The sequence below is a fragment of the Pseudomonas sp. TNT2022 ID1044 genome, from assembly GCF_028656895.1.
In the GTDB taxonomy this organism is placed as follows: Bacteria; Pseudomonadota; Gammaproteobacteria; order Pseudomonadales; family Pseudomonadaceae; genus Aquipseudomonas; species Aquipseudomonas reinekei.
In genome coordinates this window covers 115,344-171,363 of sequence record NZ_JAMDHB010000022.1, presented here as the reverse complement: position 1 = coordinate 171,363, position 56,020 = coordinate 115,344, and the positions used below count along the sequence as shown (strand labels likewise).

General features: G+C 59.9%; 55 protein-coding genes, 4 tRNA genes and 1 pseudogene (2 of these 60 only partly in view). 52 read left to right on the top strand and 8 right to left on the bottom strand.

Annotated features, from left to right (window positions below; genetic code table 11):
• The 3 genes and pseudogenes from M5G20_RS23105 to M5G20_RS30365 form a co-directional block, all read left to right on the top strand.
• Positions 1 to 950 carry the 3' portion of an aminotransferase-like domain-containing protein gene (locus M5G20_RS23105; RefSeq protein WP_273921046.1) on the top strand. Its footprint begins 427 nt before the window's first position, so only the last 950 of its 1,377 coding nucleotides appear in the window; its start codon lies beyond the left edge, outside the window; it ends in the stop codon at positions 948 to 950.
• 108 nt (positions 951 to 1,058) lie between these two features.
• Positions 1,059 to 2,165 (top strand): annotated as a pseudogene (locus M5G20_RS30370) (HAMP domain-containing protein); the annotation flags it as partial.
• Positions 2,142 to 3,023 (top strand): methyl-accepting chemotaxis protein, encoded by an 882-nt coding sequence (locus tag M5G20_RS30365; protein ID WP_443218324.1) that lies wholly within the window; start codon positions 2,142 to 2,144, stop codon positions 3,021 to 3,023. The pseudogene M5G20_RS30370 and the gene M5G20_RS30365, both read left to right, overlap by 24 nt.
• A gap of 446 nt (positions 3,024 to 3,469) precedes the next feature.
• Here the strand turns inward: M5G20_RS30365 and M5G20_RS23095 are convergent, their stop codons facing one another.
• Positions 3,470 to 4,228: a hypothetical protein gene (locus tag M5G20_RS23095; RefSeq protein WP_273921043.1), complete on the bottom strand. Its 759-nt coding sequence runs from the start codon at positions 4,226 to 4,228 to the stop codon at positions 3,470 to 3,472.
• A 385-nt stretch (positions 4,229 to 4,613) separates the two neighbouring features.
• Here M5G20_RS23095 and M5G20_RS23090 point away from each other — a divergent pair.
• From M5G20_RS23090 to M5G20_RS23075, 4 genes are all read left to right on the top strand, one after another.
• Positions 4,614 to 4,689: transfer RNA gene (locus tag M5G20_RS23090), tRNA-Glu, on the top strand.
• A 2-nt stretch (positions 4,690 to 4,691) separates the two neighbouring features.
• Positions 4,692 to 4,767, top strand: a tRNA-Gly gene (locus tag M5G20_RS23085).
• Positions 4,768 to 4,871: 104 nt separating this feature from the next.
• Positions 4,872 to 4,947 (top strand) — tRNA-Glu (locus M5G20_RS23080).
• Positions 4,948 to 4,950: 3 nt separating this feature from the next.
• Positions 4,951 to 5,026 (top strand) — tRNA-Gly (locus tag M5G20_RS23075).
• A 117-nt stretch (positions 5,027 to 5,143) separates the two neighbouring features.
• On the opposite strand, the gene M5G20_RS23070 is transcribed toward M5G20_RS23075, so the two are convergent.
• Both M5G20_RS23070 and M5G20_RS23065 read right to left on the bottom strand, forming a co-directional pair.
• Positions 5,144 to 5,782 carry a LysE family translocator gene (locus M5G20_RS23070; RefSeq protein WP_273921042.1) on the bottom strand — a complete coding sequence of 213 codons (639 nt, stop codon included), beginning with the start codon at positions 5,780 to 5,782 and terminating at the stop codon, positions 5,144 to 5,146.
• Between the two features lie 102 nt (positions 5,783 to 5,884).
• A complete protein-coding gene (locus M5G20_RS23065) occupies positions 5,885 to 6,511 on the bottom strand; it encodes an alanyl-tRNA editing protein (protein ID WP_273921041.1) in 627 nt (208 codons plus the stop codon).
• Between the two features lie 91 nt (positions 6,512 to 6,602).
• On the opposite strand from M5G20_RS23065, the gene M5G20_RS23060 reads away from it, so the two are divergent.
• Complete coding sequence (locus M5G20_RS23060; protein ID WP_273921039.1) at positions 6,603 to 7,601, top strand: LysR family transcriptional regulator; 999 nt, start codon at positions 6,603 to 6,605, stop codon at positions 7,599 to 7,601.
• Positions 7,602 to 7,659: 58 nt separating this feature from the next.
• Here the strand turns inward: M5G20_RS23060 and M5G20_RS23055 are convergent, their stop codons facing one another.
• Both M5G20_RS23055 and M5G20_RS23050 read right to left on the bottom strand, forming a co-directional pair.
• Positions 7,660 to 8,067, bottom strand: a complete 408-nt coding sequence (locus M5G20_RS23055; protein WP_007972361.1) for a PA2817 family protein — start codon at positions 8,065 to 8,067, stop codon at positions 7,660 to 7,662.
• Between the two features lie 83 nt (positions 8,068 to 8,150).
• Positions 8,151 to 10,598 carry an acyl-CoA dehydrogenase gene (locus tag M5G20_RS23050; RefSeq protein WP_273921038.1) on the bottom strand — a complete coding sequence of 816 codons (2,448 nt, stop codon included), beginning with the start codon at positions 10,596 to 10,598 and terminating at the stop codon, positions 8,151 to 8,153.
• A gap of 248 nt (positions 10,599 to 10,846) precedes the next feature.
• On the opposite strand from M5G20_RS23050, the gene M5G20_RS23045 reads away from it, so the two are divergent.
• The 4 genes from M5G20_RS23045 to M5G20_RS23030 all read left to right on the top strand — a co-directional run bounded on the left by M5G20_RS23045 (position 10,847) and on the right by M5G20_RS23030 (position 14,014).
• A complete protein-coding gene (locus M5G20_RS23045; RefSeq protein ID WP_150732318.1) occupies positions 10,847 to 11,506 on the top strand; it encodes a transglutaminase-like domain-containing protein in 660 nt (219 codons plus the stop codon).
• 43 nt (positions 11,507 to 11,549) lie between these two features.
• A complete protein-coding gene (locus M5G20_RS23040; RefSeq protein ID WP_273921037.1) occupies positions 11,550 to 12,173 on the top strand; it encodes a glutathione S-transferase family protein in 624 nt (207 codons plus the stop codon).
• Positions 12,174 to 12,305: 132 nt separating this feature from the next.
• Positions 12,306 to 13,238, top strand: coding sequence for an ABC transporter ATP-binding protein (locus tag M5G20_RS23035; protein WP_273921036.1), 933 nt, complete (start codon positions 12,306 to 12,308; stop codon positions 13,236 to 13,238).
• A complete protein-coding gene (locus tag M5G20_RS23030) occupies positions 13,235 to 14,014 on the top strand; it encodes an ABC transporter permease (RefSeq protein WP_075947433.1) in 780 nt (259 codons plus the stop codon). The genes M5G20_RS23035 and M5G20_RS23030 overlap by 4 nt, the downstream gene beginning before the upstream one ends.
• A 943-nt stretch (positions 14,015 to 14,957) precedes the next feature.
• On the opposite strand, the gene M5G20_RS23025 is transcribed toward M5G20_RS23030, so the two are convergent.
• Positions 14,958 to 15,473 (bottom strand): DUF2062 domain-containing protein, encoded by a 516-nt coding sequence (locus M5G20_RS23025; protein WP_075947432.1) that lies wholly within the window; start codon positions 15,471 to 15,473, stop codon positions 14,958 to 14,960.
• Positions 15,474 to 15,609: 136 nt separating this feature from the next.
• Between M5G20_RS23025 and M5G20_RS23020 the strand changes: the two genes are divergently transcribed.
• The 12 genes from M5G20_RS23020 (at position 15,610) to M5G20_RS22965 (ending at position 27,135) form a co-directional block, all read left to right on the top strand.
• Positions 15,610 to 17,832, top strand: coding sequence for a DNA internalization-related competence protein ComEC/Rec2 (locus M5G20_RS23020; protein ID WP_273921033.1), 2,223 nt, complete (start codon positions 15,610 to 15,612; stop codon positions 17,830 to 17,832).
• Positions 17,833 to 17,942: 110 nt separating this feature from the next.
• Positions 17,943 to 18,578, top strand: a complete 636-nt coding sequence (locus M5G20_RS23015) for a MotA/TolQ/ExbB proton channel family protein (protein ID WP_273921031.1) — start codon at positions 17,943 to 17,945, stop codon at positions 18,576 to 18,578.
• Positions 18,575 to 19,003 (top strand): ExbD/TolR family protein, encoded by a 429-nt coding sequence (locus M5G20_RS23010; protein ID WP_150732322.1) that lies wholly within the window; start codon positions 18,575 to 18,577, stop codon positions 19,001 to 19,003. The genes M5G20_RS23015 and M5G20_RS23010 overlap by 4 nt, the downstream gene beginning before the upstream one ends.
• Positions 19,003 to 20,013, top strand: a complete 1,011-nt coding sequence (lpxK, locus tag M5G20_RS23005) for a tetraacyldisaccharide 4'-kinase (RefSeq protein ID WP_273921029.1) — start codon at positions 19,003 to 19,005, stop codon at positions 20,011 to 20,013. The genes M5G20_RS23010 and lpxK overlap by 1 nt, the downstream gene beginning before the upstream one ends.
• 25 nt (positions 20,014 to 20,038) lie before the next feature.
• Entirely contained in the window at positions 20,039 to 20,224 is a 186-nt protein-coding gene (locus M5G20_RS23000; RefSeq protein WP_007945752.1) for a Trm112 family protein, read from the top strand.
• Positions 20,221 to 20,985 (top strand): 3-deoxy-manno-octulosonate cytidylyltransferase, encoded by a 765-nt coding sequence (kdsB, locus tag M5G20_RS22995; protein ID WP_150732324.1) that lies wholly within the window; start codon positions 20,221 to 20,223, stop codon positions 20,983 to 20,985. Before M5G20_RS23000 ends, kdsB begins: the two co-directional genes overlap by 4 nt.
• The gene (locus tag M5G20_RS22990; RefSeq protein ID WP_273921026.1) at positions 20,985 to 21,449 is read left to right on the top strand and encodes a low molecular weight protein-tyrosine-phosphatase; all 465 of its coding nucleotides are present in this window, start codon (positions 20,985 to 20,987) and stop codon (positions 21,447 to 21,449) included. The genes kdsB and M5G20_RS22990 overlap by 1 nt, the downstream gene beginning before the upstream one ends.
• The gene (murB, locus tag M5G20_RS22985; RefSeq protein WP_273921025.1) at positions 21,446 to 22,465 is read left to right on the top strand and encodes a UDP-N-acetylmuramate dehydrogenase; all 1,020 of its coding nucleotides are present in this window, start codon (positions 21,446 to 21,448) and stop codon (positions 22,463 to 22,465) included. Before M5G20_RS22990 ends, murB begins: the two co-directional genes overlap by 4 nt.
• Before the next feature lie 314 nt (positions 22,466 to 22,779).
• Positions 22,780 to 23,250, top strand: a complete 471-nt coding sequence (locus M5G20_RS22980; RefSeq protein WP_075947424.1) for a (2Fe-2S)-binding protein — start codon at positions 22,780 to 22,782, stop codon at positions 23,248 to 23,250.
• Entirely contained in the window at positions 23,247 to 25,565 is a 2,319-nt protein-coding gene (locus tag M5G20_RS22975) for a xanthine dehydrogenase family protein molybdopterin-binding subunit (protein ID WP_273921024.1), read from the top strand. The genes M5G20_RS22980 and M5G20_RS22975 overlap by 4 nt, the downstream gene beginning before the upstream one ends.
• Entirely contained in the window at positions 25,565 to 26,548 is a 984-nt protein-coding gene (locus M5G20_RS22970) for an XdhC family protein (RefSeq protein ID WP_212625458.1), read from the top strand. Before M5G20_RS22975 ends, M5G20_RS22970 begins: the two co-directional genes overlap by 1 nt.
• Entirely contained in the window at positions 26,545 to 27,135 is a 591-nt protein-coding gene (locus M5G20_RS22965; RefSeq protein ID WP_273921023.1) for a nucleotidyltransferase family protein, read from the top strand. Before M5G20_RS22970 ends, M5G20_RS22965 begins: the two co-directional genes overlap by 4 nt.
• Positions 27,136 to 27,226: 91 nt before the next feature.
• Here the strand turns inward: M5G20_RS22965 and rne are convergent, their stop codons facing one another.
• Positions 27,227 to 30,433: a ribonuclease E gene (gene rne, locus M5G20_RS22960; RefSeq protein WP_273921022.1), complete on the bottom strand. Its 3,207-nt coding sequence runs from the start codon at positions 30,431 to 30,433 to the stop codon at positions 27,227 to 27,229.
• Positions 30,434 to 31,133: 700 nt separating this feature from the next.
• Between rne and rluC the strand changes: the two genes are divergently transcribed.
• From rluC to M5G20_RS22945, 3 genes are read left to right on the top strand one after another with little or no spacing between them, the layout of a single operon-like run.
• Positions 31,134 to 32,096: a 23S rRNA pseudouridine(955/2504/2580) synthase RluC gene (rluC, locus tag M5G20_RS22955; protein WP_273921021.1), complete on the top strand. Its 963-nt coding sequence runs from the start codon at positions 31,134 to 31,136 to the stop codon at positions 32,094 to 32,096.
• Complete coding sequence (locus tag M5G20_RS22950) at positions 32,083 to 32,745, top strand: HAD-IA family hydrolase (RefSeq protein WP_150732333.1); 663 nt, start codon at positions 32,083 to 32,085, stop codon at positions 32,743 to 32,745. Before rluC ends, M5G20_RS22950 begins: the two co-directional genes overlap by 14 nt.
• Positions 32,746 to 32,769: 24 nt before the next feature.
• Positions 32,770 to 33,759 (top strand): S49 family peptidase, encoded by a 990-nt coding sequence (locus tag M5G20_RS22945; protein WP_273921020.1) that lies wholly within the window; start codon positions 32,770 to 32,772, stop codon positions 33,757 to 33,759.
• Between the two features lie 146 nt (positions 33,760 to 33,905).
• Here the strand turns inward: M5G20_RS22945 and M5G20_RS22940 are convergent, their stop codons facing one another.
• Complete coding sequence (locus M5G20_RS22940; protein WP_273921019.1) at positions 33,906 to 34,484, bottom strand: Maf family protein; 579 nt, start codon at positions 34,482 to 34,484, stop codon at positions 33,906 to 33,908.
• A gap of 105 nt (positions 34,485 to 34,589) precedes the next feature.
• Here M5G20_RS22940 and M5G20_RS22935 point away from each other — a divergent pair, with 105 nt between their 5' ends.
• The 25 genes from M5G20_RS22935 to M5G20_RS22815 form a co-directional block, all read left to right on the top strand.
• Positions 34,590 to 35,117 carry a YceD family protein gene (locus tag M5G20_RS22935; protein ID WP_273921017.1) on the top strand — a complete coding sequence of 176 codons (528 nt, stop codon included), beginning with the start codon at positions 34,590 to 34,592 and terminating at the stop codon, positions 35,115 to 35,117.
• A gap of 13 nt (positions 35,118 to 35,130) precedes the next feature.
• Positions 35,131 to 35,313, top strand: a complete 183-nt coding sequence (gene rpmF, locus M5G20_RS22930; RefSeq protein WP_003179396.1) for a 50S ribosomal protein L32 — start codon at positions 35,131 to 35,133, stop codon at positions 35,311 to 35,313.
• A gap of 4 nt (positions 35,314 to 35,317) precedes the next feature.
• Positions 35,318 to 36,328, top strand: a complete 1,011-nt coding sequence (gene plsX, locus M5G20_RS22925; RefSeq protein WP_150732336.1) for a phosphate acyltransferase PlsX — start codon at positions 35,318 to 35,320, stop codon at positions 36,326 to 36,328.
• 127 nt (positions 36,329 to 36,455) lie between these two features.
• Complete coding sequence (gene fabD, locus M5G20_RS22920) at positions 36,456 to 37,394, top strand: ACP S-malonyltransferase (protein ID WP_273921016.1); 939 nt, start codon at positions 36,456 to 36,458, stop codon at positions 37,392 to 37,394.
• Between the two features lie 16 nt (positions 37,395 to 37,410).
• Entirely contained in the window at positions 37,411 to 38,154 is a 744-nt protein-coding gene (gene fabG, locus M5G20_RS22915) for a 3-oxoacyl-ACP reductase FabG (protein WP_007942004.1), read from the top strand.
• A 191-nt stretch (positions 38,155 to 38,345) separates the two neighbouring features.
• A complete protein-coding gene (acpP, locus tag M5G20_RS22910) occupies positions 38,346 to 38,582 on the top strand; it encodes an acyl carrier protein (protein ID WP_003175607.1) in 237 nt (78 codons plus the stop codon).
• A gap of 108 nt (positions 38,583 to 38,690) precedes the next feature.
• Positions 38,691 to 39,935 carry a beta-ketoacyl-ACP synthase II gene (gene fabF / locus M5G20_RS22905; protein WP_150732338.1) on the top strand — a complete coding sequence of 415 codons (1,245 nt, stop codon included), beginning with the start codon at positions 38,691 to 38,693 and terminating at the stop codon, positions 39,933 to 39,935.
• Positions 39,935 to 40,750 carry an aminodeoxychorismate lyase gene (gene pabC, locus M5G20_RS22900; RefSeq protein WP_273921015.1) on the top strand — a complete coding sequence of 272 codons (816 nt, stop codon included), beginning with the start codon at positions 39,935 to 39,937 and terminating at the stop codon, positions 40,748 to 40,750. The genes fabF and pabC overlap by 1 nt, the downstream gene beginning before the upstream one ends.
• Positions 40,751 to 40,753: 3 nt before the next feature.
• Positions 40,754 to 41,974 (top strand): endolytic transglycosylase MltG, encoded by a 1,221-nt coding sequence (gene mltG / locus M5G20_RS22895; protein ID WP_273921014.1) that lies wholly within the window; start codon positions 40,754 to 40,756, stop codon positions 41,972 to 41,974.
• Between the two features lie 19 nt (positions 41,975 to 41,993).
• Positions 41,994 to 42,626 carry a dTMP kinase gene (gene tmk, locus M5G20_RS22890; RefSeq protein ID WP_273921013.1) on the top strand — a complete coding sequence of 211 codons (633 nt, stop codon included), beginning with the start codon at positions 41,994 to 41,996 and terminating at the stop codon, positions 42,624 to 42,626.
• Positions 42,619 to 43,605, top strand: coding sequence for a DNA polymerase III subunit delta' (locus tag M5G20_RS22885; protein WP_273921012.1), 987 nt, complete (start codon positions 42,619 to 42,621; stop codon positions 43,603 to 43,605). The genes tmk and M5G20_RS22885 overlap by 8 nt, the downstream gene beginning before the upstream one ends.
• 42 nt (positions 43,606 to 43,647) lie before the next feature.
• Positions 43,648 to 44,004, top strand: a complete 357-nt coding sequence (locus tag M5G20_RS22880) for a PilZ domain-containing protein (RefSeq protein WP_075947406.1) — start codon at positions 43,648 to 43,650, stop codon at positions 44,002 to 44,004.
• A gap of 15 nt (positions 44,005 to 44,019) precedes the next feature.
• Positions 44,020 to 44,811, top strand: coding sequence for a TatD family hydrolase (locus M5G20_RS22875; protein WP_273921011.1), 792 nt, complete (start codon positions 44,020 to 44,022; stop codon positions 44,809 to 44,811).
• Between the two features lie 395 nt (positions 44,812 to 45,206).
• A complete protein-coding gene (locus M5G20_RS22870; RefSeq protein ID WP_034149949.1) occupies positions 45,207 to 45,845 on the top strand; it encodes a TetR/AcrR family transcriptional regulator in 639 nt (212 codons plus the stop codon).
• Positions 45,846 to 45,983: 138 nt separating this feature from the next.
• Positions 45,984 to 46,952 carry a GTP 3',8-cyclase MoaA gene (locus M5G20_RS22865; RefSeq protein ID WP_273921010.1) on the top strand — a complete coding sequence of 323 codons (969 nt, stop codon included), beginning with the start codon at positions 45,984 to 45,986 and terminating at the stop codon, positions 46,950 to 46,952.
• Between the two features lie 98 nt (positions 46,953 to 47,050).
• A complete protein-coding gene (locus M5G20_RS22860; protein WP_273921009.1) occupies positions 47,051 to 47,659 on the top strand; it encodes a DUF4823 domain-containing protein in 609 nt (202 codons plus the stop codon).
• Positions 47,660 to 47,675: 16 nt separating this feature from the next.
• Positions 47,676 to 48,236: a DUF1285 domain-containing protein gene (locus M5G20_RS22855; protein ID WP_273921008.1), complete on the top strand. Its 561-nt coding sequence runs from the start codon at positions 47,676 to 47,678 to the stop codon at positions 48,234 to 48,236.
• A 137-nt stretch (positions 48,237 to 48,373) separates the two neighbouring features.
• Positions 48,374 to 49,090, top strand: coding sequence for a FadR/GntR family transcriptional regulator (locus tag M5G20_RS22850; protein ID WP_273921007.1), 717 nt, complete (start codon positions 48,374 to 48,376; stop codon positions 49,088 to 49,090).
• Positions 49,091 to 49,210: 120 nt separating this feature from the next.
• On the top strand, positions 49,211 to 50,086 hold the full coding sequence (locus M5G20_RS22845; RefSeq protein WP_273921006.1) for an SMP-30/gluconolactonase/LRE family protein: 876 nt from the start codon (positions 49,211 to 49,213) through the stop codon (positions 50,084 to 50,086).
• Positions 50,087 to 50,212: 126 nt separating this feature from the next.
• A complete protein-coding gene (locus M5G20_RS22840) occupies positions 50,213 to 51,031 on the top strand; it encodes an SDR family oxidoreductase (RefSeq protein WP_273921005.1) in 819 nt (272 codons plus the stop codon).
• Between the two features lie 129 nt (positions 51,032 to 51,160).
• On the top strand, positions 51,161 to 52,165 hold the full coding sequence (locus M5G20_RS22835) for a substrate-binding domain-containing protein (RefSeq protein ID WP_273921004.1): 1,005 nt from the start codon (positions 51,161 to 51,163) through the stop codon (positions 52,163 to 52,165).
• 65 nt (positions 52,166 to 52,230) lie between these two features.
• A complete protein-coding gene (gene araG, locus M5G20_RS22830) occupies positions 52,231 to 53,772 on the top strand; it encodes an L-arabinose ABC transporter ATP-binding protein AraG (RefSeq protein WP_273921003.1) in 1,542 nt (513 codons plus the stop codon).
• A gap of 12 nt (positions 53,773 to 53,784) precedes the next feature.
• Complete coding sequence (gene araH / locus M5G20_RS22825; RefSeq protein ID WP_150732351.1) at positions 53,785 to 54,753, top strand: L-arabinose ABC transporter permease AraH; 969 nt, start codon at positions 53,785 to 53,787, stop codon at positions 54,751 to 54,753.
• A 197-nt stretch (positions 54,754 to 54,950) separates the two neighbouring features.
• A complete protein-coding gene (locus M5G20_RS22820; protein WP_273921002.1) occupies positions 54,951 to 55,664 on the top strand; it encodes a GntR family transcriptional regulator in 714 nt (237 codons plus the stop codon).
• On the top strand, positions 55,661 to 56,020 hold the start of the coding sequence (locus tag M5G20_RS22815; RefSeq protein WP_273921001.1) for an ADP-ribosylglycohydrolase family protein. The gene runs 639 nt beyond the window's last position; only the first 360 of its 999 coding nucleotides appear in the window; the start codon lies at positions 55,661 to 55,663; the stop codon falls past the right edge of the window. The genes M5G20_RS22820 and M5G20_RS22815 overlap by 4 nt, the downstream gene beginning before the upstream one ends.

Sequence of the window (56,020 nt, the reverse complement as noted above, 5' to 3'; positions counted from 1 at the left end):
GGTTGCCCGCCCTGCGCGAGCAAATCCTCAAGCGCCTGAAACCGCTGGCCATCAACGTAGAAGACAATCGAGTCATGACCACCGCAGGCGCCAGTCAAGGGTTGGACCTGATCGTGCGGACGCTCTTCAAGCCGGGGGATTGCGTGGTGGTCGAGAGCCCGGGCTATCCCATGTTGTTCGACCTGCTGAGGTTGCACGCAATCAGCATGCTCGAGGTGCCACGAACTCCCCATGGGCCAGACGTCGCCGTTCTGGAACAACTGCTGCTGGAGCACCGCCCGCAAGGGCTGTTCATCAACAGCTTTCATCACAACCCTACGGGCGGCAGCCTGGTGCCGGTGGTGGCGCAACGGGTGCTGCAACTGACAAGAAAACACGGCGTGCTGCTGATTGAGGATGATGTCTACGCCGATCTGCACAGCGGCGCTGGTACGCGTCTCGCTGCCTTGGATGACCGTGTGATCTACGTCGGCAGCTACTCGAAAACCCTCAGCAGTTCCTTGCGCGTCGGCTTTGTGGTGGCCAGTGCCGACGTGATTGCGCGGTTGGCTGAAGTCAAGATGATCAGCAGCCTGGGCGCATCACGATTTTGTGAGTCGGTGCTGGCCTGCCTGCTGGCTAATGGCGCCTATCGCAAGTTGCTGAAGCGTCAGAGGCAGCGTTTGAACACTGACAGACAGGCGGCTTTGCAGTTGCTGGAAGATGCCGAGTGGGAGGTTTTCGGCAAGCCCACTGCCGGCCTGTTCATCTGGGCGCGTTCACGATGGATGGACTGTGCGCAGGTGCATGCCCGGGCGCAACATCACGGTGTCGTGTTGTCTTGCGCGACAACCTTCAGCCCCATTGGCGAGGCCACTGATTGGCAGCGTATCAATGTGGCTTGTGCCTGCGATCCGCGAGCCAGGGCATTTTTTCAGGCCACCGCTCCGAATCGACCTCAAACGTTCTGAAAACGACGTGGGCGTAGCTTTTTGCCATTATTCCGATGCCAGAGACTTGTGTTGATAGAGGCCCGTTGCGAATCTGCGTCCATAGACTATGGCAGGGGACTACGCGCAATGATTTCGGCCGTGCAAGGACGTTTTGCCAACCTCGGTATGGCAAAAAAACTGGGTGTCGGGTTTGTGCTCGTGCTGCTGTTGACCGCCGTGGTGGCGGCCATCGGCGTATGGTCCCTGCAAACCATCAGTCAGCGCTTCGACGGACTCAAACAGATGTCTTCGCTCAACAGCGGTTTGCTCAAAGTGCGGCTGCTGGAGCAGGAGTACGCCTTGCATGGAAACCCGAAGACCGCCGACGCCCTGCGTGAAGGGGTGGACGGCCTGATTGCGCTGGCGAATCAGCTCAAGGCTGAGTCTGCAGCGAATGGGCCGGTGATGACTGATGTCGAGCAATCCCTTGCTGCGTATCGCAAGGCGTTTGACGAGTTTGTCTCGCTCAGTCAGTCCAAGGACCTGGCATTGGAAATGGCCAGTTGGTCGGTGTCCAGCGTTGCCAATAATCTCGACGTGTTGCAGGCGGGGCTCGCCGATGACGGCGCCTATACCCTGAAGGATTCGGAGGGCAAGGACGGTGCGCAGTTCATCGAGCAAGCCAATCAGGTCAGCCAGGTTTCGCGCCTGATGCTGCAAGCCATGAATGAAGCGCGCGTGCGCCTGGACCAGAGCCGCAAGGGTGACGACAGCGCAGGACAGGGCAAGATCGAGCAGGCCAGTCAGGCATTGACCCAAGCCGAAGCATTGAAAACCACGGTCAAGGATGAGGGGTATCAAACGGTTCTCAATGAAGTGATTGGACATATCGCCAGCTTCAACGACAAGCTCGCCGAGTACACCGGTTTGCTGGAGCAGGAAAAAACCGTTTACCAGCAACTGCATCAACGCGCCGGCCAAGTGGTGGAGCGGGTGGACCAGGCGTATGTCGCCGAAGACCAATCGATGCAGACAGAGCTGAACAAGAATTCGCTGCTGATCATTGGTTCCTCGGCCCTGGCGTTGTTGGTGGGGTTGATCGCCGCCTGGGTGATTACCCGGTTGATCGTGGGGCCACTGCGCAGTGTCATCCGTGTGGCGCAGCAGATCGCTGCGGGGGATTTGAGCGGGACTGTCGAAGTCACCCGTCGGGACGAGATTGGCCAATTGATGCAGGCCATGCAGCAAATGGGCGCGGGTCTGAGCCAGATCGTCAGCGGTTTGCAGGCAGGCATCGAGCAATTGGCAACGTCGGCTCAATCGCTGTCAGCCGTGACTGAGCAGACCAATCTTGAAGTCAGCAGTCAGAAGGAAGAAACCGAGCAAGTCGCCACGGCGATGAACCAGATGACCGCCACCGTTCACGACGTCGCGCGTAATGCGGAAGAAGCGGCCCAGGCTGCGCAAACGGCAGACGGCAAGGTTGAGAGCGGCCAGCACGTGGTGCGTCAAAGCATGGCGCGGATTGAGCAGTTGGCCGACTCCGCCCATTCGGCCAGTTCAAGCATCGAAAGTCTGAGTGCGGAAATCCAGAACATCGGCACGGTGCTCGGTGTGATCAAGAGTGTGGCTGAGCAGACTAACCTGCTGGCGCTCAATGCGGCCATTGAAGCCGCACGCGCCGGCGAGCAGGGCAGGGGCTTCGCGGTGGTCGCCGACGAAGTGCGCGCCCTGGCCAAGCGGACGCAGCAATCGACCGAGGAAATCGAACGTCTGGTCAGCGCCTTGCGCGCAGCGGCGCAGTCCTCTGTGCAGCAGATTCAGAACAGTGGCGAACTGGTGAAGCTGGCGGTCAGTGATGCGCTGCAAACCGAGAGCGCGCTGGGGAGTATTGCGGCGGCGGTTTCGTTGATTCAGCAGATGAACCAGCAGATTGCGGCGGCAGCCGAGGAGCAGAGTTCGGTGGCGGAGGAGATCAACCGCAGTGTCACGAGTATTCGTGCCAGTGCTGATCAGTCTTCGTTGGCGATGCAGGGGAATGCGGCGTCGAGTATTGAGCTGGCGCAGTTGGGGGTTGAGTTGAAGGGGATGGTGGGGCATTTCAGGCTTTGAGCTTTTTTGATTGGGTACCTATCTGTTGCTGCGGTAACGGCTACCTAGGGTTCCGCTCTTACAGCGGGTCACTTTCGAAAAGCGCGAAAGTAACCAAAGCGCTCTTGCCCCTTTCGTTCGGTGCCTCGCTGTGGCTCGGCATACCCTCGTTCCGGCCCTGCTCCGTGGGCCCGCCGCCATCGGCCATCCATGGCCGGGGGCGGCTAACCCGGCATCCATGCCGGGTTGCCCACTGCGCAGAACCTCCACTCGGCCTCTCGAGGGGGCGAGTACCGCCACAGCACCGCGAGGCGGCCTACCGGCCGGCCTGATCGCTAGCTCGTACGCGTCTCACCGTGAAAGAGCCGGCTTCGGATTTCGCGTTAGCTGTGTGTGTTCCCCGGGATTGCGTTAAGAGCCAAAACAAAGCCACCTCTGTCTCGGTGGCTTCTCTCATTTATCGCTGATCAGTCGTAGATCACTTTCTTCTTCCAGTCCGCATCCGCCTCGACGTCTTTGAGGCCTTCGGTCAATTGGTTGACTTCGCCTTCTACCGGGGCAATGCGATCCATGACTTGTGCATTGGCACGAGCCAGAAGTTTTTCCAGATACTCGAGCTGTTCGGCATAGATCTGCGGCTCCTGCTGTTTGCGCAGGTACTGCACGCCACGTTCGAACGCCAATCGCGCCTGGCCAGGTTGGTTCTGTTGCAACGAGTGCTGACCGAGGTTGTTGAAGAACTCGATGTGCAGCAGCACCAGAATATGACGGACCTCGCGGATCCAGCGCTTGGCTTCATTAGGCGGCAGGTAGCCGTCCTGTGCGGCGCGGGTGATCTGGCCGTGCAGGGCTTCAAGCAGGAAGCGCACATCCTTGGCCTTGGCTTCGGTCTGGATCGGCGCCGGCGGGTTGTTGACCGGGATTGATTCGCCCTGGGCGACCAAAGTCTCCAGCTCGCCAATCCGTGCCTTGAGGTTGGAGCTGGTTTTTTCCAGATTCAACAGGCGCTGGCAGACGTTCAATTCCAGGCGGGTCAGCAGCAGCTTGAGCGCCGGTGTCATCAACTGGCCGGGGAAGGTCTCGGTGATCTCACCGCAACGACGCAGGCGATCGTTGAGTTCAACCTTGGTACGGGCCCTTTCCAGCTTATTGTTTTCCACCACATGGTTGATGTAGCCAATGGCGATCAATAATGCGATCCCGGCTACGACGAGCAGGGTGATCATGAGTGGTGTCACCGGTAAGACCTCTTTTTAGGGTTCGCGTGCGAGTGTAGTGGCTGGGCCTATAGGCGCCTAGGGCCGCTCGACGAGCTGATCGATGTGGACCAATCTGTATCGGCCGCTGTCTTCTTATATGAATGCTGGCATCGACAAGGCGGATTGCCATCATTGCTGGCTCCGACTATAACGCCTTGGCGAGTGTCAGAATATAGGCGCCAAACACCGGGCGGCGGAAAATCCGGATTGGTGCCGGAAAGCAGGGCGAAGTCATTGATTTAAATAAATTTATATCAGGGGGTTGACGACCTCTCAATCCATCCATAGAATGCGCGCCACTTGCAGCGTAAAGCACACAGCGAAACGAAGCAGGGAGTGAATGTTGTAGTGTGTCCCCTTCGTCTAGTGGCCTAGGACACCGCCCTTTCACGGCGGTAACAGGGGTTCGAGTCCCCTAGGGGACGCCAATGCGGGAATAGCTCAGTTGGTAGAGCACGACCTTGCCAAGGTCGGGGTCGCGAGTTCGAGTCTCGTTTCCCGCTCCAATTTTAAACAGCGTTGCTTTCGGGCAGGGCTGAGTGAAACCAGAACCGAGTCTTCGGACGCGGATCTGGGCACCGAAACACACACCATGTGTTCCGGGCAGCGTGTCCCCTTCGTCTAGTGGCCTAGGACACCGCCCTTTCACGGCGGTAACAGGGGTTCGAGTCCCCTAGGGGACGCCATTTGCGGGAATAGCTCAGTTGGTAGAGCACGACCTTGCCAAGGTCGGGGTCGCGAGTTCGAGTCTCGTTTCCCGCTCCATATTCAACAAAAACGCCGCTCAGCAATGAGCGGCGTTTTTGTTTGTGCGCGATTCATGCTCCAGATAAAAGAAGGCCCGCCAGTCTGACTGTGCGGGCCTTTTCATGTCCTGCGCTTTTACATCGACAGCATCAACCGCCCAGCAAACAAAATCAGGACCACCCCCATGGTGCGTTCGAACCAGTGCCCCATGCGCATGAACAGCAATCTGACCTTGGGACTGGAAAAGAACAGCGCCACGATCACAAACCACAGGGCGTTTACAAAGCACATCCACACCCCATACAGCGCCTGAATCTTCAGCGGTGTCGTGGCGCTGATGAGCGTGGTGAAAATCGCCAGGAAAAACAGCGTGGCCTTGGGGTTGGTGGCGTTGGTCAGAAAACCGGTGGTGAAGGCCTTTAACAACGTTTGCTCGACGATTGGTTCTTCAGCGACTTTATCGCCCTCAAGCACAGGTTTGGGCTGACTGCGTACCAGGCTCACCCCCAAATACAGGATGTAGGTACCGCCCACGACCTTGGCCACCGTCAGTAGCCAGGGCGTGGTGTGCATCAACGCGCCAACGCCAAGTACCGTATACAACACATGCACGGAAATGCCCGCGCCGATGCCCAGCGCCGTGCAAATCCCCACCCACCGGCCGAAGCGTACGCTCTGGCGGATTGTGACGGCGAAATCCGGGCCGGGGGCGACCACGGCGAGAAAATGGACGATCGCCAGCGCCAGAAACTCGCCCAGGTAATTTGAAAGCATCTCAACTCCAGAAAGTCAGGGGGGAAGCGAGCGTCGACGAAGCTCTCGAATGCAGGCGCCATCCGGCGTCGGGCAACGGCATGGGCGCCATTGCCCAAGGGCTCAATCCACGTGGTAGTGGACGGATAACGTGCCTTTCTTTTGCGCAAGGGATTCGATCGTGACCGTGCCCAGATCCTTCAGGCTACGTACATGGGTACCGCCGCAACCGTAGGCGGGCAGTTCACCGAATCCGATTTCCCGGGCGCCTTCGCGCAGAGATATCAGGCGCGGCAGATCGTCGGTGATCCACTGCCCGATGCCTTGCTGCAGGATGTCTGCTTCAACTTCCTGGGCTGATTCCGTCGGCTTGAATTGCACGCGCCCTTCGTCAGGCCAGTGATGCGCCTTGATCGGCATCCAGCCCATGGCCTGGACAAAATGGCCAATCAGATGCCCGGCTGTATGCATGCGTGTATTGAACTGGCGGCGCTCCTCGTCGATCCGGATCTGGGTCATCCCGATTTTTACCGGGCTGTCGACGAAATGGATGATCCGGTCCGGGTCCTGGACCACGCGCAGCACTCGGCTCTCACCGATCCAGCCGGTATCGAAGGGTTGTCCACCGCCCTGAGGGTGGAACAGTGTTGCGCGCAGCACCACGGCGAATTCGCTCTCGTGGGGTGTGCAATCCAGGACTTCCACGTTGGCCTTGAGGTCATCACTGTGGAAGAAGAGGCGAAGCGTCATGTTCCATGCTCGAATTAAAATGTCTGATTTTTATTATATGAAGGGTGGAATAGCGTGATAATCCGTTCAAACATCAAAGGACTGTTGCGTTGTGAGCATAAATCTTCCACTGCCACTGCTGGGTGAAATGGCGATTTTCGTCAAGGTCGTCGAGACCGGCAGTTTCTCCGAAGCGGCACGTCAACTGGGCTCTTCACCCTCGGCGGTCAGTCGCAGTATTTCGCGGCTGGAGAAAGCGCTGGCGACCCGGCTCCTGCAACGAACCACGCGCAAGTTGCGCTTGAGCGACGGTGGGGAAGAGGTGTTCAAGCGGTGCCAGGAGATGGTCAATGCTGCCCGTTCGGTGATGGAGATCAGTGGTCAATTTACCGATGAGCCCGAAGGGGTCGTACGTCTCAGTGTGCCAAAAGCGGTGGGCCGGATCGTGATTCATCCGCACATGCCGGAGTTTTTGCGCCGTTATCCCAAAGTCGATGTGGAGTTGTTGCTGGAGGATCGCCAGGTGGATTTGATCGACGATCATGTCGACCTGGCGATACGCATCACCGATCGGCCGCCTGCGGGGCTGGTGGGGCGCCAGTTACTGACGATCGATCATTTGCTCTGCGCGACCCCGCAGTATCTGGCCGAACATGGAACGCCGACCCATCCCCATGACTTGCTCAACCACAGTTGCATTTACCTGGGGGAAACCCCGAGCGATGCGCGGTGGAAATTCAAGAAAGGCAGCAAGTCGGTCACGGTCGGTGTGCGCGGGCGCTATGCCGCCAATCACACAGGCGTGCGGTTTGGCGCGGTATTGCAACACCTCGGCATTGGTAGCCTGCCGTATTTCACGGCGCGCCGAGCCTTGGAAAAGGGGTTGATGGTGCAAGTGTTGCCGGACTGGACTTTCCTGGCGTCCTACCATGGCGGTGCCTGGCTCCTGCATTCGCCAACCCGATACCTGCCCCCCAAGCTGCGGGTGTTGATCGATTACCTGGTGGAATGCCTGGAGAAGGAGCCGACGTTGGGCAAGCCAGGTAAACCGGGTCGCCTGAGTACGGCGGTATCGGAGTATGAGCTGCCCGAGAGTGATGGGTTGTTTTGATCTGCCGGGAAAATCAAAAAAGGTCCGCATGCGGACCTTTTGTTTTGCTGATCCTGGATCAGTGCTTACTGTCCTGATTGGACAGAGCCAGCAGCTGTTTTTCCTGGTTCCAGTCAAACGGTTCGTCATTCTGTTCAGCTTCGAAACGACGCTCTTCCAGCGCCTGATACAGGTCGATTTCGTCGTCGGGCATGTAGTGCAGGCAGTCACCGGCGAAGTACCACAGCAGGTCGCGCGGGACCAGGTGGGCGATTTGCGGGTAACGGGTGATCACCTGGCACAGGATGTCCTGGCCCAGGTACTGGCTTTCGATCGGGTCGACCGGCAGCAGTGCAAGCAGTTCGTCGAAGCGCTCCAGAAACAAGGCATGGCTTTCGTCGGGAACCTGTTCGGCCTCACCTACGGCGACCAGGATGCTGCGCAGGTGGTCGAGCAATACGAGATGATCGGCAACGATGTTGGACACGAGATAAGTCCTCAAGAGCAAAACGGGCGCGGGAGTATAAAGCTCCTGCGCCCGTTTTTACATGGTGTACGGGGACGGTTTGATCAGCGGACCTTCCCCGGTGCTATCGCCAGCTCCTCTTTATCGAAGTCATCGACATCGATCACCTTGCGCCGTGCCGCCTCGGCTTCACGCAGGGTTTGCGCTTCCACCGGTTGCAATACGCCGGCCTCTAGCGCCGCATCGATCACGTGTTCGCCGGCGACCGGTTTGACCTGACCGCTCTTGAGCGCCATATGGAGTTTTTTCTGCAGGGTTTGTGCAGCGCCCGTCAGGTTGCTGGCGTGTTGCAGGGCGCCGACCGGATCTTCCTTCGATTGTGGGCGATAGCAGCCGAGGAGCACTTCCTCCAGCGCCGGATCACCCTTGGCCCGACCGATGATCGCAGCCACTTGTGCGCCCAGCTTGTCGGAAGGTCCTTTGTGGCGGCGGCCGAACGGGAACACGATCACCCGCAGCAGACATGCCAGCACCTTGTTCGGGAAATTGTTGAGCAGTTCATCCATGGCCCGTTCGGCCTGGCCGAGGCTTTCCTCCATGGCCCAGGCAAACAGTGGCTCCATGTGTTCCGGCGCGTCCAGGTCGTTGTAACGCTTGAGTGCGGCGCTGGCCAGGTACATGTTGCTGAGCACGTCGCCCAGGCGTGCCGACAGGCGTTCGCGACGTTTCAGTTCGCCGCCCAGCAGCATCATGCTCAGATCGGCAAGCAGCGCAAATGCGGCGGCCTGACGGTTGAGGGCGCGGAAATAACCCTGGCTGAGCTTGTCGCCCGGGGTATGTTCCAGGTGGCCAAACCCGAGGTTCAGCACCAGCGTGCTCGCGGCATTGCTGACGGCAAAGCCAATGTGCTTGAGCAGCAGGCCATCGAACTCGATCAGTGCCTGATCCTTGTCTTCACGGGTGGCCAGCGCCATTTCCTTGAGGACGAAAGGATGGCAGCGAATCGCGCCCTGGCCGAAGATCATCAGGTTGCGCGAAAGGATGTTGGCGCCTTCCACGGTAATGAAGATCGGTGCGCCACACCATTTGCGCGCGAGGTAGTTGTTCGGTCCTTGAATGATTGCCTTGCCGCCATGCACGTCCATGGCGTGGCTGATGCATTCGCGGCCCCGTTCGGTGAGGTGATACTTGAGGATCGCCGACAGCACCGAAGGTTTCTCGCCCAGATCCACCGCGTTGGCGGTCAGCATCCGCGCGGCATCCATCATCCAGGCGTTGCCGCCGATGCGGGCCATGGATTCCTGAATGCCTTCGAACGCGGCAATCGGCACGTTGAATTGTTCGCGAATCTGCGCGTACTGGCCCGTCACCAGACTGGTGAACTTGGCCATGCCGGTGCCAACAGCGGGCAGGGAAATCGAGCGCCCGACCGACAGGCAATTCATCAGCATCATCCAGCCTTTGCCGAGCATTTCCTGGCCACCGATGAGGAACTCCAGCGGGATGAAAACGTCTTTGCCGGCGTTAGGGCCGTTCATGAACGCTGCGCCCAGTGGCAGGTGACGACGGCCGATTTCTACGCCGGGAATATCGGTCGGAATCAGCGCGAGGCTGATACCCAGGTCTTCTTTATCGCCCAGCAGGTGGTCCGGGTCGTAAGCCTTGAATGCGAGGCCGAGGAGGGTGGCCACCGGTCCCAGGGTGATGTAGCGCTTTTCCCAGTTCAGGCGCAAACCCAGGGTTTCCTGGCCTTCCCATTCGCCTTTGCAGATCACCCCGGTGTCGGGCATGCCGCCGGCATCGGAGCCGGCCATGGGCCCGGTGAGGGCGAAGCACGGGATATCGTCGCCCCGCGCCAGTCGTGGCAGGTAGTGGTTGCGTTGTTCGTCGGTGCCGTAATGCAGCAGCAGTTCAGCCGGACCGAGGGAGTTGGGGACCATCACGGTGGAGGCGAGGTCGCCACTGTGGCTGGCCAGTTTCATCGCCACTTGGGAGTGGGCATACGCCGAGAAGCCCTTGCCACCAAATTCCTTGGGGATGATCAGGGCAAAGAAACCGTTTTCCTTGATGTACGTCCAGGCCTCGGCCGGCAGATCCATGGTTTGACCAATCTGGTAGTCACTGACCATGGCGCAGAGTGCTTCGGTCGGGCCGTCGATGAATGCCTGTTCCTCTTCGCTCAGCTGTACCTTGGGATACGACAGCAGTTTGTTCCAGTCCGGACGACCGCTGAACAGTTCGCCATCCCACCACACGGTCCCCGCTTCAATCGCATCGCGTTCGGTTTGCGACATGGGTGGCAGCGTTTTCTGGAACCAGTCGAACATCGGCGCGCTGAAGAATTTGCGGCGCAGGTCTGGCAGTAATAATGGTGCAGCCACCGCAGCGAGCAGCACCCAGAAAATCAACAACAACCAACCCTGCGCGTGACTGAAGATGCCCATTGCCAGCAGATAGACAGCCACGATGCCCAAGGCAGGCAGCGGTGAAATGCGACGGTGGGCTAAATAAGCGATCCCGACAACCAGAACCAGTATCCACAACAGCAGCATATTTAATCCTCCGTGAAACCAGGGCGAGCCAACCCACAGAGCTTAGACGGCATCCGCAAAATGGGGTGGTCGGAGCGGGGTGATTGAAATCGTGGGCAATCCCGGATGATTTCTGTAGGTCCGGTTGGCAACGGCCCTGGGAAAACGTTCATTGGGCGGGCGACTAAGCGCCCATGTTTGGCCGAAACGTCGTTATCTCTGTGCTTAACCTCTCGTTAGACTCGAGGCTTCCCCAGGAGATTTCGCGCATGCACGAGTATCTGAGCCCCGGCCGCTTCATCGATAGTGACCATCCCGACGTGGTGGAGTTCGCCGAAAAACACCGTGGCAGCAGCCGCGACCCGCGCGAGCAGGCGATCAGCCTTTATTACGCCGTGCGCGAGGCGGTGCGCTACAACCCGTACACCTTCAGTCGTGATCCGCTGACCTTATGCGGCAGTTACGCACTGGCGGCCGGCGAGAGTTATTGCGTGCCCAAAGCCACTCTGCTGGCCGGCGCCGCGCGGCATTGCGGCATCCCGTCGCGGATCGGTCTGGCGGATGTGCGCAATCATTTGTCGACGCCGCGCCTGCTCGAATTGCTCAAGAGCGACATGTTCGCCATGCACGGTTACACCGAGTTCTATCTGCAGGATCGCTGGGTCAAGGCGACCCCCGCGTTCAACCAGAAACTTTGCGAGTTGTTCAATGTGGCGCCGCTGGAATTCGACGGCATCAACGACAGCGTTTTCCACCCTTATAACCGCGATGGCGAGCAGCTGATGGAGTACCTCGTCGATCACGGCCAGTTTGCCGATGTGCCTGAGGCGTTCTTTTTCGAGCATCTGGAAAAATGCTATCCGCATCTGTTCGGCGAGCAACTGCCGCCGTTATTGGGTGACATGCAGACTGATTTGAGTCGCGCCTGATCCGGCGTATCCTGCCTGCGCATTCATCAATCGAGAGGCGGTCATGCTGAAGATCTGGGGTCGGAAAAATTCATCGAATGTCAGAAAACCATTGTGGGCCGCCGAGGAGTTGGGGCTGGCGTATGAAGCCATCGATGCGGGCGGGGCCTTTGGTGTTGTCGATACGCCCGAGTACCGCGCCATGAACCCCAATGGCCGCGTGCCGTTGATCGAAGACGACGGTTTTGTGTTGTGGGAATCCAACGCCATCGTGCGTTATCTGTTGGCCAAACATGCGGCGGATACCGCGTGGTATCCAGCCGGTGTGCAAGCACGTGCCATCGCTGACAAATGGATGGACTGGACCACCTCCAGTTTCGCCGGCCCGTTCCGCACCGTGTTCTGGGGCGTGTTGCGCACCCCGGCAGATCAGCAGGACTGGCCTGCGATCAAGGCTGCAATCAAGGAATGCGAGGATTTGCTGGCAATGGCCGATCAAGCGCTGGCGACCACGCCTTACCTGTCCGGCGACGAAATCGGCATGGGCGACATTCCCCTCGGCAGTTTCATTTATGCCTGGTTCGAGATGCCGATCGAGCGCGCGCCACGGCCGCATCTGCAAGCCTGGTATGCACGGCTGAAACAGCGTCCGGCCTATCGCAAGGCCGTTATGACCGCGTTGACTTAATACCTACTATCGACACACTTGACTGTACTTGTGTGGCGGCGACAAGCACCATTGCGCTCATGCGCCGCGGTTGCATTGCTCGCCGCCCGCCCTTATTTATCTATTTCCTCCCTTCTTGGTGCGTAATCCGATATGAGTTCCGCTCTGTCCATCCGGCAGCTAACCAAAACCTACGGCAACGGTTTCCAGGCCTTGAGTGGTATCGATCTGGATGTCGCCGAAGGTGACTTTTTCGCCTTGCTCGGCCCCAACGGCGCCGGTAAATCCACGACCATCGGTATTCTCTCGACCCTGGTGAACAAGACCAGCGGCTCGGTGAATATCTTCGGTCATGATCTGGACAAGAATCCTGCGCAGCTCAAGCGCTCCATCGGCGTGGTGCCCCAGGAATTCAACTTCAACCAGTTCGAAAAGACTTTCGACATCGTCGTGACCCAGGCCGGCTATTACGGCATTCCGTCGAAAGTCGCCAAGGAACGTGCCGAGCAATACCTGACCCAGCTCGGTCTGTGGGACAAACGCGATGTGCCGTCGCGTTCGCTGTCCGGCGGCATGAAGCGTCGCTTGATGATCGCCCGTGCACTGGTTCACGAACCGCGCCTGTTGATTCTCGACGAGCCGACTGCCGGCGTGGACATCGAACTGCGTCGCTCGATGTGGACCTTCCTCACTGAGCTGAACCAGAAAGGCATCACCATCATCCTCACCACGCACTACCTGGAAGAGGCTGAGCAGTTGTGCCGCAACATTGGCATCATCGACCACGGCACGATTGTCGAGAACACGAGCATGAAGCAGTTGCTCGGCCAGTTACACGTCGAGACCTTCCTGCTGGATTTGAAGAACAGCCTGAGCGCGCCGCCGCAGTTGCTGGGTTATCCATCCCGTTTGCTCGACGACCACACGCTGGAGGTCCAGGTGGACAAGTCCATGGGGATCACGGCGCTGTTCACCCAGCTTGCCCAGCAGAACATCGAAGTGTTGAGCCTGCGCAATAAAACCAATCGCCTTGAGGAGTTGCTCGTGTCCCTGGTGGAGAAAAATCTGTCGAAGGTGGCAGTATGAGTTCCGAGCTGCGCCCCAACCTCGTTGCCCTCAATACCATCGTTTACCGTGAAATCCGGCGCTTCACCCGGATCTGGCCGCAGACCCTGCTACCGCCGGCGATCACCATGGTTCTGTATTTCGTGATCTTCGGTAACCTGATCGGCCGGCAAATCGGCGACATGGGCGGCTTCACTTACATGGAGTACATCGTGCCGGGGCTGATCATGATGTCGGTGATCACCAACTCCTACGGCAACGTGGTGTCGAGTTTCTTCGGCAGCAAATTCCAGCGCTCCATCGAAGAACTGATGGTCTCTCCGGTTTCGCCGCACACTATCCTGATCGGCTATACCCTGGGTGGCGTGCTGCGCGGGTTGATGGTCGGGATCATCGTGACGTTGTTGTCGCTGTTCTTCACCCACCTGCAGGTGCATCACCTGGGTGTGACCATTCTGGTGGTGGTGCTGACGGCGACGATCTTCTCGCTGCTGGGGTTCATCAACGCGGTGTTTGCGCGCAACTTCGATGACATCTCGATCATCCCGACGTTTGTGCTGACGCCGTTGACCTATCTCGGTGGGGTGTTTTATTCGATTACGTTGCTGCCGCCGTTTTGGCAGACCGTGTCGCTGGCCAACCCTGTGTTGCATATGGTCAATGCTTTCCGGTACGGGATCCTTGGGGTTTCGGATATTCGGATCAGTGTGGCGATTGCCTTTATGGTGGTGGCGACTGGGGTTTTGTATGTTGGGTGCGCGCGGTTGTTGGTGAGTGGGCGGGGGATGCGGACCTGAGGTTGTTTTGGGTTTTGCGTGTATATCCGTTTCTGCGGTAACGGCGGCTTATGGTTTCGCCCTTACGGCGAGTCACTTTTTTTACAAGCGCCTAAAAAAAGTAACCCAAAAAACGCTCGCCCCTTACGTACGGCCCCTCGCTAAGGCTCGGTGTTCCTTCGTTCCGGCATTCATCCGGGGGCATCGCCTCCGGTTGGCTTCGCTTCAACCTCCTCTCGATGTGTGCGGCTTCGCCGCACGGCGCTGCGCGCCCCCCCGGATAAACGCCTCCACTCAGCCTGCCGAGGGGGCGGGTGGATCAAAAGGGCCGAGGCGGCCTACCGGCCGGCCTGTTTGTCTGGTTGGTTCGCATTCCAACCTGCAGGAGCCGGCTTGCTGGCGATGACGCGTTGCCAGCCAACCAATCTCTGCCAGATACCCCCAATCCCACTGTAGGAGCCGGCTTGCTGGCGATGACGCGCTGCCAGCCAACCAATCTCTATCAGATACCCTCCAATCCAGCTGTGGGAGCCAGCCTGCTGGAGATAGCTGTATGTCGTCTCGATGATGTTGACTGAGCGGTCGCCATCGCCAGCAAGCCGGCTCCTACAGGGGGAGATGCGCACGAACCAGATAAACAGGCCGGCCGGCAGGCCGCCTCGCGGTGCTGTGGCGGTACTCGCCCCCTCGTGAGGCCGAGTGGAGGTTCTGCGCAGTGGGCAACCCGGCATGGATGCCGGGTTAGCCGCCCCCGGCCATGGATGGCCGATGGCGGCGGGCCCACGGAGCAGGACCGGAGCGAGGGCATGCCGAGCCTAGGCGAGGCACCGAACGAAAGGGGCAAAAGCGCTTTGGTTACTTTCGCGCTTTTCGAAAGTGACCCGCTGTAAGAGCGGAACCGTCAGCAGCCGTTACCAAAACAACGGATATGTACACGATCAATCCCATCCCAAAGACAGCCCACTCACATCCGGCTCTTCTTTCTCCGAGCCCACTGCCGAGCCACCCACCACCGCCAATACATCATCACCAGACAATAAGCCAACGCCCCCAGCACCAACCCCGTCACCACCGACCCCAGCAAAAACGGTTGCCATAAAGTCGAGAGCTCGCCGCTAATCCATTCCCAGGTCAATTCATCCGGCAAATGCCGTGCAGGAACGTCCAACAACCACGCCCCCGTCTGATAGGTACAAAAGAATACCGCCGGCATGGTGATCGGATTGGTCAGCCAGACCAGGCTCACTGCAATCGGCATATTGCCGCGCACCACGATCGCAAGGAAGGCAGCCAGCAACATCTGCAACGGAATCGGCAGGAAAGCCGCGAACAAGCCAACCGCCATGGCCCGTGCGACGGAATGGCGATTGAGGTGCCAGAGGTTCGGGTCATGCAGCAGCGTGCCGAGAAAGCGTAAGGATTTGTGTTCCCTGATGCTGGTCGGGTCTGGCATGTAACGTTTGAATAATCGCCGGGGCATAAGGCTTCTCGGTCGGTCAAGGCGGCAAGTATGTCTGGATTCTATGAAGCGCCCATTCAGACTTTGTGACAATTGATAACGACGAGCGTGCGCCCGGACGTCTATGCCTAAGGCCGGGACTCTCAAGGACGGGCTTATGCGCACAGGGATGATGGCGCTGGCGTTGGGTCTGCTGGCCCTGCGTTTTTTACCGGCATTGCCGCCGGTCGGGTTGTGGTGGTTGATGCCGGTTGTCGGTTTGATGTTGTTGCCGTTCAAGTCGTATCCGACGGCGTTTTTCCTGTTCGGTTTGAGTTGGGCCTGCGTGCAGGCCCAATGGGCACTGGATGACCGTTTGGCGCCGAGCCTGGACGGTGAAACCCGTTGGGTCGAAGGGCAGGTGACGGGATTGCCCGAGAACGGCGAGGCGGTGGTTCGCTTTGAGTTGGCGCAGGCTACGTCGCGACACGGGAAGGTGCCGACACTCATGCGCCTGGCCTGGTACGACGGCCCGCCGGTAAAAAGCGGCGAGCGCTGGCGATTGGCGATCAAGCTGAAGCGTCCTGTCGGTTTGCTCAATCCGCAGGCTTTCGATTATCAGGCCTGGTTATTGGCGCAGGGCATTGGTGCGACGGGTACGGTCAAGGACGGCGAGCGACTGTCCGAGGCGAGGTGGGCCTGGCGCGATGGCATCCGCCAGAGGCTGCTGGCAGTGGATGCCCAGGGTCGAACGGCTGCGCTGGCAGCGTTGGTGCTGGGGGATGGCGCGGGGCTCAGCCGTGAAGACTGGCAAGTGCTGCAAGACACCGGCACCGTGCACCTGTTGGTGATTTCCGGGCAACACATCGGTTTGCTGGCGGGCGTGGTGTACCTGCTGATCGCCGGTCTGGCCCGCTCTGGACTGTGGCCGAACCGTCTGCCCTGGTTGCCCTGGGCCTGTGGCCTGGCATTCAGTGCCGCGCTCGGTTACGGACTGTTGGCCGGATTTGATGTCCCGGTACGCCGTGCCTGTTTGATGATCGGCCTGGTGTTGTTGTGGCGCCTGCGTTTTCGTCACCTCGGTGCCTGGTGGCCGTTATTGCTGGCGTTTAATGGCGTATTGCTGCTGGATCCGCTGGCCAGTTTGCAGCCGGGGTTCTGGTTGTCCTTCGCCGCAGTCGCGGTGTTGATTTTTACCTTTGGTGGTCGCCTGGGCCCTTGGCGCTGGTGGCAAACCTGGACCCGCGCCCAATGGTTGATCGCCATTGGCCTGTTGCCTTTGCTGTTGGTGCTGGGGTTGCCAATCAGTGTCAGCGGGCCGCTGGTCAACTTGCTGGCGGTGCCCTGGATCAGTCTGGTGGTGCTGCCTCCGGCATTGCTCGGCACCGTGTTGTTGCCGCTGCCTTATGTGGGCGAGGGCCTGTTGTGGCTGGCGGGCGGTTTGATCGATGGCCTGTTCAAGGGACTGGCGTTGGTCGCTGGGCGCATTCCGGCGTGGGTGCCCATGGCGATCCCGTTCTGGGTCTGGTGCGTGGGGGCGATAGGCGCCTGTCTATTGTTACTGCCCCGGGGGGTACCCATGCGCCCGCTGGGGTGGCCGATGTTGCTGTTGCTGGTATTTCCCCCACGCGCAGAACTGCCCGAAGGTATCGCCGACATCTGGCAACTGGATGTTGGCCAAGGCCTGGCGATTCTGGTGCGCACTCGCCATCACGCGCTGCTGTATGACACCGGCCCGCGTTTCGGTGATTTCGACCTGGGAGAGCGGGTCGTACTGCCGTCATTACGCAAACTGGGGGTGAAAGAACTCGACGTGATGCTGATCAGCCACGCTGACGCCGATCATGCCGGCGGTGCCCGGGCAGTTGCCAGTGGGCTGCCGGTCAAGCGCGTGATCAGTGGCGATCCGCAGGCCCTGCCTGCCGAACTGCAAGCTCAGGCCTGTGAAACCGACCGGCAATGGACCTGGGATGGCGTTCAGTTCCGGCTCTGGCAATGGTCGGCAGCCGGGGACAGCAATCAGAAGTCCTGTGTTTTACAGATCGAAGCCAATGCCGAACGGTTGCTGCTGACCGGTGATATCGATGCCGCCGCCGAGCGATCATTGCTCGACAGTCCATTGGCCGTGCCGACTGACTGGTTGCAGGCACCGCATCATGGCAGCCGCAGTTCGTCGTCCATAGCGCTGCTCAACGGCTTGCAACCCAAAGCGGTGCTGGTTTCCCGCGGGCACGGCAATTCCTTCGGCCATCCACATCCAACGGTCGTGGCGCGCTACCGCAAACGTGGCATAACGATCTACGACAGCGCAGAGCAGGGCGCCATTCATCTGCAACTGGGGCGGTTCGAATCACCACGCTCAATGCTTCTGGATCGACGGTTCTGGCGCGATCCGCCATGACTGAATCCATAACCGAGCGTTATTAAAGCCCGACCGGATGCGACATCACGGTCTTCGGTGCGTCCAACCCCTATGTTAGAGTGGCGCACTTTTTCGAGGGGACTGACACTGTGTGGGAATTGGTCAAATCCGGCGGCTGGATGATGCTGCCGATCATCCTGAGTTCCATCGCGGCAATGGCGATCATTGCCGAGCGTCTCTGGACCCTGCGGGCCAGCCGCGTGACCCCGGAGCATTTGCTCGGGCAGGTCTGGGTCTGGATCAAGGACAAAAAGCTCAATAAAGAAAAACTCAAGGAACTGCGCGCCAACTCGCCGCTGGGTGAGATTCTGGCCGCGGGCCTGGCCAACTCCAAACATGGTCGCGAGATCATGAAAGAGTGCATCGAAGAGGCCGCCGCCCGGGTCATCCACGAGCTGGAGCGCTACATCAATGCCCTCGGCACCATCGCCGCCATGGCGCCGTTGCTCGGCTTGCTGGGTACGGTGTTGGGCATGATCGATATTTTCAGCGCATTTACCGGCAGTGGCATGACCACCAACGCGTCGGTGCTGGCCGGAGGTATTTCCAAGGCCTTGATCACCACGGCGGCCGGTTTGATGGTCGGTATCCCGTCGGTGTTCTTCCATCGATTCCTGCAACGCCGGATCGATGAGCTGGTGGTGGGGATGGAGCAGGAAGCGATCAAGCTGGTCGAGGTAGTGCAGGGCGACCGCGATGTGGATCTGGCCGAGGGCAAAGCGTGAAATTCCGCCGCAAGCAACGGGAGAACGTGGACATCAACCTCGCGTCGCTGATCGACGTGGTGTTTATCCTGCTGCTGTTTTTCGTTGTAACCACCACCTTCACCCGTGAAACCCAGTTGCGCGTCGAGCTGCCCGAGGCCGTCAGCGGTTCGCCGGCAGAAGACCAGTCCAAGCAACTGGACATCGCCATCAGTGCTGACGGCGTGTTCTCGGTGAACAACCAGGTGCTGCCGAAAAGCGACCTGGCCACCCTGATGGATGCCTTGCAGAAAGAGTCCAACGGCGATACCAGCCGACCGCTGTCCATCAGTGCCGACGGTAAATCCCAGCATCAATCGGTCATCACGGCCATGGACGCCGCCGGCAAACTCGGCTTCAACCACTTGCGCATGACCACAGTCGAGGCGGCGCCGCCCGCGCCCTGATGGCCATGTCCGATCGCCTGCTTGCCGCGTGGTACCGAGGCCATCCGGCCCTGAAGCTGTTGCAGCCGCTGGAGTGGTTGTACCGGCGTGTGGTCGACAAAAAGCGCAAACGCTTTCTGGCGGGCGAGGGTGAAATCTACCAGCCGCCCGTGCCGCTGATCGTCGTCGGCAACATCACCGTCGGCGGCACCGGCAAGACGCCGTTGATTCTGTGGATGATCCAGCATTGCCAGCGCAGCGGTTTGCGGGTTGGCGTGGTCAGTCGTGGTTACGGCGCCAAACCGCCACAGTTACCATGGCGCGTCGAGGCGGAACACAGCGCTGAAATTGCCGGTGACGAACCGTTGTTGATCGTGCAGCGCACCGGCGTGCCGCTGATGATCGACCCGAACCGCAGCGCCGCGGTCAAAGCCTTGCTGGCGAGCGAACCGCTGGACCTGATCCTCTCCGATGACGGCATGCAGCATTACCGTCTGGCTCGGGATCTGGAGCTGGTGCTGATCGACGCTGCCCGAGGCCTGGGCAATCAACGATGCCTGCCCGCCGGGCCGTTGCGCGAACCGGTCGAGCGCCTGCAAAGCGTTGATGCAGTGCTTTATAACGGCGCCACGGCTGATCGTGACGGCGGTTTTGCCTTCCAGCTGCAACCGACAGCGCTGGTCAATCTGCAAAGCGGTGAGCATCGCCCCCTCGATCACTTTCCCGCAGGTCAGGCGCTGCACGCGGTGGCCGGGATCGGTAACCCGCAGCGTTTCTTCAAGACCCTCGAAACGCTACACTGGCAGCCGGTGCCGCACGCGTTCGCCGACCACGCCGAATACAGTGTGCAGGCCTTGAATTTCACCCCGTCATTGCCGTTGGTGATGACCGAAAAGGACGCGGTGAAGTGCCGTGCCTTCGCCGCCGCCGACTGGTGGTACCTGGCGGTCGATGCTGTGCCGTCGCCGGCCTTCGTGGCCTGGTTCGATACACAGTTGATGCGCCTGTTGCCGGCTCGACTGTTGCCTTAAATCCGTTTTTATCCAGGGAATGCTCATGGACACCAAATTGCTCGACATCCTCGCTTGCCCCGTCTGCAAAGGCCCGCTCAAGCTCAGCGCCGACAAGACCGAGCTGATCAGCAAGGGCGCCGGCCTGGCGTACCCGATTCGCGATGGCATCCCGGTGATGCTCGAAACCGAGGCCCGCACCCTGACCACCGACGAGCGTCTGGATAAATGACCACAGCCTTTACCGTTGTCATTCCTTCGCGCTTCGCCTCCACCCGTTTGCCGGGCAAACCACTGCTGTTGATCGCCGGCAAGCCGATGATCCAGCACGTCTGGGAGCAGGCGAGCAAAAGCAGCGCCCAACGCGTAGTGGTCGCCACTGACGATGTGCGCATTGTCGAGGCCTGCCAGGGCTTTGGCGCCGAAGTGGTGCTGACCCGTGAAGATCACAACTCCGGTACCGATCGCCTGGCGGAAGTCGCGACCAAGCTGGGCCTGGCGCCCGACGCCATCGTGGTCAACGTCCAGGGTGACGAGCCGTTGATTCCGGCGAGTGTGATCGATCAGGTCGCCGCCAACCTGGCCGCCCACACCGAAGCGCGCATGGCCACCCTGGCCGAGCCGATCGAAGACGTGGAAACCCTGTTCAACCCCAACGTGGTCAAAGTCGTCAGCGATCTCAATGGCCTGGCGCTGACCTTCAGTCGCGCCACGCTGCCATGGGCGCGGGACTCGTTCGCCCAGAGCCGCGAGCAGTTGCCGGAAGGCGTGCCGTACCGCCGCCACATCGGCATCTACGCCTATCGCGCCGGTTTCCTGCATGACTTCGTCAGCTGGGGCCCGTGCTGGCTGGAAAATACCGAGTGCCTGGAACAGTTGCGTGCGCTGTGGCATGGCGTGCGGATTCACGTCGCCGATGCGCTGATCGCGCCGCCTCCGGGCGTCGATACTGTTGAAGACCTTGAGCGCGTTCGTCGCCTGCTGGAGGCCTGATGCGGGTTCTGTTTGTCTGCCTGGGCAACATCTGCCGTTCGCCCACGGCCGAAGGCGTGTTGCGCCACAAACTGCGTGAAGCAGGGTTGGCCAGTCAGGTCGAAGTCGCCTCCGCCGGCACTGGTGACTGGCACGTCGGCAAGGCGCCGGACAGACGCAGTCAGGCGGCGGCGAAGCTGCGTGGCTACGACCTGTCGGCCCAACGCGCCCAGCAAGTGACCCGCGCCGATTTCGCCACCTACGACCTGATCCTGGCGATGGACAACAGCAACCTGCGCAACCTCAAGGCTTTGCAACCGGCCCGGGGCAGGGCTGAGCTGGATTTGTTCCTGCGCCGTTATCAGTCGGAAATCGACGAAGTCCCGGACCCGTATTACGACGGCGATCAGGGCTTTGAGCAAGTGCTGGATCTGATCGAACGCGCCAGTGATTTGCTGGTGGTCGAACTGAAGGGACGGTTATGAGTTTGCAGGTTCGGTCGCAGGTTTCGCTCAAGCCCTTCAACAGCTTTGGCGTGGATGTCCGGGCCCGGTTGTTCGCCGAAGCCCATAGCGACGCCGATGTACGGGAGGCCCTGGCCTACGGGCTGGAACATCAGGTGCCGGTGCTGGTGATCGGCGGCGGCAGCAATTTGCTGCTGACGGCGGACATCGAGTCGTTGGTGCTGCGCATGGCCACTCGCGGGATTCGTGTGCTCAGCGATGACGGCAGCAAGGTGGTGATTGAGGCCGAGGCCGGTGAGCCCTGGCATCCGTTTGTGCAGCACACGTTGGCGCAGGGATTGTCGGGCCTGGAAAATCTCAGTCTGATTCCTGGCACTGTCGGTGCGGCACCGATGCAGAACATCGGCGCCTACGGGGTTGAGATCAAGGACGTGTTCGCTGGCCTGACCGCGCTCGATCGTCATAGCGGTGAACTGCGCGATTTCAGCCTGGAAGAATGCAACTTCGCCTACCGCGACAGCCTGTTCAAACAGGAGCCGGGGCGCTGGTTGATCCTGCGCGTACGCTTCGCCTTGAGCCGCGTCGCGCATTTGCATCTGGAATACGGCCCGGTGCGTCAGCGCCTGACCGAGCAAGGCATCGAGCACCCGACCGCCACCGATGTCAGCCAGGCCATTTGCAGCATCCGCAACGAAAAACTCCCCGACCCGGCGGTGCTCGGCAATGCCGGCAGTTTCTTCAAGAATCCGTTAGTGCCAGCGGCGCTGGTCGCTCAGCTCAAGGGTCAATACCCGGACCTGGTGGCTTACGCACAACCCGACGGGCAGATGAAAATCGCCGCAGGCTGGCTGATCGAGCGCGCCGGCTGGAAAGGTTTCCGTGATGCCGATGCGGGCGTGCATAAATTGCAGGCGCTGGTACTGGTCAACTACGGCAGCGCCACCGGCCTGCAGTTGCTCGACCTCGCGCAACGTATCCAGAAAGACATTTCAGATCGTTTCCATGTCGAGCTGGAAATGGAGCCGAACCGGTATTAGTGCAACAGCGGCAAGCTGCAAGCCACTGGCTACAAGCTACAATTACAGATCGCAGGCTATGGGCTGTTTCGCCTTCACGGAAAGTTTGCAGCTTGAAGCTTGCAGCAAATAAGCCCTGTCTCAGCAGGGCTTTTTTGTTAATGCTGGGTTAACTTAGCCGGCTAACGATGCAAGCATTTGTTTCACCAAAGGCCCGGTGCAGACGTCTGCGTTCGCACAAGAGAGCCCATTAGCCTGAGTCGATCTGCGTGCCGAACCAAGATCCCACGGCAGATTGCTCGACCCCATAACTCAAGAAATATGCGGGCGTGCCCATGATTACCCTGAAACTCAACGGTCAAGACCATCAACTCGACGTCACCGAGGACATGCCGCTGCTCTGGGCGATCCGCGACGTGGCTGGTTATAACGGCACCAAATTCGGCTGCGGCATGGGCCTGTGCGGTGCTTGCACCATTCATATCGAAGGCGCGCCGGCGCGCAGTTGCATCACGCCGATCGGCTCGGTGATCGGCCAGAACGTCACCACTATCGACAACCTGCACGCCGACCCGGTGGGCAAAGTGGTTCAACAAGCCTGGCTCGACTCCGCAGTGGCCCAATGCGGTTACTGCCAAGGCGGGCAAATCATGTCCGCCACCGCACTGCTCAAGACCCATCCGAACCCGAGCGACGAACAGATCGAAGAGGCGATGGTCGGCAATATCTGCCGCTGTGGCACTTATAACCGCATCAAGACCGCCATTCGCCAGGCATCCACCCACCTGAAGGAGGCCAAGGCATGAGCCAGTTGCCGATGGATTTCGCCCTGAGCAACCTCAGTCGCCGTGGTTTCCTCAAAGGGGTGGGCGTTACCAGTGCCCTGGTGGTCGCCGCGAGTTGGGGCTGGCAGGACGTGTTTGCCGAAGAAGTGAAGAAGTTCGGCGCCGACGGCATGCCCAATGGTTGGGTGGATGATCCCAAGGTGTACGTGAGCATCGCCGGCGATGGCACGGTGACCGTGATGTGCAACCGTTCGGAAATGGGTCAGGGCGTGCGAACCAGTCTGACCATGGTGGTTGCCGATGAACTGGAAGCTGATTGGGCGCGGGTCAAAGTGCAGCAGGCACCGGGCGACGAAGTGCGCTTCGGCAACCAGGACACCGACGGTTCACGCAGCATGCGTCACTGGTACGAGCCAATGCGCCGCTGTGGCGCCGCCGCGCGGACCATGCTGGAACAGGCCGCTGCCAATCAGTGGAAAGTACCGGTCGGCGAATGCCATGCGCAGTTGCACAAAGTCATTCACAAACCTTCCGGTCGTGAACTGGAATACGGCGCGCTGGCTGCCGCCGCCGGTGCCCTGGCCGTACCGGCGCGTGACAGCCTGAAGCTCAAGCAACCGTCTGAATTCCGCTACATCGGCAAAGAAGGCACCAAGGCCATCGACGGTGACGACATCGTCAACGGTCGTGCGGTCTACGGCGCCGATGTGCATTTCGACGGCATGCTGTTCGCCACCATTGCCCGGCCTGCGGTGTATGGCGGCAAGGTCAAAACCTTCGATGCCAGCGCGGCGATGAAAGTGCCGGGCGTGGTCAAAGTGGTGCAAATTGAAAGCCGTCCGCTGCCATCGGAATTTCAACCGCTGGGCGGCATTGCCGTGGTGGCGAACAATACGTGGGCCGCGATCAAGGGCCGCGAAGCGCTGAAAATCGAGTGGGATGACGGTGCCAACGCCAGTTACGACTCGATCGCCTATCGCAAGGAACTGGAAGCCGCGTCCCTCAAGCCTGGCAAAGTCATCCGCAATACCGGCAACATCGACGAAGCCATGAGCGGCGCCGACAGCACGCTGGAGGCCTCCTACTATCTGCCGCACCTGTCGCAATCACCGATGGAGCCGATGGTCGCCATCGCCCGCTACAAGGATGGCGCGTGCGAAGCGTGGGGGCCGAGTCAGGCGCCGCAGGTCACCCGTGAACGGATCGGCGAGCGTCTTGGTCTGCCATTCGATAAGGTCACTTTCAACGTGACCTTGCTCGGTGGCGGCTTCGGGCGCAAATCCAAGCCAGACTTCATTATCGAAGCGGCCATTCTCGCCAAGGAATTTCCGGGCAAGGCCGTGCGCGTGCAGTGGACCCGTGAGGACGACATTCATTGTTCCTACTTCCACACCGTGTCGGCCGAATACCTGAAGGCCAGTCTGAACAAGGATGGCCTGCCGTCTGGCTGGTTGCACCGCACAGTGGCGCCGAGCATTACCGCGTTGTTCGCCCCGGGCATGAATCACGAGGCGGCTTTCGAGTTGGGCATGGGCTTCACCAACATGGCCTATGCCATCCCGAATGTGCGCCTGGAAAACCCCGAGGCGACGGTACACACCCGCGTGGGCTGGTATCGCTCGGTGTCGAACATCCCGCACGGCTTCGCGATCCAGAGCTTTATCGACGAACTGGCCCACAAGGCCGGGCAGGACCCGCTCAAGTATCAGATCAAATTGCTCGGGCCGGACCGGCAGATTGATCCTCGCACCCTGAGCGAAGAATGGAACTACGGCGAATCGCCCGAGCGCTATCCGATCGATACCGGTCGCCTGCGTACCGTGTTGGAGACCGCCGCCAAAGCCGCCGGATGGGGGCGTGAGTTGCCGAAGGGCCGAGGCCTGGGGCTGGCGGTGCATTACAGCTTCGTCACCTACGTGGCAGCGGTGATCGAGGTCGAAGTCAAAGACGATGGCACGTTGATCGTGCACAAGGCCGACATTGCCGTGGATTGCGGGCCGCAGATCAACCCCGAGCGGATTCGCGCGCAGTTCGAAGGCGCTTGCGTCATGGGCCTGGGCAATGCGGTGTTGGGCGAGATCAGCTTCAAGGACGGCAAGGTCCAGCAGGACAACTTCCACATGTACGAAGTGGCGCGCATGTCACTGGCGCCGAAGCAAGTCGCTGTGCATCTGGTTACGCCACCCGGCACCGTACCCTTGGGCGGTGTGGGTGAACCGGGTGTGCCGCCGATTGCCCCGGCGCTGTGTAATGCGATCTTCGCCGCCACCGGCAAACGCATTCGCAACCTGCCGGTTCGCTATCAGCTGCAAGACTGGAAGAAGGCGCCGGCCTGATGGACAGCGTCGATCTGAACGTCCTGCGCAGCGTGCTGGAATGGCGCCGCGCCGGTCAGCGGGTGGTGTTGTACAGCGTGGTTCAGACCTGGGGCACTGCGCCCCGGGCGCCTGGTGCCATGCTGGCGCTGCGCGAGGACGGTGTCGTGATCGGCTCGGTGTCCGGCGGTTGCGTCGAGGATGACCTGATTGCGCGGTTGCATGACGGTCGAATCCCGCCTGACGGGCCTCCGGTACAACTCATTACCTACGGCGTCACTCGTGAAGAAGCCGCGCGTTTCGGTTTGCCGTGCGGCGGCACCTTGCGTTTGACCGAGGAACGGGTCGGTGATGCGGATTGGGTCGAGCAATTGCTGACCCGCTGTGAAGCCCATGAAATCGTCGCGCGGGAACTTGATCTCGACACTGGCGAAGTGATCCTGAAGCCTGCCAGCAAGTCGGATGTGCTGACATTCGACGGGCAGGTATTGCGCGCAATCTATGGTCCGCGTTGGCGTTTGTTGCTGATCGGCGCGGGCCAGTTGTCCCGGTATGTCGCCGAGATGGCGCGGCTGCTGGATTTCGAAGTGCTGATCTGCGATCCGCGCACCGAGTTCGTCTACGGTTGGGAAGAGCAGCACGGCCGTTTTGTTTCGGGCATGCCCGACGATGCAGTGCTGAACATCCAGACCGACGAGCGCACAGCGATTGTCGCGTTGACCCACGACCCGCGCCTGGACGACATGGCGCTGCTCACCGCCCTGGATTCCAAAGCCTTCTACGTGGGCGCGCTGGGGTCGCGGGTCAACAGCCAGAAACGTCGCGAAAACCTGGCTCAACTAGGCTTGTCGCCACAGGCCATTGAGCGGCTGCACGGCCCGATCGGCTTGCACATTGGTAGCCACAGCCCGGCGGAAATCGCTTTGTCGCTGATGGCCGAGATTGTCGCGATCAAGAACGGCGTCGAGCTGAAACAGAAGAAGCCGTTGCGGGAGGGCGTATGAGTGAGTCCATCGGCGTCATCATTCTGGCGGCGGGGCAGGGCAGCCGTTTTCGGCAGGTCGCAGGCCAGGAAAAAGACAAGTTGCTGGCGGACTGCACGGGGCGTGATGGCGCGGTCCGTTCGGTGATCGAGCAGGTGCTGGTGAATCTGCCTGCCACGCTGGATAAGCGTGTGTTGGTCACCACAGCTGAGCGGCCCCAAGTGATTCGTATGGCCAAGGCTTATGGCTGTGAAATCGTGCTGATCGAATCCGCGGGAATGGGTGACAGCATCGCCGCGGGAGTTAGTGCGAGTGCGCAACTCGATGGCTGGCTGATGGTGTTGGGGGATATGCCGTTCATCCTGCCTTCAAGTATTGAGCACGTCGTGGCGCAGATTGCTGATGGCTGCATCAGCGTGCCGGTGCAGGACAGCGAATACGGCCACCCGGTGGGATTCGGCCGCAGCTTTGGATCGGGGTTGATGGCGTTGTCGGGTGATCGCGGGGCCAAGCCGTTGTTTGCGCAGGGGCGGGTGGTTGAAGTGACGGTGGATGATCCGGGGGTGTTGTGGGATGTGGATGTGCCCGAAGCGCTGATCTTCAAATAAATATAGATCCTGTGGGAATGGGGTGAAGCTTACAGATATAAAAAAGCCCCGCCTGGGTTCACCAGGCGGGGCTTTTTATTGACCGATGGAATCAGACGAGTGGTTTAGGCTCGTGTTCTTTTTCCTCGGCTTGTTCGTGTTGCTCTACCGCTTCCTGAACGGAGCGTGGCGCTTCCTCGATCACCGATTCAGCCTGCTCGGCGGCGACTTCGGCAACAGGGGCAGGCGCTGCCTCGACCACTTCAGCAACAGCGGTTTCAGCCTGAGCAGCAGCGGCAGCCAGTTCGGCTTCCTTCTGCAGGCGCTCTTCTTCACGCTTGCGACGACGCACTTCGCGCGGGTCGTTCGGCGCACGGCCGCTTGGTGTCAGGGCGCTGACCGGGGCGGCTGCAACGACAGGCGCTGGCGTTTCGGCAACAACCGGTGCTTCTACCACGGGTGCTGGCTCGGCAGCTGCAACAACCGGCTCGGAAACCACCGCTTCAGCTACTTCGGCTTGAGCAACCGGCGCTGGAGCAGGTGTTTCAGCAACGGCTGGCTCGGCCACCCAGTTGAACGCAGTTTGCTCTTCGCGAACTTCACGAACGGTTTCGGTCACGGTTTCAGCAACAGTTTCAACCACCGGTTCCGCAACCTCGGCAGGTGCCTGGGCAACGACAACCGGCTCGGCAGCGGCTTCAACCACTGGCTGGGCTTCTGGCGCCTGGGCCACTTCGATTTCCGGCGAAACGGTCACTTCTACCGGCGTGGTCGCTTCAACGACTGGCGCTTCAACCGGAGCAGTTTCCAGGTTGGCGGCAGTGGCGCGTTCGGCTTGCTCGTTGGCTTGTGCTTCGGCCGGCGCGCTGATCACGGTGCTGGCAACGGCTGCGGTAACTGCCAGGCCGGCGGCCAGATCGGCAGTGCTTGGCGCTTCAGCGTTATCGCCGGCTTCGGACTCTTCCGACCCTTCGATCACGTTGCCGTTGGCATCACGTTGACGCTCGCGACGGTTGCTGCGGCGACGCTGGCCACGGGAGCGACGGCGTGGACGATCGCCTTCGGCGCCTTCCTGGCCTTCTTCCTGCAGTTGCTCTTCGTTGGTCGGCAGCTCTTCTTCGGCTACAGCGGCAGCGGCCTGCTCGGCACGTGGCTGACGTTCTTCACGCGGTGGGCGTGGCGCGCGTTCTTCACGTGGCTGACGGGCCGGACGCTCTTCAGCATTGGCAGTCACAGCAGCAGCGGCAGCTGGAGCGGCATCCAGTGGCTCACGCAGCTCACGAACGCGTTCTTCACGCTCGCCACGTGGCTTGCGATCTTCGCGTGGAGCGCGCGGTGCACGTTCTTCACGCGGTGCGCGTGGAGCACGTTCTTCACGGGCTACGGCTGGCGTCTCTTCACGGGCTTCGCGTGGCTGACGCTCTTCGCGTGGTTCGCGTGGTGCGCGTTCTTCACGCGGTGCACGTTCCTCGCGCGGCTTGCGTTCTTCATCGCGGCGGCCGTTACGGTTGCGGCTCTGCTGACGACCGTTGCGACGCTCTTCATTGCGAGCTGGGCGCTCGGTGGCCGGCTTCTCAACTACTACGGGAGCCGCTGGCTCTTCCTTGGTAGCGAACAGGCTGACCAGCGACTTCACCAGGCCTTTGAACAGGCTTGGCTCTGGCGCGGCGGCGGGTGCGGCAACCGGGGCTGCCACTTCGGTCGGAACCGGAGCATTGGCGCGGGCCGGTGCAGTCTTGACCGCAGCTTCCTGGCGAACCAGGGTGCGGGTCGCGGCGGCTGGCTGAACTTCTTCAACTTCGGCAGCGGCAGCGGCGATTTCGTAGCTGGACTGGTTGGTCGCAGCTTCCGGGCTGTCGTCACGCAAACGTTGCACTTCGAAGTGCGGCGTTTCGAGGTGATCGTTCGGCAGAATGATGATGCGGGCACGGGTGCGCAGTTCGATCTTGGTGATCGAGTTGCGTTTTTCGTTGAGCAGGAACGCGGCCACCGGGATCGGCACTTGTGCGCGAACTTCGGCGGTGCGGTCTTTCAGGGCTTCTTCTTCGATCAGGCGCAGGATCGCCAGGGACAGCGATTCAACGTCACGGATGATGCCGGTGCCGTTGCAACGCGGGCAAACGATGCCGCTGCTTTCGCCCAGGGATGGACGCAGGCGCTGACGAGACATTTCCAGCAGGCCGAAGCGCGAGATGCGACCGACTTGCACGCGAGCGCGGTCAGCTTCCAGGCATTCGCGGACTTTTTCTTCCACGGCGCGCTGGTTCTTGGCAGGGGTCATGTCGATGAAGTCGATGACGATCAGGCCGCCGATGTCGCGCAGGCGCAACTGACGGGCGATTTCTTCGGCGGCTTCAAGGTTGGTCTGCAGGGCGGTTTCTTCGATATCGCTGCCTTTGGTGGCGCGCGCCGAGTTGATGTCGATGGACACCAGGGCTTCGGTCGGATCGATGACGATGGAGCCGCCGGAAGGCAGTTCAACCACGCGCTGGAAGGCGGTTTCGATCTGGCTTTCGATCTGGAAACGGTTGAACAGCGGAACGCTGTCTTCGTACAGTTTGATCTTGCTGGCGTACTGCGGCATCACCTGGCGAATGAAGGTCAGGGCTTCGTCCTGGGCTTCAACGCTGTCGATCAGCACTTCGCCAATGTCCTGGCGCAGGTAATCGCGGATGGCGCGGATGATCACGTTGCTTTCCTGGTAGATCAGGAACGGCGCGGCGCGGTCAAGCGAGGCTTCTTTGATGGCGGTCCACAGTTGCAGCAGGTAGTCGAGGTCCCACTGCATTTCTTCGCTGCTGCGGCCCAGGCCGGCAGTGCGCACGATCAGACCCATGTCGGCCGGGGCAACCAGGCCATTCAGCGCTTCACGCAGTTCGTTGCGCTCTTCGCCTTCGATGCGGCGGGAGATGCCGCCGGCACGCGGGTTGTTCGGCATCAGCACCAGATAACGGCCGGCCAGGCTGATGAAGGTGGTCAGGGCTGCGCCCTTGTTGCCACGTTCTTCTTTTTCGACCTGAACGATGACTTCCTGGCCTTCGCTCAGGACGTCCTTGATGTTGACGCGACCTTCCGGGGCTTTCTTGAAGTATTCGCGGGAGATTTCTTTGAGGGGCAGGAAGCCGTGGCGCTCGGAGCCGAAATCGACAAAGGCAGCCTCAAGGCTTGGTTCGATGCGAGTAATCCGGCCTTTATAGATGTTGGCCTTCTTCTGCTCGCGTGCACCGGATTCGATGTCCAGGTCGTAGAGGCGTTGGCCATCTACCAGTGCAACACGCAACTCTTCGGGTTGAGTTGCGTTAATCAGCATTCTTTTCATGTAGTACCGTCGGTTTCCGGGCTGCCGGAAACGGCGTTCGGCACACACGACTTCTCACGGTCGGTGTCAGGTGCGTCGGGAGTGGTTGGCCATTCCCGTGTCCAGCGATGTCCGGCCAATGAGGGCCTGCATCGCGACGTACGCGTCCTGCTTGCTGTGGCTACTTAAGCACTCAGTCAGGAGGAGGAATCAACCGGCGGCTGTGGACGAGATGAAGCGTCTTGATAAAGCCTATTGCTACACAGTCCAGCGGTTGTGCATCTCCACCCTACACGTATCCCTGATAATTCGGGTGCTGCCGCGCGCAGAATCCGCAGCGGGTTGGCATTTACCGTGAGCTCCGAAAGGGGAGGTCACGCATCATGGCTAATTTAGGCGGTGTTTCCGAAGCGTTCGCTCGGGGTCATTCGCAGCTGACTGCACTTTGTGAACTGGCCGTGAATATGGCTCGCAAAACGAGTGAGAACTCTGCTTTACGGCGTGATTCAGGCCTCATGTCACCTGCGCTCGTTACACCTGCAAACTCCACCGTTACGTAGCGAAAGCCCCGTAGGACGGCCTCGCGTCCTGGTGAATTGCGTTGGTCAGGGCCGGTTTTTGACCGTTGGTCCGCTGTCCAGGCCGCTTTTGGCGGCGTTCGCGACTATAGCAGCAATGATTAAGTGCTTCAATTCCATAAAAAATTGTTATCATCCGCGCCATGACGACTACTGCCCCTTCGACCCCAGGCGTCCAACTGCTTGAGGTCTCGCCGGAATATGCCGGCCAACGTATTGATAACTTCCTTCTCGCTCGGCTCAAAGGCGTGCCCAAGACCTTGATTTACCGCATTTTGCGCAAAGGCGAAGTGCGGGTGAACAAAGGTCGGATCAAGCCCGAATACAAGCTGCAGGCGGGCGATATCGTGCGCGTGCCGCCGGTTCGCGTGCCTGAGCGCGACGAACCCGTGCCACTGGCGCAAGGCCTGCTGCAGCGACTCGAGGCCTCGATTGTCTACGAAGACAAGGCGCTGCTCGTGATCAACAAGCCTTGTGGCATTGCCGTTCATGGCGGCAGCGGCTTGAATTACGGGGTCATCGAAGCCTTTCGTCAGTTGCGCCCCGATTGCAAGGAGCTCGAGCTGGTTCACCGCCTGGACCGTGACACCTCCGGCCTGCTGATGATCGCCAAGAAGCGCAGCATGCTGCGTCACTTGCACACGGCCTTGCGTGGTGATGGCGTCGACAAGCGCTATATGGCGCTGGTTCGCGGTAACTGGGCGTCTTCGATCAAGCAAGTCCGGGCCGCGCTCGGCAAGAGCAATCTGCGCTCCGGCGAGCGTATGGTCGAGGTCGACGAGGAGGAGGGCAAGGAGTCTGTGACCGTGTTCAAGGTCCTGCGTCGTTTCGGCGACTTTGCCACCCTGATCGAAGCCAGGCCGATCACCGGCCGCACCCACCAGATCCGCGTCCACACCTTGCACGCCGGGCACTGCATCGCCGGCGACACCAAGTACGGCGATGACGACTTCAGTAAGGAAATCCGTGATCTGGGCGGCAAGCGCCTGTTCCTGCACGCCTACATGCTGACCGTGCCGTTGCCCGATGGCGGTGAACTCAAGTTGCAGGCGCCGGTCGACGAGATGTGGGCCAAAACCGTGGAGCGCCTGAGTGCACCCATCTGATTACAAACTGCTGATTTTCGATTGGGATGGCACGCTGGCCGATTCCATTGGTCGGATTGTCGAGGCGATGCATGTCGCCTCCGAACGATCCGGCTTTCAACTGTGCGATGACTTTGCCGTCAAGGGCATCATCGGGCTGGGGCTGCCGGAAGCGATCCGTACGCTGTACCCGCAAATCAGCGATGCCGAGTTGATCGCCTTTCGCGAGCACTACGCCGACCACTACATTGCCTCAGAGGCTGTGCCTTCTCCGTTGTTCGAGGGGGTGGTGGCGTCGATGGAAGCGTTTCGTGCCGAGGGTTATCACCTGGCGGTCGCAACGGGCAAGGCGCGCCGTGGGCTGGATCGGGTTTTGAAGGCGCACGGTTGGGCGGATTATTTCGATATCACCCGGGCCGCTGACGAAACTGCCAGCAAGCCCCACCCTTTGATGCTTGAACAGATCCTTGCGCATTGCGAGGTTCGCCCGGAGCAGGCGCTGATGGTCGGCGACTCGTCCTTCGATTTGCAGATGGCGCGCAACGCCGGCATGGATTCGGTGGCGGTCAGCTACGGCGCCCAGTCGATCGAGGCGTTGAAACTGTTTGAGCCACGCTTGGCGATTGATCACTTTTCAGAATTGCACGCCTGGCTGAGTCAGCGGGCTTAATACGTTTTTGCTGGGGTAGATGGCATGACCGACGAATGGAAAGCGCCCGCAAAGGCGAGTGCAGAGAGCGGTGACGAAAAGAGCTGGAAGCTGCTGGAAAAGACCTTGCTTGCAGGTGTGCAGGAGCAGCGTCGCTCACGTCGCTGGGGGATTTTCTTCAAGTTGCTGACGTTCGTGTATCTGTTTGGCGCGCTGTTGCTGTTCTCGCCGCTAATGGACATGGAAAAAGCGGCGACTCGCAGCGGCAACTACACCGCGCTGATCGATATCACCGGCATGATTGCCGACAAGGAGCCGGCCAGCGCCGACAATATCGTTGGCAGTCTGCGTGCCGCCTTCGAAGACAAGAAGGTCAAGGGTGTCATCCTGCGCATCAATAGCCCGGGTGGCAGTCCTGTGCAGTCAGGTTACGTTTATGACGAGATCCGTCGTCTGCGCGCTCTGCACCCCGATACCAAGTTGTACGCGGTGATTTCCGACCTCGGTGCCTCCGGTGCCTATTACATCGCCAGTGCTGCCGATCAGATCTACGCCGACAAGGCGAGTCTGGTGGGCTCCATCGGTGTGACGGCGGCCGGTTACGGTTTTGTCGGCGCCATGGAGAAGCTGGGGGTCGAGCGTCGCACCTACACCTCCGGCGAGCACAAATCGTTTCTCGATCCGTTCCAGCCGCAAAAGCCTGAAGAGACTGCGTTCTGGCAGGGCGTGCTCGATACCACGCACAAGCAGTTCATCAACAGCGTCAAGCAGGGCCGTGGTGATCGCCTGAAGGATAAAGAACATCCGGAGCTGTTTTCCGGGTTGGTCTGGTCGGGTGAGCAGGCGCTGCCGCTGGGGCTGGTGGATGGCCTGGGTAACGCCAGTTCGGTCGCGCGTGATGTGATTGGTGAAAAGGAACTGGTGGATTTCACGGTTCAGGAATCGCCATTCGACCGTTTCTCGAAAAAACTCGGTGCCAGCGTGGCTGAGCATTTGGCGATGTGGATGGGGTTTAACGGTCCGTCGTTGCGCTGATTTGCGAAAGCACAAATAAACCGGCCATTGCCGGTTTTTTTGTGCCGCTCGCGGCCCGGTAAGGGCTGGCTGCCAGCGATGAAGTCCTGCAACTCGAGACAGGATTCAGCATCGATCTTCAGCAAGCCGGCTCCTGCGAGGGGTGTTCAGGGGATTTGCACGCCCTCGGCCAGCAGCATGTCCACAAGGCGAATCAGCGGCAGGCCGACAAGGCTGGTGGCGTCAGGGCCTTCGGTGCTTCGGAACAGGCTCACACCCAAACCTTCGGCCTTGAAGCTGCCTGCGCAGTCGTACGGCTGCTCGGCGTGCAGGTAGCGTTCGATGTGTGCGGCGTCGAGTAAGCGCATGTGTACGGTGAAAGGCACGCAGTCGATCTGGCAATGGCCTGTCTGGCTATTGAGCAGCGCCAGTCCGGTGAGGAAGGTCACGCTGGCACCGCTGGAGTCCAGCAACTGTTCGCGGGCCTTTTCGAAGGTGTGGGGTTTGCCGATGATCCTGTCGCCGAGCACGGCGACCTGGTCGGAGCCGATGATCAAATGAGCGTCATGGCTGTGCGCCAGTGCGCGGGCTTTTTGCTCGGCGAGGCGTTTTACCAGATCAATGGCAGCCTCGCCCGGACGATGACTTTCGTCGATGTCCGGTGAGCTGCAAGTGAATGGCAGCCGCAGGCGGGCCAGCAAATCCCGGCGATAGACCGAGCTGGAAGCGAGTAATAAAGGCAGCATGCGCATCTCCAATTGGCAGGTGCGAATTCTAGCGAGGCTTCCAAGTGACGGACAGGGCTGAATTTCCTTTGACATGGGCGGGTGCATCCCTATAATGCTGCGCCTATGTTGAATGACCCGATTCCACCTCACGTTGACCCGCGCAAATTGGCTGATCGTGGCACCACCCTTCAAGGTGAAATGCTGCTGGCCAATTTGGAGAGACTCTGCGACCCGCTTTCCGACAATGTCGGTACGGTGCAGGCTAAATTCGTTTTTGAACGAGATGAACGTAAATCTGTGGTAATCCACAGCTTTATCGACACTGAAGTCAAAATGGTTTGCCAGCGTTGTCTTGAGCTGGTCACCCTGCCGATCCATAGCGAATGCAGTTATGCTGTGGTGAAGGAGGGTGCGAATACCCAGTCGTTGCCGAAAGGTTATGACGTGCTGGAACTGGGCGAAGATCCATTGGATCTGCAGTCACTGATCGAGGAGGAGCTTCTGCTCGCCTTGCCCATTGTGCCTGCTCATCATCCGGAAGAATGCCAGCAGCCGGCGGGAGCAGATGAGCCCGAACCGAGCGAGGACGAGGTAACGCGGTCCAACCCGTTCAGTGTATTGGCGCAGTTAAAGCGTGACCCAAACGTTTAGGAGTTAATCAATTATGGCTGTTCAGCAGAACAAAAAATCCCGCTCTGCCCGTGACATGCGCCGTTCGCACGACGCTCTCGAGGCTAGCACCCTGTCTGTAGAAAAAACCACTGGTGAAGTTCACCTGCGTCACCACGTATCGCCAGAAGGCGTATACCGTGGCCGTAAAGTGATCGACAAGGGCGCTGACGAGTAATCACTTGTCCGCTCAAGTCATCGCGATTGACGCAATGGGCGGGGACTTCGGTCCCCGCAGCATTGTCCAGGCCAGCATCGCTTGCCTGTCTGCTACGCCCTCGCTGCACCTGACCCTCGTCGGTCAACCCTCCCTCCTTGAAGAATTGATCGCTGGCCAATCGGCTGTGGATCGCGCGCGCCTGTCGATTACTCCGGCGTCCGAAGTCATCACCATGGACGAAAAACCTGCCCAGGCCCTGCGTGGCAAGCCTGATTCATCCATGCGCGTGGCGCTTGAGTTATTGCGTGACGGCAAGGTCCAGGCGTGTGTCAGTGCCGGCAATACCGGGGCGTTGATGGCGTTGTCGCGGTTCGTGCTCAAGACGTTGCCGGGCATCGATCGTCCGGCCATGGTTGCGGCGATTCCGACGCAGAAGGGTTATTGCCAGTTGCTCGATCTGGGCGCCAATGTCGATTGCAGTGCCGAACACCTGTTGCAGTTTGCGGTGATGGGTTCGGTCGCGGCGGAAACCCTGGGTATCGTTCGTCCCCGGGTGGCCTTGTTGAACATCGGCACCGAGGACATCAAGGGCAATCAGCAGGTCAAGCTGGCTGCAACCTTGTTGCAAAGTGCGCGTGGTATCAACTACATCGGTTTTGTCGAAGGTGACGGTTTGTACCGCGGTGAGGCGGATGTCGTGGTGTGCGACGGTTTTGTCGGCAATATCCTGCTCAAGTCCAGCGAAGGGCTGGCGACCATGATTGCCGCGCGCATCGAGGCATTGTTCAAGAAAAGCCTGCCTTCGCGCATGGTGGGGGCGTTGGCGTTACCGCTGATGAAGCGTCTGCAAGCAGATCTGGCGCCAGCGCGACATAACGGCGCGAGCTTCCTCGGTTTGCAGGGCATTGTCGTGAAAAGCCACGGTTCCGCCGGGGTGCAGGGTTTTCAGAGTGCTATTTCCCGTGCCTTGATCGAAATTCAGGAAAATCTGCCAGAACGCATCCACGGTCGTCTGGAGGATTTGTTGCTTTAGGCGTTTTCGTCGGACAATGCTTAAATGTGACCGCTCAGTTCAATTGGCCATCCAACTGTCAGTTTCTTGCGTCCCCCCTAAGCGGGACGTCAATTCTCCGACGACAAGATCATTAGGGGCTTGTTACATGTCTGCTTCCCTCGCATTCGTCTTTCCGGGACAGGGTTCGCAGTCCCTCGGCATGTTGGCCGAGTTGGGCGCGCAACATCCGGTTGTCCTCGAAACATTCAAAGAAGCTTCCGATGCTCTGGGTTACGACCTGTGGGCACTGACCCAGCAAGGGCCGGAAGAACAACTCAATCAAACCGATAAAACCCAGCCGGCCATTCTGACCGCTTCGATCGCCCTGTGGCGCTTGTGGCTGGCGGAAGGCGGCGCGCGCCCGGCTTATGTTGCCGGTCACAGCCTGGGTGAATACAGCGCACTGGTTGCTGCTGGCAGCCTGAGCCTCGGCGACGCGGTGAAGCTGGTCGAGCGTCGCGGTCAGCTGATGCAGGAAGCCGTTCCGGCCGGGCAGGGCGGCATGGCCGCGATCCTCGGTCTGGACGATGCCGATGTGCTGGCAGCCTGCGCCGAAGCGGCGCAAGGCGAAGTGGTAAGCGCGGTCAATTTCAACTCCCCTGGCCAGGTGGTTATCGCCGGTGCCAAGGCTGCGGTCGAACGTGCCATTGAAGGCTGCAAGGCGCGTGGCGCCAAGCGCGCCATGCCGTTGCCGGTCAGCGTGCCGTCGCACTGCGAGCTGATGCGTCCGGCAGCCCAGCGTTTCGCCGAGTCGATCGCCGCGATCGACTGGCAGGCGCCGCAGATTCCTGTCGTGCAGAACGTCAGTGCCGCAGTGCCTGCCGACCTGGAAACCCTCAAGCGCGATCTGCTTGAGCAGCTTTACAAGCCTGTACGCTGGGTCGAGTCGGTCCAGGCACTGGCAGCCAAGGGCGCGACCAATCTGGTCGAGTGCGGTCCTGGCAAAGTACTCGCCGGCCTGAACAAACGCTGCGCCGAAGGCGTATCGACTTCCAATCTCAATACCCCAGACGCTTTCGCTGCCGCCCGTGCAGCGCTGGCCTGAATCAGGAGAAACTTGCATGAGTCTGCAAGGTAAAGTTGCACTGGTCACCGGTGCAAGCCGTGGCATCGGCCAGGCTATCGCCCTGGAACTGGGTCGTCAGGGCGCCATCGTTGTTGGCACCGCGACCTCCGCTTCGGGTGCCGAGCGTATTGCCGCCACTCTGAAAGAAAACGGCATCCAGGGTACCGGCCTTGAGCTCAACGTGACCAGCGACGAGTCCGTGGCGGCTGTCCTGGCGAGCATCCAGGAGCAGTTCGGTGCGCCGGCGATCCTGGTCAACAATGCCGGTATCACCCGCGATAACCTGATGATGCGCATGAAAGACGACGAGTGGCATGACGTTGTCGATACCAACCTGAACAGTCTGTTCCGCCTGTCCAAGGGCGTTTTGCGCGGTATGACCAAAGCCCGTTGGGGACGAATTATCAGTATTGGCTCGGTTGTGGGTGCCATGGGCAACGCAGGCCAAGTAAACTACGCTGCCGCCAAGGCCGGTCTGGAAGGTTTCAGCCGTGCACTGGCGCGTGAAGTCGGTTCGCGTTCGATTACGGTAAACTCGGTGGCCCCAGGGTTCATTGATACCGATATGACCCGCGAACTGCCCGAGGCACAGCGTGAAGCCTTGCAGACGCAGATTCCGCTGGGTCGTCTGGGACAAGCTCAAGAGATCGCGTCTGTGGTCGCTTTTCTTGCCTCCGACGGTGCGGCTTACGTTACTGGGGCTACAATCCCGGTGAACGGCGGGATGTACATGAGTTAAATGTGACGGATTGCTTCAAAAAAATGTCATACGAGCTGTCTAAAATCCGTTATAAAGCTGCAATCTATTTATAGGCAGAGGGTCACCGGGTTTGAGGAGTGAAGCTTTCAGTTGAAAAGCTGAAAAGTCTTTCTATACACTTACCCACTGGCCAGCTGCCTGAATTTGTCCATTAGGAGTGAAAACAAGGTATGAGCACCATCGAAGAGCGCGTCAAGAAAATCGTTGCCGAGCAACTGGGCGTTAAAGAAGAAGAAGTGGTCAACACTGCTTCCTTCGTTGAAGACCTGGGTGCTGACTCCCTTGACACCGTTGAGCTGGTGATGGCTCTGGAAGAGGAATTCGAGACCGAAATCCCTGACGAAGAAGCTGAGAAGATCACTACTGTACAAGCTGCAATCGACTACGTTACTAGCCACCAGGCGTAATAGTTTGTAATCGTTGCTTGCTGTCATGGAAAAACCGCACTGCCATCATGGCGTGCGGTTTTTTCTTTAGGCCTGATGCAAAGTCGTCATTTGAAAAAGGAGAGTGCTGTGTCGCGTAGACGCGTCGTAGTCACCGGTATGGGTATGTTGTCGCCACTGGGCACGGATGTGCCAAGCAGCTGGCAGGGCATTCTGGCTGGCCGCAGTGGCATTGGTCTGATCGAACACACCGACCTTTCTGCCTATTCCACCCGTTTTGGCGGCTCGGTAAAGGGCTTCAATGTCGAGGAATACCTGTCACTCAAGGAAGCACGCAAGCTCGACCTGTTCATTCAGTACGGTCTGGCCGCAGGTTTTCAGGCAGTGCGCAATGCCGGTCTGGAAGTCACCGACGCCAACCGTGAGCGCATTGGCGTGGCGATGGGTTCGGGAATTGGCGGACTGACCAATATCGAAGAAACCAGCCGCACGCTGCACGAGACCGGTCCACGACGGATTTCTCCGTTTTTCGTACCTGGCTCGATCATCAATATGATTTCCGGTTTCCTGTCCATCCACCTGGGTGCACAGGGACCTAACTATGCCATCGCCACGGCGTGTACCACCGGTACCCACTGCATCGGCATGGCAGCCCGCAACATCATGTACGACGAAGCCGACGTGATGATTGCCGGCGGCGCCGAAATGGCCGCTTGTGGCCTCGGCATGGGTGGCTTCGGTGCCTCCCGCGCACTGTCGACCCGCAACGATGAGCCGACCCGCGCCAGTCGTCCATGGGACAAGGGTCGCGATGGCTTCGTTTTATCCAACGGTGCCGGTGCGCTGGTTCTGGAAGAGCTGGAGCATGCCAAGGCCCGTGGTGCGACCATCTATGCCGAGCTGATCGGTTTCGGTACCAGCGGCGATGCTTACCATATGACCTCGCCACCTGCCGATGGCGCCGGTGCGGCCCGCTGTATTACCAATGCGCTGCGCGATGCCAAGGTCAATGGCGATCAAGTGCAGTACATCAATGCCCACGGTACGTCGACGCCTGCCGGCGACCTCGCGGAAGTCAACGCGATCAAGTCGGTGTTTGGCGAGCACGCGTACAACGTGGCTGTCAGCTCGACCAAGTCGATGACCGGTCACCTGCTCGGCGCAGCCGGTGCGGTTGAGGCGATCTTCAGCGTGCTGGCGATCAACAGCCAGGTGGCACCACCGACCATCAACCTGGATGAGCCGGACGAAGGCTGCGATCTCGATTTCGTGCCGCACACTGCGCGCAACATGGAAATCGATGTGGTCCTGTCCAACTCCTTCGGTTTTGGCGGCACCAATGGCTCGCTGGTGTTCCGCCGGTTCGCAGGCTGATGGACACCTGGGTCGACGGTCAACCGGCTGACGCACTGTCGCTGAAAGATCGCGGCCTGGCGTACGGCGATGGTCTTTTCGAGACCATCGCCGTACGTAACGGCTCCCCGGTACTGCTGGATCGTCATCTGGGGCGTCTGGCCAAGGGCTGCCAGCGGCTGGCGATCAACCTCGATCATGAGGCAGTGGTCAGGGAGCTGGTGACCTGCGCCGGGGATTTGCAGGAAGGTGTGCTCAAACTGATCGTGACCCGTGGCGACAGCCTGCGCGGTTACGCATTTGATCCCTCGGTCCAGGCCCGTCGTATTTTGTCGGGTAATCCCCCGGCGACTTACCCGAAGACCCATAGAGAACAAGGCATTCGTCTGTTTCCCTGCATCACGCGACTTTCCATTCAGCCTCTGCTTGCCGGTCTCAAACACTTGAACCGTCTCGAACAGGTGATGGCGCGCGCCGAATGGCAGGACTCCGAACATGCCGAAGGTTTGATGCTCGATCAGGACGGTCGAGTGATTGAAGGTGTGTTCAGCAACCTGTTCCTGGTGCGCGACGGCGTGCTGATCACCGCCGATCTCAAACGCTGCGGCGTAGAAGGCGTGATGCGTGCCGAATTATTGTTTCAAGCCGAGTCACTGGGCATCCCCACAGAAATCACCGATATCACGCTGGAACAGCTGCAGCAGGCCGATGAGGTGTTTGTCTGCAACAGTGTCTATGGCGTTTGGCCGGTGCAAGCCTATGCCGCACTGAGCTGGCCGGTTGGGCCGCTCACCCGTAAACTCCAAACCATTGCCTGCGCGCTACTGGATACTTGATACGTGAGACGTAAATTCTTGCTGCTGCTGGAAACCGGACTGGTTCTGGCGGGGCTGATGTTGGGCGCTTCTGCCTGGAAAATTCATTCGGCGCTGGTTCAGCCGCTGAACATTACTCAGGAAGAACTGTTGGAGGTGCCCAAAGGCACCACGCCAAACCGCACCTTCTTGCGAATGGAAGCCGACGGCGTCATCAAGGACGCGTTCTGGTTACGCGTGTACTGGCGCCTCAACCTGCCCAAGCAACCGTTGCACAGCGGCGAATACCGCATGACGCCCGGCATGACTGTCGAAGGCCTTATCGACCTGTGGAAGCGCGGGGAAATGGTCCAATACAGCCTCACCCTGGTCGAAGGCTGGAATTTCCATCAAGTCCGTGTGGCGCTGGCCAAAGAAGAAAAAATCGAGCACACCCTTAACGGCCTGAGCGACAGCCAGGTCATGGACAAGCTCGGCCATACCGGGATTTTCCCGGAAGGGCGGTTCTTCCCCGACACCTACCGTTTCGTACGTGGCATGACCGACGTCGAGCTGCTGAAGACCGCCTATGACCGTCTCGACGAAGTCCTGGCCAAGGAATGGAATCAGCGCGCAACCGATTTGCCATACAGCGGGCCGTATCAGGCCCTGATCATGGCCTCGTTGGTCGAGAAGGAAACGGGCGTGCCGCAGGAGCGCGGGCAGATTGCCGGCGTGTTCGTGCGGCGCATGGCCATCGGCATGATGCTGCAAACCGATCCGACCGTGATCTATGGCCTGGGCGACCGTTACAGCGGCAAGCTCACTCGCGCTCATCTCAAGGAAGCGACGCCTTACAACACCTACATGATCCCCGGCCTGCCGCCGACTCCGATTGCCATGGTCGGCCGCGAAGCGATCCACGCGGCGTTGAATCCGGTGGATGGCAGCAGCCTCTATTTCGTCGCTCGCGGTGATGGCAGTCATGTGTTTTCCGATGACTTGGATACCCATAACAACGCCGTGCGAGAGTATCAACTCAAGCGTCGCGCCGATTACCGCTCCAGCCCGGCACCCGTGACCGCGGCCGAATCGCCGGAGGCTCCGGTTGAGGAACCTCAGGCTGAGCCCGAACAGGCGCCAATCCCGGCTGCATCACCTGACACCGCTCCCGAGACTTTGCCGCAAGTACCGCCGCAAGAACCTGCGCCTGAACCTGCACCAACGACCGCACCGGAAGCCGCCGCGCCGCAAAACTCGCAATGACTCTGACTAAGGACTGCCTGTGACTGGCTTGTTTATTACGCTGGAAGGCCCGGAAGGCGCCGGCAAGAGCACCAATCGTGAATACCTGGCCGAGCGCCTGCGCGCCGCCGGTATCGAGGTCGTGCTGACCCGCGAGCCGGGCGGTACTCCGTTGGCCGAGCGCATCCGTGAAGTGCTGCTGGCGCCGGTCGATGAAGTGATGAATCCGGACACCGAATTGCTCCTGGTATTTGCGGCCCGTGCCCAGCACCTGGCCGAGGTGATTCGCCCGGCGCTGACCCGTGGAGCAGTGGTCTTGTGTGATCGTTTCACGGACTCGACCTATGCCTATCAAGGTGGCGGCCGTGGCTTGTCACTGGAGCGGATCGCAGCGCTGGAAACCTTCGTTCAAGGTGATCTGCGCCCCGACCTGACGCTGATCTTCGATCTGCCGGTGGAAGTCGGCCTGGCCCGCGCCAGCGCACGCGGACGACTGGATCGTTTCGAGCTTGAGGGCCGGACGTTTTTCGATGCCGTGCGTAATGCCTTCCTCACGCGCGCAGCGGCGGAGCCGGCGCGTTATGTGCTGGTCGATGCCGCGCAACCGCTGGCGCAGGTTCAGCAGGCGCTGGATGCCTTGCTGCCACGTCTGCTGGAGCTGACCCGTGGCTGAAGCCTATCCGTGGCAGGACAGCCTTTGGCAGCAACTGGCCGGTCGCAATCAGCACGCTCATGCCTATTTGCTGCACGGCCCGGCCGGGATCGGCAAGCGGGCGCTGGCCGAACGCTTGATGGCCAGCCTGCTGTGCCAGCGTCCGACCGCGCAGGATGCCTGTGGCGAATGCAAATCCTGCCTGTTGCTCAAGGCTGGCAGCCACCCCGATAACTACATCCTGGAACCGGAAGAAGCGGACAAGGCGATCAAGGTCGATCAGGTGCGCGATCTGGTCAGTTTCGTGGTGCAGACCGCCCAGTTGGGCGGACGCAAAGTGGTGCTGATCGAGCCGGTCGAGTCGATGAACATCAACGCGGCCAACGCCTTGCTCAAAAGCCTTGAAGAGCCCTCCGGCGACACGGTGTTGCTGTTGGTCAGCCACCAGCCAAGCCGTCTGCTGCCGACGATCAAGAGCCGCTGCGTGCAGCAGGCCTGTCCGCTGCCAAGCGCGGCCATGAGCCAGGCCTGGCTGGCCAGGGCCTTGCCCGATTGTTCGGAAGAAGAGCGGGACGAATTGCTGACGTTGGCTGCCGGCTCGCCCCTGGCGGCCGTTAACCTGCAGGCCCAAGGTGTTCGCGAACAGCGCGCGCAAGTGGTCGAAGGCGTGAAGAAGTTACTCAAGCAGCAGCAATCACCGACGCAACTGGCCGAGGGCTGGAATGCGATCCCGCTCTTGTTGCTGTTCGACTGGTTCTGCGACTGGTCGAGCCTGATCCTGCGCTATCAGTTGACCCAGGATGAGGAAGGCCTGGGCCTGATGGACATGCGCAAGGTGATTCAATATCTCGCGCAAAAAACCGCCCAGGACAAAGTGCTGAACATCCAGGACTGGATCCTCGCCCAGCGCCAGAAAGTATTAAGCAAGGCCAACCTCAATCGGGTATTGCTGCTGGAAGCCCTGCTGGTGCAGTGGGCATCCTTGCCTACCCAGAGGTGACCGTCTGCGCCTAGACTCTGTGCATCAGCAGTGGAGGTCAGCATGAATGAACCCGCAAGCCCTGGGCCGCGCAACGGCATTTTGTCCCTCGCCATCAAGGACAAGTCGGTGCTTTACGCCGCCTACATGCCGTTCATCAAGAACGGCGGCCTGTTTATCCCGACCAACAAAAGCTACAAGTTGGGGGATGAGGTGTTCATGCTGCTGCACCTGATGGACGAGCCGGAAAAAATCCCGGTGGCCGGCAAGGTCACCTGGGTCACCCCCAAGGGCGCGCAGGGTAACCGAGCCGCCGGGGTCGGCGTACAGTTCAACGACGGTGACGACACCGCGCGCAGTCGAATCGAAACCCATCTGGCCGGAGCACTGAAGTCCGACCGTCCCACTCATACGATGTAAGTTGCAGTCATTTTTATGCTCGTAGATTCCCATTGCCACCTCGATCGCCTTGACCTTGCTGCCCACGACGGCTCCCTCGATGCCGCCCTTTATGCGGCTCGCCAGCGCGGGGTAGGGCACTTCCTGTGTATCGGCGTCAGCGTCGACAACGCCGCCGACGTCAAAGCCCTGGCCGAAAAGTATGACGACGTGGACTGCTCGGTCGGCGTGCATCCGCTGGATGTGCAGCCCGGCGCGGCTCCCGCGCTGGACTGGTTGTTGCAGGAACTCAATCACCCGCGCGTCGTGGCGATCGGTGAAACCGGTCTGGATTATCACTACGAACCCGAAGCGGCCGAGTTGCAGCAACAATCGTTCAGGCTGCACCTGCAAGCCGCGCAGCAGACCGGTAAGCCTGTGATCATTCATACCCGTGGTGCGCGCACCGATACCCTGAACCTGCTGCGTGAAGCGGCTTTGCCTCAGGCAGGCGTGTTGCATTGCTTCACCGAAGACTGGGACATGGCGAAAGCCGCGTTGGACATGGGTTATTACATTTCTCTGTCCGGGATTGTCACGTTCCGCAATGCGGACGCGTTGCGCGATGTGGCGAGCAAGGTGCCGGCCGATCGCCTGTTGGTGGAAACCGATTCGCCGTACCTGGCGCCGATCCCGCATCGCGGCAAGCCGAACCTGCCACAGTACGTGCGGGAAGTTGCGGAATTTCTGGCAATGTTGCGCGGTGAGTCCTACGAGCGATTTGCCGAGCAGACCACGGAAAACTTCAAGCGATTGTTTCCCTTGGCGCATGTCCGGGCATTGGCGTAACGCTGGAAGGACATCGCGACGTGAAGCCTTTCCTGCGGGGGCTCGGCCGCTAAATCGCAGGCAAAAAAAACCCGGGTTCTGGGGGGTGAATCCGGGTTAAGACCATTAGGAGTAAAACAATGGTACGCGGTCCGTTGGTACCAATATCGGCGTGACACTTGGGGGAGATGCCCCGCCGACAGTTCAAGTATTGATCAGTATTTCGCACAGTCCAGTTAGATAACCGGGGTTTTTAAACAAATTTGGAATACGCCCGCTTCGGAAGTGTTCTCATCAACCCTCCGGCGTGCGCGAAATGACCAGAAAACACAGATATGGTCGGATGATCCGTGCTTTTTTGCGTAATTTAGGCATAATACGCGGCTTCGAATTTTGACCCCTACAGACCTTTTCTTATGCATAAAGAACCTCGTAAGGTCCGTGAGTTTCGTCGCCGCGAGCAAGAAATTCTCGATACCGCGCTAAAGCTGTTCCTCGAACAAGGTGAAGACAGTGTCACCGTCGAGATGATTGCTGATGCCGTCGGTATCGGCAAAGGCACGATCTACAAGCACTTCAAATCCAAGGCCGAGATCTATCTGCGCCTGATGCTCGATTACGAGCGCGATTTGAACGAGTTGCTGCACTCCGCCGACGTCGACAAGGACAAGGAAGCCCTGTCCCGCGCCTATTTCGAATTCCGCATGCGCGATCCGCAACGTTATCGTTTGTTCGATCGCCTGGAAGAAAAGGTGGTCAAGGGCAATCAGGTACCGGAGATGATCGAGGAGCTGCACAAGATCCGCGCCTCGAACTTCGAACGCCTGACCTTGCTGATCAAGGGCCGGATCAGCGAAGGCAAGCTTGAAGACGTGCCGCCGTATTTCCACTACTGCGCGTCCTGGGCGCTGGTGCACGGTGCGGTTGCGCTGTATCACTCGCCGTTCTGGAGCAATGTGCTGGAAGATCAGGAAGGCTTCTTCCAGTTCCTGATGGACATCGGCGTACGCATGGGCAACAAGCGCAAGCGCGACACCGACACCCCGAGCAGCTGAATCATTCAGCCGCCTTATTGCCCCATGATTTCGCTACATGGGGCAGTACCGCAGGAATATACTCAGGCATGGGACTTGCTAAAACTTGATTTGTGAGTCAAGTTTTAGCAATCCGAATATCCTTTCGCCGGAGTGGCCATGATCGTTGACCGTCAAGGCAGGCGTTTTCGCAATTTGCGAGTCAGCCTGACCTCAGCCTGCAATTACGCCTGTACCTACTGCGTGCCCAACGGCAAGCGGCTGGTGGCTGCGCAGGATGAACTGTCGGCCGAGGCCATGGCGCGCGGTGTGGCCTATCTGATCGAAGCGGCCGGCATCGAGCGTTTGCGCATCACCGGTGGCGAACCGCTGGTCAGTCCCAAGCTCGAAACTTTTATGACTGCGGTCGGGCAGATGGGTCTGCAAGACATCAGCCTGACTACCAACGGTCAATTGCTGGCGAAGAAACTGCCGCTGCTGGTGGACGCCGGCATACGGCGCATCAACGTTTCCCTCGATACGCTCGACGCCAGCGCATTTCGCAGCATTGCCCGTGGCGGCGACCTGGCGACCGTGCTCGACGGCATGCAACAGGCACGCGCGGCCGGCATGAAGATCAAGGTCAACATGGTGCCGCTGCGGGGGCAGAACCTCGATCAGGTGATGCCGTTGCTCGATTATTGCCTGGAGCGCGGTTACGAACTGCGCTTCATCGAGTTGATGCGCATGGGCCACTTGGCCAGCGATTCCAATGCCTTTCTTCAACAGTTCGTCAGTCTTCAGCAGTTACTGAGTCTGATCGGCGAGCGTTATGAGTATTTGCAGGCCAACGCGCCGGTTGATGCGACGGCGGTGCGCTATGAGATTCCAGGACGTGGACATTTCGGCGTGATCGCCAATGAAAGCGTGCCGTTCTGCCGGACCTGTTCGCGGTTGCGTCTCTCGTCGACGGGATGGCTGCATGGTTGCCTGTCATCGAGCAATCGCCACTATGTCGGCGATCTGCTGGACAAGCCGCGCCATGAGGCGCTGCCGGCGTTGCAGCGACTACTGGTCAAGGCGTTGGGCGACAAGCAGGAAGTGGCGTTCTCCGGCGGCGCAACCGTCATGAAGATTATTGGCGGCTGATTAATCCCAATCGCGGGCAACGAAGATATTGAGCTGGCTTAAAAGCTGCATCCCACGGCCATTCGCCGGTTTTCCGTCACCGGCCTCTGGAGGATAGGATGCGTAGCCTGGTTTTGCTGCTGGCCGTTTTGGCGCTCGGTGGCTGCATGAACGTCAGCGATATGGCCGAAGGGACTCGCTACCATATGAGCGATGCGGGCCTGCTGGATCACAGCGACAGCCGCCGCGTGAATAACCTGCGGATTCAGCCGGACTCGTTCGTCTACATCGCTCAAGGCGCGTTCATGCCGCCGGGCAGTGCCGTTTACCCGCGGCCTAACGTGATTGCCGAAGTCGCGTTTGACGGCTTTATCGAATACTTCCCGATGGTCCGCCGCGCGCGCGTGCCGGAAGGCCTCGATCAGGCCATGGGCGAAGCCCGCGCTGTCGGTGCTCACTACCTGCTCTATACCCGCTTCGCCAAATCCGATGACCGCATCGGCAATTCGGATGAGTGGCTGGATCAGGAAGCCCTGGATCGCCTCGGTGTCGACACCGGCGTGATTCAAATCATGTTGATCGAGACCAGCACCCAGTATTTGATTGATACTGCACGTATCAAGAGTCGTGGCGGTTTACTGACATTCCACGACGAAAAACCCGAAGACCTGATGGGCCCACCGCTCCAGCAATACGCTCGCAGCCTGTTGGGTCTCAGCGACCAGTAATTTCAAGGAGTACGCCATGAGTGGCCCGCAAAAAGCCAACGACCTGTTGGGGCAAATCCCCAAGACCAAGGGCTTGCCGCCGGTCCACTTGTGGAACCCCGACTTCTGCGGCGACATCGACATGCGCATCGCCCGCGACGGCACCTGGTACTACCTGGGCACGCCGATCGGGCGCAAGCCGATGGTCAAACTGTTCTCCACGATCATTCGCCGCGACGGCGATGATTATTTCCTGATCACCCCGGTCGAAAAGGTCGGCATCAAAGTCGATGACGCGCCGTTTGTGGCGATTGCGGTGGATGTGGAGGGCGAGGGGGAAGCTCAGGCCTTGCGCTTTACCACCAACGTCGACGAAACCACCGAGGCCGGTGCCGAGCACCCGATTCGCGTGGTGATCGATCCGGACACCCAGGAGCCGGCGCCTTATGTGCATGTGCGCACCAATCTCGAAGCGTTGATCCATCGCAATGTGTTCTATCAACTGGTGGAGCTGGCGGTGAGCCGCGAGATTGACGGGCAGCGTTGGTTGGGCGTGTGGAGTGGTGGTGAGTTTTTCCGTATCGGGCTTGAGCCTTAAATGATCGCAGCCTTCGGTGGCTCCTGCAGGGAATGTGGATTCCTGTAGGAGCCGCCGAAGGCTGCGATCTTTTTATTTGACACACAATCGTATGATGATTAGCGTGGACACCCATCGCGAACGGCTTTGAGGTGTCCATGTCCAGCAGTTTTCATGCGTCAACGGTCGACTGGCTGGGTTGCTGGATCGCTACCGGGCAGATCAAGCCCGGTGAAACCCTCAAAGTCGAAGCCGATCTTGGCGAGCAGCTCGGTGTCAGCCGCACGGTCATCCGCGAAGCCATCAAGACCCTGGTCGCCAAGGGCATGCTCGAAGTCGGGCCTAAAGTCGGCACCCGGGTGTTGCCGGTGCGGCGCTGGAATCTCTTCGACCCGCAAGTCGTGGGCTGGCTGTCACGCAGCGGTTTGCCGGAAAACTTCGTCGATGACTTGCTCGACCTGCGCCGCACCATCGAACCCATGGCCGTGCGCTGGGCCTGCGAGCGGGCGAATGCCGAGCAGGTGCAAGCCGTGCTGCTGGCCTACAACGCGCTGGAACGGGCGGTGGAAAGCGGAGTCGATTACAACCGCGCGGACCAGATTTTCCATGAGTGCATTCTCGCCGCCAGCCATAACCAGTTTATCGAGCAAATGATCCCGGCCCTCGGCGCGCTGTTGGCGGTGTGTTTCGAAGTGTCCGCTGCCGACCCCGACGAACTGCGCCGCACCTTGCCGATTCACAAAGACATGGCCGACGCCATCGCCGCCCGGGATGCCGCGCGGGGTGTCTGGGCCTGCATGACCCTGATCGATAACGCCGACCTGGCGATCAAGCGCTATTACCCGCAAGTCATGGCCGACAAAAAGGCCTGCTGAATAACGAAGAACCTGTGTAGGCGCTGGCTTGCTGGCGATTGCGATTGAAGCGCTGGTGGTCCTGGAGGACGCCATCGCCTAGCAAGCCGGCCTGAAAACAATAAGAAAGCAGGAGGTTTCATGACGTCGAACGCGGTTACCGAGCATCGGGCACAACTGGGCGAAGGCCCATTCTGGGATGCGCCGACCCAGGCACTGTACTGGGTGGACATCGCCGGCAAGCAAGCGCTGCGGCTGATCGGCGCCAACGTGCAGATCTGGCAGATGCCGGAACACGTTTCTGCGTTTATCCCCTGTGAAAGCGGTGATGCACTGGTGACGTTGAGCAGTGGTGTGTATCGCCTTGATCTGGACTCCCCGGGGCTGGACCCACGGCTAACGCTGCTGTGCGTTGCAGATCCGCAACCGGGTAACCGCGCCAACGAAGCTCGCTGCGATGCCCAGGGCCGGCTCTGGCTCGGCACGATGCAAAACAACATCGGCGAACAGGGTGAAGACTTGCCCATTGTGCGCCGCTCGGGCGGCTTGTTTCGTATCGATAGCGATGCGCGGGTGACGCCACTGCTGCGCGGGCTGGGCATTCCCAACACGCTGTTGTGGAGTGATGACGGCACCAGCGTGTATTTCGGCGACAGTCTCGATGACACGCTTTATCAACATTTCATTCGTACCGACGGCAACCTTGAGCCGGCCCAGACGTGGTTTGGGCCTCATGGCCGCGGTGGTCCGGATGGCTCAGCGATGGACGCCGAGGGTTTTGTCTGGAACGCCCGTTGGGATGGCAGTTGCCTGCTCAGGCTGAGCCCCGACGGCAAAGTCGACCGAGTGATCGAACTGCCGGTGAGTCGCCCGACCAGTTGTGTGTTTGGCGATGCTGACTTGAAAACCTTGTACATCACCAGCGCTGCCAGCCCGCTTGGGCATCCACTGGATGGGGCGGTGTTGGCGATTCGGGTCGACGTGCCAGGAAAGCTTTGTACGCGGTTTTCTGGATAAATCCCTAAATATGGGATGTAAATATATATATTGAGATTTTCTGCGAGCCGGGTTTATAGTCGGCTCCATCCAGTTACACGCACTCACACTTAAAAAAACAAAACAGGTGAAGTGATGCAACGATCCATGGCTGAACCCCTTTCCATGCCAGAGGCGCCCAAACCGCCCAAGGGCGAACGCCTGAAAAACAAAGTCGTATTGCTGACCGGTGCTGCCCAAGGCATCGGTGAGGCGATTGTTGCGTCCTTTGCATCGCAGCAGGCCAGATTGATCATCAGTGATATTCAGGCTGAGAAAGTCGAAGCCGTTGCCGCCTACTGGCGAGACCAGGGTGCCGACGTGCAGGCGATCAAAGCCGACGTTGCGCAACAGCAGGACTTGCATGCCATGGCCAGACTGGCAGTCGAACGTCACGGCCGGATCGACGTGCTGGTCAACTGCGCCGGGGTCAACGTGTTCCGTGACCCGCTGGAAATGACCGAAGATGACTGGCGCCGCTGCTTCGCCATCGACCTTGATGGCGCCTGGTACGGTTGCAAGGCTGTGTTGCCGCAGATGATCGAGCAGGGCGTCGGCAGCATCATCAACATCGCGTCCACTCATTCCTCTCACATCATCCCGGGCTGCTTTCCCTACCCGGTAGCCAAACATGGCTTGCTCGGCCTGACCCGCGCCCTGGGAATCGAATACGCGCCCAAAGGCATCCGCGTCAACGCCATCGCCCCGGGTTACATCGAAACACAACTGAACCTCGACTACTGGAACGGTTTTGCCGACCCACACGCCGAGCGTCAGCGCGCCTTGGACCTGCATCCGCCAAAGCGCATCGGCCAGCCGATTGAAGTGGCCATGACTGCCGTGTTCCTGGCCAGTGATGAAGCACCGTTCATCAACGCTTCCTGCATCACCATCGATGGTGGTCGCTCAGTGATGTATCACGACTGAGAGACCGGGATTTCAGGCGCATTACTACGACTAAAATCCAATCATCATACGATATGACTATTGGCAGTATCGCTTCACCGCTTTTTGCTTTTCAAAGAACGCTCAAGAAAAATAACAAGGAGTCAGCTTATGAATCGTCGTCATGCCATCCGAACCCTGTGCTGTGCCGCCCTGGCGGTTTCGGCGGTCAGCCTGAGCAGCACGCTGCTGGCGGCTGAAGAGGTGAAAATCGGATTCCTCGTCAAGCAAGCGGAAGAGCCCTGGTTCCAGACGGAATGGGCCTTCGCCGAAAAGGCCGGCAAGGACAAGGGCTTTACCGTGATCAAGATTGCCGTGCCGGACGGTGAGAAAACCCTGTCGGCCATCGACAGCCTGGCGGCCAACGGCGCCAAGGGCTTCGTGATTTGCCCGCCGGACGTGTCGCTCGGCCCGGCAATCATGGCCAAGGCCAAGCTCAACGGTCTGAAAGTGATTGCTGTGGATGACCGCTTTGTCGATGCCAGCGGCAAGTTCATGGAAGACGTGCCGTACCTCGGCATGGCCGCATTTGAAGTCGGCCAGAAGCAGGGCGCCGCCATGGCCACGGAAGCGAAAAAACGCGGCTGGGAGTGGAAAGACACCTACGCGGTGATCAACACCTACAACGAACTCGACACTGGCAAGAAGCGCACTGACGGCTCCGTCAAAGCGCTGGAAGACGCCGGCATGCCGAAGGATCACATCCTGTTCTCGGCCCTCAAGACGCTTGACGTACCAGGCAGCATGGACGCCACCAACTCGGCGCTGGTGAAACTGCCAGGCGCGGCGAAAAACCTGATCATCGGCGGCATGAACGACAACACCGTGCTCGGCGGCGTGCGTGCCACGGAAGCCGCCGGTTTTGCCGCGGCGAACGTGATCGGCATCGGCATCAATGGTACCGACGCCATCGGCGAGTTGAAAAAGCCTAACAGCGGCTTCTTCGGTTCGATGCTGCCAAGCCCGCACATCGAGGGCTACAACACCGCCAGCATGATGTACGAGTGGGTAACCACCGGTAAAGAGCCGCCGAAGTACACCGCCATGGACGACGTGACGCTGATCACCCGCGAAAACTTCAAGCAGGAACTGGAAAAAATCGGCCTGTGGAACTGAAGGCCGGTTGATTTCAACGGTGGCCCCGGCAACGGGGCCGCCCGTTCTGTGTGAAGAGGTGGGCTATGCACGCGCAAACACAAGTACAACATAACGCAGGCGGCAGCTTGCGCTTCAACGGGATCGGCAAGACCTTTCCCGGGGTGAAGGCGCTGGACAACATCAATTTCGTTGCCCATCCGGGGCAGGTTCACGCCTTGATGGGCGAGAACGGTGCCGGCAAGTCGACGCTCCTTAAAATCCTCGGTGGCGCTTACGTGCCGAGCAGCGGCGATCTGCAGATCGGTGAGCGGACGATGGCGTTCAAGTCCACCGCCGACAGCATCGGCAGTGGCGTCGCGGTGATCCACCAGGAGCTGCACCTGGTGCCGGAAATGACCGTGGCGGAAAACCTGTTTCTCGGCCATCTGCCGGCCAGTTTCGGCCTGATCAATCGCGGCACCCTGCGCCAGCAAGCGCTGGTGTGTCTCAAGGGCCTGGCCGATGAAATCGATCCGCAGGAGAAGGTCGGGCGTCTGTCTCTTGGTCAACGGCAACTGGTGGAAATCGCCAAGGCGTTGTCCCGTGGCGCCCATGTGATTGCTTTCGACGAACCTACCAGCAGCCTGTCGGCGCGGGAGATCGATCGTTTGATGACGATCATCGGCCGTCTGCGTGACGAAGGCAAAGTGGTGCTCTACGTTTCCCATCGCATGGAAGAAGTGTTCCGCATCTGCAACGCGGTGACGGTGTTCAAGGACGGCCGTTACGTGCGCACCTTCGAAGACATGAGCGAGCTGACCCACGATCAACTGGTCACGTGCATGGTCGGCCGCGACATCCAGGACATCTACGATTATCGCTCGCGACCCCGTGGTGCGGTGGCGTTGAAGGTCGATGGCCTGCTCGGTCCAGGCCTGCGCGAGCCGGTGAGTTTCGAGGCGCACAAAGGCGAGATCCTTGGCCTGTTCGGCCTGGTTGGAGCGGGGCGCACGGAACTGTTCCGCATGCTCAGCGGCCTGGAGCGCAACACGGCCGGACGCCTGGAATTGCGCGGCCATGAGCTGAAGTTACGATCACCTCGCGATGCGATTTCAGCGGGGATTCTGCTCTGCCCCGAAGACCGCAAGAAGGAGGGCATCATGCCGCTCTCCAGCGTCGCCGAGAACATCAACATCAGCGCCCGCGGCGCTCATTCCACCTTCGGTTGCCTGTTGCGCGGCCTGTGGGAAAAGGGCAATGCGGACAAGCAGATCAAGGCGCTGAAAGTGAAGACGCCCAGCGCGGCGCAAAAAATCATGTACCTGTCCGGCGGCAATCAACAGAAGGCCATTCTTGGTCGCTGGCTGTCGATGCCGATGAAAGTCCTGCTGCTCGATGAGCCTACCCGTGGCATCGACATCGGCGCCAAGGCCGAGATCTACCAGATCATCCACAACCTGGCGGCGGATGGCATCGCCGTGATCGTGGTATCGAGCGACCTGATGGAAGTGATGGGCATTTCCGACCGCATCCTGGTGCTGTGCGAAGGCGCACTGCGTGGCGAGCTGAGCCGCGAACAGGCCAATGAATCCAACCTGCTGCAACTGGCTTTGCCGCGCCAACGCGCTGACGGCGTGGCGAACTGAGAGGTGACTATGATGACAACCCAAAACGAAACCCTGCCGACTGCGCGCAAACCACTGGACCTGCGGCGCTTTCTCGATGACTGGGTGATGCTGCTGGCGGCTGTCGGCATTTTTGTCGCCTGTACCTTACTGATCGACAACTTCCTGTCACCCCTGAACATGCGGGGGCTGGGGTTGGCGATTTCAACCACAGGGATCGCGGCGTGCACCATGTTGTACTGCCTGGCGTCCGGGCATTTCGACTTGTCGGTGGGCTCGGTGATTGCCTGCGCCGGGGTCGTCGCGGCGGTGGTGATGCGTGACACCGACAGCGTGTTGCTCGGCGTCGGCGCGGCGTTGGTGATGGGCCTGATCGTCGGCCTGATCAACGGTATCGTGATCGCCAAGCTGCGGGTCAATGCGTTGATTACCACGCTGGCGACCATGCAGATCGTGCGCGGCCTGGCATACATCTTCGCCAACGGCAAAGCGGTGGGCGTGTCCCAGGAATCGTTCTTCGTCTTCGGCAACGGTCAGTTGTTCGGCGTGCCGGTGCCGATCCTGATCACCATCGTCTGCTTCCTGTTCTTCGGCTGGTTGCTCAACTACACCACCTACGGGCGCAACACCATGGCCATCGGCGGCAACCAGGAAGCGGCGCTGCTGGCCGGGGTCAACGTAGACCGGACCAAGATCATCATCTTCGCCGTGCACGGTGTGATCGGTGCGTTGGCCGGGGTGATCCTCGCCTCGCGCATGACCTCCGGCCAGCCCATGATCGGCCAGGGTTTCGAGCTGACAGTGATTTCGGCGTGCGTGCTCGGCGGGGTCTCGTTGAGCGGCGGGATCGGCATGATCCGGCATGTGATCGCCGGGGTGCTGATTCTGGCGATTATCGAGAATGCGATGAACCTGAAGAACATCGACACGTTTTACCAGTACGTGATTCGCGGTTCGATTCTGCTGTTGGCGGTGGTCATCGACCGACTGAAACAGCGCTGACACCCACCTTTGTGGCGAGGGAGCTTGCTCCCGCTCGAGTGCGCAGCACTCGCAAATTCCTCGATCAAAACAGAGGATTTGGGGCCGCCTCGCTGCCCAGCGGGAGCAAGCTCCCTCGCCACAATGATTCCTCCTTCCGTCACCTCCCCATAAATATTTCTTGCTCGTTTCATCCACTTTCGGTTATCACTTTGTACATGATTAGACAGGTTCGATTTGACAAGAAACAACGGGTGGTCGACGAGCTCATCCGGCGCATCGAAAGCGGCCTCCTGGAGGACGGCTTTCAGTTGCCGGGCGAGCATCAGTTGGCTCAAGAATTCAAAGTCAGCCGAGGCACGTTGCGTGAAGCCCTGGCCGAATTGAAACGGCGCAACTACATCGCGACGCAAAGCGGGGTGGGCTCCATCGTCACATTCGACGGTGTGGTGCTCGACCAGCGCAGCGGCTGGGCCCAGGCCCTCGCCGACAGCGGGGCGCTGGTCAATACCGAAGTGCTGCGGCTGGAGGCGGTGACCCGTCCCGACTTGCTCTCGCGCTTCGGCACCGAGCAGTTCATCACCCTTGACCGGCGCCGCCGTTCCAACGACGGTACGCTGGTGTCCCTCGAACGCTCGTTGATGCCCGCTACCGGAGGCCTGGAAAGCCTGCCGCGCGTGGGGCTGATCGACAACTCCCTGACCATCACCCTGGCGGCCTACGGCTACATCGGCGAGCGTGGCGATCAATGGATCGGCGCCGAACCGTTGAACGAACAGGACGCCGAGCTGCTGGGACGTCCGGTCGGCACGGTCTTCCTCAAGGCCCTGCGTACAACCTACGACCGGCAAAACCGCTTCATGGAGCAAGTGGAAAGTTTGCTCGACCCTGTGCATTTCCGTCTGCACCTGCAATTTGGAACTTCAAAATGACCGCGCTCGATCGTGCCTTGGGCGCGTTCTATGGCCTGGCCCTGGGCGATGCCCTGGGCATGCCGACCCAATCGTTAAGCCGCGCTGAAATTCAGGCGCGCTTTGGCGACATCACTGACCTCGAAGATGCCGGCCCCGATCAACCGATCGCCGCGAACATGCCCAAAGGCTCGATCACCGACGACACCGAACAAGCCATCCTGGTCGGCCAGTTGCTGATTGATGGCGAAGGCAAGATCGAACCGTCGGTCCTCGCCCAGCGTTTGATCGAATGGGAAGCCGTGATGCAGGCCAAGGGCTCGCAGGATCTGCTCGGGCCCTCGACCAAGCGTGCCATCGAAATGATCCTCGCCGGC

What these genes read in the sequence shown, in the direction of transcription:
- M5G20_RS30365 (WP_443218324.1), top strand. Translation starts at nt 2,142, where the DNA reads ATGCAGGCCATGCAGCAAATGGGCGCGGGTCTGAGCCAGATCGTCAGC.
- M5G20_RS23095 (WP_273921043.1), bottom strand. Translation starts at nt 4,228, where the DNA reads ATGATCACCCTGCTCGTCGTAGCCGGGATCGCATTATTGATCGCCATT.
- M5G20_RS23070 (WP_273921042.1), bottom strand. Translation starts at nt 5,782, where the DNA reads ATGCTTTCAAATTACCTGGGCGAGTTTCTGGCGCTGGCGATCGTCCAT.
- M5G20_RS23065 (WP_273921041.1), bottom strand. Translation starts at nt 6,511, where the DNA reads ATGACGCTTCGCCTCTTCTTCCACAGTGATGACCTCAAGGCCAACGTG.
- M5G20_RS23050 (WP_273921038.1), bottom strand. Translation starts at nt 10,598, where the DNA reads ATGCTGCTGTTGTGGATACTGGTTCTGGTTGTCGGGATCGCTTATTTA.
- M5G20_RS23045 (WP_150732318.1), top strand. Translation starts at nt 10,847, where the DNA reads ATGCACGAGTATCTGAGCCCCGGCCGCTTCATCGATAGTGACCATCCC.
- M5G20_RS23040 (WP_273921037.1), top strand. Translation starts at nt 11,550, where the DNA reads ATGCTGAAGATCTGGGGTCGGAAAAATTCATCGAATGTCAGAAAACCA.
- M5G20_RS23035 (WP_273921036.1), top strand. Translation starts at nt 12,306, where the DNA reads ATGAGTTCCGCTCTGTCCATCCGGCAGCTAACCAAAACCTACGGCAAC.
- M5G20_RS23030 (WP_075947433.1), top strand. Translation starts at nt 13,235, where the DNA reads ATGAGTTCCGAGCTGCGCCCCAACCTCGTTGCCCTCAATACCATCGTT.
- M5G20_RS23025 (WP_075947432.1), bottom strand. Translation starts at nt 15,473, where the DNA reads ATGCCCCGGCGATTATTCAAACGTTACATGCCAGACCCGACCAGCATC.
- M5G20_RS23020 (WP_273921033.1), top strand. Translation starts at nt 15,610, where the DNA reads ATGCGCACAGGGATGATGGCGCTGGCGTTGGGTCTGCTGGCCCTGCGT.
- lpxK (WP_273921029.1), top strand. Translation starts at nt 19,003, where the DNA reads ATGGCCATGTCCGATCGCCTGCTTGCCGCGTGGTACCGAGGCCATCCG.
- M5G20_RS23000 (WP_007945752.1), top strand. Translation starts at nt 20,039, where the DNA reads ATGGACACCAAATTGCTCGACATCCTCGCTTGCCCCGTCTGCAAAGGC.
- kdsB (WP_150732324.1), top strand. Translation starts at nt 20,221, where the DNA reads ATGACCACAGCCTTTACCGTTGTCATTCCTTCGCGCTTCGCCTCCACC.
- M5G20_RS22990 (WP_273921026.1), top strand. Translation starts at nt 20,985, where the DNA reads ATGCGGGTTCTGTTTGTCTGCCTGGGCAACATCTGCCGTTCGCCCACG.
- murB (WP_273921025.1), top strand. Translation starts at nt 21,446, where the DNA reads ATGAGTTTGCAGGTTCGGTCGCAGGTTTCGCTCAAGCCCTTCAACAGC.
- M5G20_RS22980 (WP_075947424.1), top strand. Translation starts at nt 22,780, where the DNA reads ATGATTACCCTGAAACTCAACGGTCAAGACCATCAACTCGACGTCACC.
- M5G20_RS22975 (WP_273921024.1), top strand. Translation starts at nt 23,247, where the DNA reads ATGAGCCAGTTGCCGATGGATTTCGCCCTGAGCAACCTCAGTCGCCGT.
- M5G20_RS22970 (WP_212625458.1), top strand. Translation starts at nt 25,565, where the DNA reads ATGGACAGCGTCGATCTGAACGTCCTGCGCAGCGTGCTGGAATGGCGC.
- M5G20_RS22965 (WP_273921023.1), top strand. Translation starts at nt 26,545, where the DNA reads ATGAGTGAGTCCATCGGCGTCATCATTCTGGCGGCGGGGCAGGGCAGC.
- rne (WP_273921022.1), bottom strand. Translation starts at nt 30,433, where the DNA reads ATGAAAAGAATGCTGATTAACGCAACTCAACCCGAAGAGTTGCGTGTT.
- rluC (WP_273921021.1), top strand. Translation starts at nt 31,134, where the DNA reads ATGACGACTACTGCCCCTTCGACCCCAGGCGTCCAACTGCTTGAGGTC.
- M5G20_RS22945 (WP_273921020.1), top strand. Translation starts at nt 32,770, where the DNA reads ATGACCGACGAATGGAAAGCGCCCGCAAAGGCGAGTGCAGAGAGCGGT.
- M5G20_RS22940 (WP_273921019.1), bottom strand. Translation starts at nt 34,484, where the DNA reads ATGCTGCCTTTATTACTCGCTTCCAGCTCGGTCTATCGCCGGGATTTG.
- M5G20_RS22935 (WP_273921017.1), top strand. Translation starts at nt 34,590, where the DNA reads ATGTTGAATGACCCGATTCCACCTCACGTTGACCCGCGCAAATTGGCT.
- rpmF (WP_003179396.1), top strand. Translation starts at nt 35,131, where the DNA reads ATGGCTGTTCAGCAGAACAAAAAATCCCGCTCTGCCCGTGACATGCGC.
- fabD (WP_273921016.1), top strand. Translation starts at nt 36,456, where the DNA reads ATGTCTGCTTCCCTCGCATTCGTCTTTCCGGGACAGGGTTCGCAGTCC.
- fabG (WP_007942004.1), top strand. Translation starts at nt 37,411, where the DNA reads ATGAGTCTGCAAGGTAAAGTTGCACTGGTCACCGGTGCAAGCCGTGGC.
- acpP (WP_003175607.1), top strand. Translation starts at nt 38,346, where the DNA reads ATGAGCACCATCGAAGAGCGCGTCAAGAAAATCGTTGCCGAGCAACTG.
- pabC (WP_273921015.1), top strand. Translation starts at nt 39,935, where the DNA reads ATGGACACCTGGGTCGACGGTCAACCGGCTGACGCACTGTCGCTGAAA.
- M5G20_RS22880 (WP_075947406.1), top strand. Translation starts at nt 43,648, where the DNA reads ATGAATGAACCCGCAAGCCCTGGGCCGCGCAACGGCATTTTGTCCCTC.
- M5G20_RS22875 (WP_273921011.1), top strand. Translation starts at nt 44,020, where the DNA reads ATGCTCGTAGATTCCCATTGCCACCTCGATCGCCTTGACCTTGCTGCC.
- M5G20_RS22870 (WP_034149949.1), top strand. Translation starts at nt 45,207, where the DNA reads ATGCATAAAGAACCTCGTAAGGTCCGTGAGTTTCGTCGCCGCGAGCAA.
- M5G20_RS22865 (WP_273921010.1), top strand. Translation starts at nt 45,984, where the DNA reads ATGATCGTTGACCGTCAAGGCAGGCGTTTTCGCAATTTGCGAGTCAGC.
- M5G20_RS22860 (WP_273921009.1), top strand. Translation starts at nt 47,051, where the DNA reads ATGCGTAGCCTGGTTTTGCTGCTGGCCGTTTTGGCGCTCGGTGGCTGC.
- M5G20_RS22855 (WP_273921008.1), top strand. Translation starts at nt 47,676, where the DNA reads ATGAGTGGCCCGCAAAAAGCCAACGACCTGTTGGGGCAAATCCCCAAG.
- M5G20_RS22850 (WP_273921007.1), top strand. Translation starts at nt 48,374, where the DNA reads ATGTCCAGCAGTTTTCATGCGTCAACGGTCGACTGGCTGGGTTGCTGG.
- M5G20_RS22845 (WP_273921006.1), top strand. Translation starts at nt 49,211, where the DNA reads ATGACGTCGAACGCGGTTACCGAGCATCGGGCACAACTGGGCGAAGGC.
- M5G20_RS22840 (WP_273921005.1), top strand. Translation starts at nt 50,213, where the DNA reads ATGGCTGAACCCCTTTCCATGCCAGAGGCGCCCAAACCGCCCAAGGGC.
- M5G20_RS22835 (WP_273921004.1), top strand. Translation starts at nt 51,161, where the DNA reads ATGAATCGTCGTCATGCCATCCGAACCCTGTGCTGTGCCGCCCTGGCG.
- araG (WP_273921003.1), top strand. Translation starts at nt 52,231, where the DNA reads ATGCACGCGCAAACACAAGTACAACATAACGCAGGCGGCAGCTTGCGC.
- araH (WP_150732351.1), top strand. Translation starts at nt 53,785, where the DNA reads ATGACAACCCAAAACGAAACCCTGCCGACTGCGCGCAAACCACTGGAC.
- M5G20_RS22820 (WP_273921002.1), top strand. Translation starts at nt 54,951, where the DNA reads ATGATTAGACAGGTTCGATTTGACAAGAAACAACGGGTGGTCGACGAG.